Origin of the sequence: Rhizobium sp. Root1203 (genome assembly GCF_001424945.1) — a bacterium.
Lineage (GTDB): Bacteria > Pseudomonadota > Alphaproteobacteria > Rhizobiales > Rhizobiaceae > Rhizobium.
Window position 1 is genome coordinate 449062 of record NZ_LMCW01000012.1, and the last position, 54803, is coordinate 503864.

Genomic DNA, 54803 nt, shown 5'->3' on the forward strand with positions numbered 1-54803 from the left:
GGACGCTCTGCAGGTCACCATCACCGACATCGTCAATACAAGGATTTCATCGCATGGCTGAGCGCTCCGCGATCGAGTGGTGCGACGGCACCGTGAATTTCTGGTGGGGCTGCACGAAAGTCGGCCCCGGCTGCGACAACTGCTATGCCGAGGACTACAACAACTTCCGTGGCAACAAGCAATGGGGCCCTAATACCGAGCGCCGCGAGATTAAGGGTGCCCCGGCCCTGATCCAGAAGATGCAACGCTCGGCAGCGGCCTTCCAGGCTGAGAATGGCCGTCCGCTGCGCATCTTTATGCAGTCTATGTCAGATATCTTCGACAACGAGGCGAACGACGAACTGCGGGCGAAGCTCTTCGACCATGCGGCAGCGGCCGATGGTTTGCGGATCATCATGCTGACCAAGCGCATCAGCAACGTCGCGAAGATGGTCCCCGCCGCATGGCGCGAGAATTGGCCACGGCACATCGGCCTAATGGTAACCGTCGTCACCCAGCGTGAGGCCGAGCGCGACCTGCCTCGCCTCCTCGAGCTAAAGAGACTGTTCGGCATTCCGTGGGTCGGGGTCAGCATTGAGCCGATGCAGGAGCCGATGACGTTGCGCGACCTCCGCGTCGGCAAGTTCTTGCTGAACGCCATGACCGGCGAGTGGTCGTATATGCATCGAATGATGCTGGCGAATCTGCCCGAGCGTCTGCCCGGTCTCGATTGGGTAATCGTGGGCGGTGAGAGCGGCAAGAACGCTCGCCCGATCCATCCAGAGTGGGTGCGGAAGCTCAAGCGCGAGTGCGAGGGCCGTGCGGCGTTTCTCTTCAAGCAATGGGGCGAATGGGCTCCGGACAACGACCTGCACCCCGCGGTTAGGGCGAATTTCATCAAGCGTCGCGTCGAGAAGCGCGAGCTGAACCGCGATCCGAGCGCGTTCGCGTCGGTCCAACTTGAAATCATGACGATGTACCGCGTTGGCAAGCACGCTGCAGGCCGGACGCTCGACGGCAGGACCTACCTCAACTTTCCAATGGGGCTCCAATAATGGCTACTGTAGAACACGCGTACGTCGCTCTAGAGGCTGACGAAAACACTGGCGGCGTCGTATTCGCCAAGACGCTTCAGCAGGCGCGAAAGCGCGGCGCGCAGGAATATTCCGACGGCGTAGTAGCGCACATCGTTTGCTATCGCGCCAAGTGGGCCGACTGGTGCGCGCCTTCAAGCATAGTGCCCGCGAGCCTGCTGATTGAGTACGGATGGCGTTTGGAATGCCACGGCTGCGGCAACGACATTTCACAGGAATGGCTCGAAGAGAGCTGCCTCAGCACACAGGACGTTATCGGCGTCCAAGGGGGCCGCGTCTTCTGCTGCGCCCCCTGCAAGACGAGAGACGATGAGGTCGAATCCGAAAAGCGGCGCTTCGAGGGCGAGTTTATAGAGACGCTTCGCGCCGTGGTGCGGCAGCGTTTCGGCGACGTGAAGTTTCACGGCACTGGCGATGCCTTTCGTCCCGGCGCCTACATCCTTTCCCAGGATGGCGCCTATGGCGTCGGAGAGGCCATGCTGCATTTCGAATTTCCCGGAATGAGCATAGCTCCCGCCACCATCGAGTTCAGGTGGCCTTTCAGCTTCCGTTGGGACGGCATCGGCCCTGTCAATCTCGTCTACCGATGCTGTGCCGGCGATCGACTGGCTTTCGAAGAGTTCGCCGGAGAAGCGAAGAAGGTGGCAGCGTGACGCAGAAAGAGGAAATCCTGCAGCTCGTAGGTGACTATTGGGACTTGGCGTATGCAAAGGGCTCGGGCAGCCCCTTTTTTGACACTCCCGAAGGTTCGGCGCAGCAAAAACTGGCGGCGATCGCCGGCGCTCTGGATCAGGTGTTCACCGACGTCAGCAAGCTTCGCGCGATCTTGAGCGAAAGCGCGGCCGCCATCGGCAACGGCGCCTGGTGCTCGCCGCATGCCTCGATCGAGTTGATGTCCTCGGTACCGAAAGAAATTATGCTGAACCGGACACGCTTGGCGGAAGCGATTGAGCCTCTGAAGCTGATGCATGACTGCATCGTTCGAGAGCGGCAAGGTTGGACCAACGAGGCCTTCATTGTCTTCGAGAGCAGTATGGACAATCGGGTGCGGTTCACCTTTGGACAGCTCGACGAGATTGTTCGAGCGTTTTCCGAGCCGACGGCGCGGGTGGCAGTATGACGGGCCGTATCCGATGCCTCAACCCCAGGTGCGCCCGCACCGCCGCCCAAGACAAACACCCAGGGTGCGACACGATCATTTGCGCCAAATGCTGGCGAGCGATGCCCCTTGAGTTTCGCCGGCGCTGGAAAACGCTGAACGCTCGCGACCGCAAGCTCGGCCGTCTCCACAAGAAGACGTCCTTCAATCGGCCGGAGCGGCAGCCGCAATGGAACCGTCTCGCGGCGATCTATGACCGCGCCTGGGAGGCGCTGCACCTCTCTATCATTCACTATTTCACGGCCTCTGAACGCCCGATCGGCATCGAGGACTTTCTGAAGGAGAACGGACTTGTCTGAGGAAGAAGAAAACTACCGGCGTGCAGTCGAATTGGTACGCAAAGAGGAGTTCGCCATGACAAGCATGATCCAGCGGCGGCTCGGGATCGGTTACAATCAGGCGGCCCGCCATATCGAACGGATGGAACGAGAATTTATCGTTGGGCCGGCCGACCACCGCGGCCGTCGGATAGTGGGCAGGGATCCACTGGGCCACATGAAGCCGGAAACTGTCAGCATCACGAAGACATCGGCCGTTGGCCAGTCTGAGAGGATCGGCGGAAGCTTTTCGGTGCTTCCGGACATCGGCGGGACGCTCAACCTGATCATGCGGTTGTTGAACGACGGTACGCTGTCCGAGGGGCAGGTTGCGAAAGCGACCGGCCTGCACCGCCTCGCCATCCGTCGCATGGCCGACAATGTGCGCAACGGAGAGACTTATGACCGTTGAGACACAAGCCCTCATGGCGGCAGCAAAGAAGCTGGTCGAATCCGTCGAGTTCGACGTCAACGGCATCCACGGCAAGGGCGGCAACGGCGGCCTTACCTCCGACAGGACGCTGCGCGCCAGCGGCGAAGTCCGGATCATCCTCGATCGACTGAAAAAGTAGGATCCCGCGCGACCTCAGGTGACCAGCAGGAGCTCCCATTTTCAAAGGCCCCCTGCCACCGGGCTGTGAATACCGCCCCATCCTCAGCACCAAGGCACGCAAACTTCCACGTTGACCAAAGGGATGGTGGCTTTGGCAGGCGGCAATGGAGGATCAATTCGGGGAAGATCAACTTTAGGAAGGTCAATCTTCGGCAATGGGATGTTTGGAAGATCAATCTTCCATTGGCTCGGATCTAACGACTGCACTAGTTTGCCAAGATCCGAATTCGCTCCCAGGCCTAGGTTGTTGAACATTTTGCGAATTTCGCTATTTTCGCCTCCAAGCAGACCATGCTCTAGTATGTCGGTGATGCTAATGCCACTCATCAACCGGATGGCTGCCGCAACGTCTCCTTTTTCGTTCGCCGCGGCCTGCTCGTTGCCCTTGTAAATTAGCATCAAGTTACCGACCGTTGCTCGGAAGTATTGGTTGAAGACATCAGGGCTGCACGCCGCGTCGAGCTTCGCTTTTTGCCCATCGATTGTCTTCTCTAGCTCCCCTCTTTCCGCAATAAATTTCGGTCGTAGATTTGCCTGGTAGTCTGCTTTAAATAGCGTTCTAACCGCCTCAGCTTCCAACTCCTGGGTGTATACCTGTGGATATACGTTCACCACGAAATAGTTTTTTGGTTCGAAGGTCGGACTTGTCTGTGCCATCTGGGCCAGGAGCCCTTTGATCATAGGGTTCTGACTCCACTGTTGGTAAGCTCCTGCCCTAACAGCCTCGACGTAAATCGGTCGGAGTTCGCCAGGCGGCTCGCTTAAGCCATCCCATTGCGCGATGAGCGCGTCTGCATTTTGTCGGAGAGCGGTTGTAGTTGAATCAAACTTTCCTTCTTGTGCCTTGCACGGATCGGCAAAATCCAATGCGCCCTGAGCAAAGGCATTACCGGCCAAAACTGTGGTTGAAAAAAGAAGCAGAGCTAAAACACGTTTCATTGTTTCCCTCCTAGAATTTGATACCGATTGAACCCAATGCTTTAATTACGTCGTTGTTCTTTCCGGGGCCTTCAATTAGATCGTTCTTGATCGTTTGGAGGGCGCGCACAATGTCGTTGTTCTCACCGAGGCCGCCGCGTTTCAGGTCATTGAGAGCAGTGGTCACAGCATTCACAACTGCGCCATTCGGTCCGAACCCATTGCTTCCTTTATTAATTTCGTCCGTTAGTGCCTTAACTCCAACGATCGCAAGTGCCGTCAAAGGGTCAACGGGCGCACATACCCCAGCGGAGTTGCAGATCTGTGCTGCTGACTCTGTCTGAGCGAGCGCGTATTCCGATTGACACGCCAACAAAAGAAGCAACCCCCATCTAATATGTTTTCTCAACACAGCCCCCGAAAGTTCTCAATATTTAGATACTACTTTGCGGTGAATAAAATACATTTGCTGAGTTGCATTGCAAGGTGCGCAGTGGCGCACACACCTTGTCAAATTTGCTTAGGATTTCCGCTCTTATTGCACCTTTTTGGTGTGTAGTCATTCAGCGTTACAGAAATTTGGCAGGTATGTGCTTCGGTTCATCTTAGTGCCAACACACAAAGGCAACGGGTTGTGGCCCTTCCCCTGCGTTGCAGCGGAACGAGGAATAGGATCAAAAATCCTTCTGCAAAAAACGTACCTCTGGATAGCCCTTGATGGACAAGCCCAACTTGTTAGTAATGGTCTGGTCGAAACGGAGAGAATCATGGACCGCGCTGGCAAAATCCAACTGGCGAAGGAATACATCGCTGCTAAGATCGGCGACATTATTGAGAAGAACTATAACAATGGTGGAGCTGCGTTGGAAACGGCTGGCACATTTACAGCCTTGATCGAAGCCTATCGGGCCGTTGAAATTGCCGACGAAGGGGAAAAACTCGCCCTCTCCAAAAAATCTTCAGAAGATTATAAGCGCGGCCTGCAAACTCTTTAAGAGCCCCCAGAAATAAGTTCATAGCCAGGATGCACCAAATCCTAATCAATTTCGTTATCATGAAGCTATGGTAGTTTCAGAGAAGCGAGAGCGCCCAGCTTACAATCCCACCGTACTCCGGTGGGCGCGGGAACGGCGTGGGCTTGACCTCGAGCAGGTTGCGACCAAGCTTCACCAATCGATCGCGCGAATTCGGGCATGGGAAGATGCGTCAGAGGTGCCCACGGTTAATCAAGCCCGCGCGTTGGCAGACCTCTATGAGCGCTCGTTTGTTGAGTTCTTCCTAGACGAACCACCTCTCCTTCAGGAGCCTCAACTCGTACCGGATTTTCGATCACATCGTGGAATTGATGTACCGCGTGAAATTATTGCGCTGAAAGATATCCAGTATTGGGCCGAGGCGCAGCGCGTGAACGCTCTGGATCTCTTCGAAGAGGTTGGCGAAGACGTCCCTCAGTTCCCGGAAATTCTTGCATGCGGAATTGGGGCCAATCCCGAGGAAGTATCGCGCCTCGCGCGCGAGGCGATGGATTTTACGATTGCGACCCAGCTCGCTTTTAGATCTGCAGATCAACAGAGATTTCCCGTCACTCTGAGACGGCGGATTGAGGGACTGGGAGTACTCACACTGAAAAACACAGGTCTTCGGGACGTCGGTGCGCGTGGAATGTGTATCGCCGAGTTTCCACTCCCTGTTATCGTCTTCAGTAACGAAGCCCCGACGGCGCAAGCGTTTACCCTGGTCCATGAGCTAGCCCACCTTGCACTGCACCAGAGTGCCATAATTGCGCCTTTGAACGCGGCAGCAACGTCTGCAATCGAGGGCTGGTGTGACCGGTTTGCTGCGGCATTTCTGATGCCGCGTGATGCGCTTGTTGCGACGGCGGGCGCGATTCCAGCAACGCCAGCCTCCTCAATCTCTGACAATGCGCTCAATAATCTAGCAGCGACATTCCATGTCAGCGCGCACGCGATGCTTATCAGGCTGGTTCATCTTGGATACGTGGTAGCAGCTTATTACTGGGGTACGAAAAAGCAACAATTTGAGCAACAGGAAGCGAACCACAAGAGCTTTGGCCGCGCCGAGTACTACGGAACGCGCTACCGAAACAATCTCGGTGATCTCTACACGGGCTTGGTGCTGGAGGCCTGGACCAACGGTCGGATCAACAACCACAATGCGGCGCAGTATATGGGGATTAAGAACCTACGGCATCTAAATGATATTCGGGATCATTTCGGCTAATGACGAAGAAATATTGCTTCGACACGTCCGGCGTATCCAATCCTTTGGAGACAATGCCGGAGGATATTCATAAAACCCTTTGGGCTCATTTCGCAGCTTTCGTCCTTAGTGACTACATAGCGGTTACGCCCGAAATCTACGACGAGATGTGCCATTGCCAAGGAGGCATAGGCCAGCTTTTGATCAATTCGAAGTCGTCCGTGGTCCTGGAGGTTGGGAATGATTGGGATTGGCCAACCTATATCGGGCACATCAAGCGAATGCAGGTCGACCACCGACATTGTATCTCAGAATTCACCGGCGGCTCGGCAAAGACGATTTGTTTGAACGACATCACTATTATCGCCCTCGCGAAAACGATGAACGTACCTGTTGTCAGCATGGAACACATGGTCAAAGAGGACGGACAGACGCCTAAAAGAAAAATACCCAACATCTGCCGAGCGGAAGGTGTTGAGCATCTAACTTTCAGCGACTTCTTGAGACGAGAACGGCTAAGCTTTTAATACCATGCAACGTCATTTGGGTGCGATTGGCCCTTCGGACAGGTTCGGACAAATTCATAGCTACCAGCGGATATCCCGTTTCACATTCATAGCACGTGGTGGCTTGGATGCAGGAATAAACACGACAGCAACGCGCCGGCTTCCACAACATGGACACCTCAAACGTTCTGCCAGCCGAGCAATAGGAAAGTCCCGGCCACGCGTAGCAACCAGAGTTACGAGATCTAGGTCATGCTTCCACGAACAGGCCTTAACGGTCTTTAGCCCGTCACGCTTTCCCCACGCGCATCGAGCGGCGATATCCCACCCCGCGTCCATAGCCTCACCAATAGTTTCGACCACGCATCGCCCTCTTGTGCTTCGCGCTTGCCGCAATCTTACGGCCAATGTTCCTACTATGTTCTCAACAGGAAAGGTGTCAAGGCGACGCGGCTCAGGGCTGGATCTTAGGCCGCCCTCTTCCGATAGTTATCGGGGTTGAGGATTTTCCTCGGGCCACTGAGCAGCTCAGCAGCGGTCGGAGCACCCTCCATGAGGAGGTCTGCCCATTCTTGCGCGAGGACCTTGCGGCGTGCGAGATAGAGTGAGCGATTGTAGGCGGCTTCCACTTTGTCTTTAGGCACATGCGCGAGCATGAAATCAATCACAGCTCTATCGTCCGGAAAGCGCTCGTTCATGATCGTGCTGAACGTGGAGCGAAAACCGTGGGGCACATGTCGCTGAAAGTAGCCGGCTCGGTTTAGCAGATAACCCATGGCGTTCTCGGACATCGGGCGATGAGCATGCCGGCTGTTCGGAAAAACGTATGGTCCCCGTCCCGTCAACTCCCTCAAAACCTGAATCGTGTCCATTGCCTCCTTCGACAATGGGATCAGATGATCTCGGGTTTCGTCCTCTTTCTGTTGCCTCTTCAGTTTCATACGAGCGGCCGGGATCGTCCAAACTGGCTCTTCGGCGTCAAGCTCGTCGAACTCTGCCCACGGCGTCGTCGAAAGTGGACCAGGCCGCGCTACGGTCAGCGCGATAAGCCGTAGAGCCAGCTTCGTGACGGGATGTGCTGGCGTCTGCTCGGTCTTGCGCATCATCTCCCTGGCGGCGTCAAGTGTCGTAACGGCAGGTTGCCTACCCCGGCGGAACGGAGCGAGGGCACCCGTCACCACGGCGGCAGGATCGCCCTGCGCACGACCAGAGGAAATCGCGTAGACGAACACGGCCGAGATGCGTTGCCTTAGTCGGCGGGCAGTCTCGTTCGCCCCACGCTTCTCCACTAGGCGTAACGTCGCGAGCACGAGCTGCTCATTGATCTCGCGGATAGGCAGGTATCCGATCGTTGGGAACACGTCTTTGACGAGCGAATTGATCACGTCATCGCTGTGAATAGGTGTCCACTGAGATTTCTGCAGGCCGTGCCATTCGCGAGCGATCACCTCGAATGTCTCGCCCGTGCGCTGCTGCCCGATCAGCTTTTCAATCTTCTTTTGCTTGTTGGGGTCGCGTCCTTCTTTGAGGATCGCCTTTGCCGCGTCTCGAGCGGCCCGAGCGTCGCTAAGAGATATTTGGGGGTATTCGCCAATAATCAGCGTCTGCTCTTTGCCCTCGAAGCGATAGCGCATCCGCCATCCCTTCGACCCCGCTGTTGTCACGAAAAGAAAGAGGCCGCCAGTATCGGCGATTCTATAACTCTTCTCCGCCGGTTTGGCCTTGCGGAGTTGCACATCTGTCAGTCCAGCCATAGCGGCGTCTTGCCCCCAACCTGCTCATTGCGATGCCCACATTTTCGCTAGCCGATGCCCACAAAGATGCCCGCAAATGAGCGGGCACGGGTGCTAATCGATGCGAAAGCATGGGAACAGAGAGCACGGAAAAAGGCCTGAAATCAAGGGCCTGCGCGACAATATGCGAGGATATAGGTAGCTGTGATGGCGGAAGAGGTGGGATTCGAACCCACGGTACGGTTTCCCGCACGCCGGTTTTCAAGACCGGTTCCTTAAACCACTCGGACACTCTTCCATCACGTCGATCCGGCTCAACTGCATGCACAGCCCCACTTGAAGCAAGGCACGCCGATTGGGTCCAGATCGGGTTCGTGAGGCTTTATAGCCGCTACGGTCGCATCGTCAACCGGCGCGACGGTGTCTATTCACCATTCGCCTTCCTCGACGGCCGAAAATGCGACGTTCAGGCCTATGCGACCTGCCGTCGATCGGCGGCCATCTCAGTGCGACGTGGTCTTGCGGTTCGCCAGAAGTAGAATGTAGTCGTCGGCCGCATCGGCGATCGCCATCGCCACTTCAGCAGGCGCCCAGCCCTTTTTCTTCGCCTCATGGATGATTTGAAGAAGCGCAGGTTCCACATCCGCCCGGCAATCGAGCAGGCGTTGATCGTGGGAAACCTCACCCTGAGCCGACTGAAGATTAATCATCATTGATACCCCTCATTTTCAGGAGCCTAGAATGACATAGATTATAGGTTGAGCAAGCAATTGCTGAAAGAAAGATCGATTTTGGCGACCGCTGCGTTTTTCTGACGACACACTACCTGATCCAATCGAGAGTTTTCACTCGGTGCAGCCTCCTGGAAGAAACGAAGGCAGGGTTGCGCAATGGTCGTCCCGACCCAGCGCCGGAGGGGCGCTCGGGCGAAGCTATCATATGCGTTTCACAATGTTTCTAAAGCGTAATTCGGTCCGGGAGTGCATCCCGCCGCTAGGCATTCGCTGCGCGATTGCGGCCGCCGGAATCGGCGCCACCCCAGATGCGGCCGGGCGAACCGATCCATCCGCTCGACATGGCGTCGAGTCATTTAAGGCAAATCTTCCTGCGGTTGTGTTTTGTCTTGTTCCTGCAGCACTCATCGCGTCGCCTGCATGCGACGCTTTATCGCAGCGAACGCTTAACTTCCACTCGCACCGATATTCCTACCCGTCCCGCTTGCGGGATCGGCGGCGCGGCCTATGTATTTTTCGTGCGGGAATGATGGGCAACCTGCATCGGGTGTGAAGCGCCTCGGCCGGGCCTGCAGACGCGCTTGACCCTGATCGTATCGGACTACAGTCATTTTATCTTGGGTGTACGGTTCATTCTTTTCCTCGAAAGGAAATACAGACATGGAAAGCGCAGGCGTGGGTTGGATCGCGGCAATCGTCATCGGCGGCATCGCCGGTTGGCTGGCCGAAAAGTTCATGAACAGCAGCATGGGCCTGCTGATGAACATACTGCTCGGCATTGTCGGGGCTATCGTCGCCAATGCCATTCTGTCGGTCTTCGGCGTGGTGCTCGGCGGCTGGCTGGGCTATCTGATTGCGGGCTTCGTGGGAGCCTGCGTTCTCATTGCGGTGGGCCGAGTGATCCGCAGGTAAGCCTGCTATAGACAAAAGGGCCGGGCGCCGTAGCGCCCTGCCCTTTCGCGCGATGAGGCTGCAGTTTACCTGCGGCTCATCAATCCGAACAAATAGGCGACCCCGGCGGTCACGGCGAGCGCGAAGAGCGGCTCCTCCCGTACCTTGTCGCGCACGCGTTCCGTCACGACCGACGCTTCGTCGGCAACAGCACTCTTGGCACCCTGCCCCAGCGCAATCACGCTTTCGGACAAGCGGGCAAGGTCTTCGCGCAAGGCTGCGACCTGTGCGGAAAGATCGTCTGCTGCAACGTCCGCCTTCACGCGCGCGGCTGTGGACTGGGCGGAGGCGGTTTTCATGTCGGCCATAGTCTGCTCCTGTTTTTTCGGCATGCTGTTCAACGAAATGACCCTGCCAAAGGTTCCGAAGCGCGGCATCTTTTGTTGTGCGGGAAGGCTGCGAAACGCATGCCGCTATAGCGCAGATGTTTTCGCGCGATAACCCTTCATTTCCTGACAGGTTTGCTCTAAGGAACGTCGAATGCCTTAGCCCGAGAACGGGCGAATAGAATGCGAGGTTTGCGTTTCGATGTTCGATATTCTGCGACGAGCTGCCCAGACCTGGGTTGCCAAGCTCCTCATGCTGCTCCTGGTCGCCTCCTTCGGCATATGGGGTGTTTCTCATTCCCTGCTGACCGGCAGCAACAGCACGACGGTCGTGACCGTCGGCGATCAACATGTTGATGTGAACGAGTTCCGCCTCGCCTATCAGCGCCAGGTGGCCAATCTCAGCCAGCAGTTCGGCATGCGTCTGACGCCCGAACAGGCCCGCGCATTCGGCGTTGAACAGCAGGTTCTTGCACAGCTTGTTGCCGGCGCCTCGCTGGACCAGCTGGCAGACGAGATGAACCTCGGCCTGTCGCAGGATCGCCTGGCGCAGCTGATCGGCGAGGATCCGGCCTTCAAGGCCGTCAACGGCCAGTTCGACCGGTCGCTGTTCACATCGCGGCTGCGCAACGCCGGCATCCGCGAGGACGATTATATCAAGGAACGCAGCAAGGTCGCCGTCCGCAGCCAGATCGTCGATGCCGTTTCGAACGGCTTTACGGCGCCGAAGACGCTCGTGGATGCGCTGAAGCTCTACCGCCAGGAAAGCCGCGGCGTCGACTATCTGCTTCTGACCAATGCCAACATCGAACCGATCAAGGCACCGGCGGACGACGTGCTTGCCAAGTGGTTCGAGGGCGCAAAGCCGCGCTTCCGCGCCCCTGAATACCGTAAGGTCGCCTACCTCAAGCTTCAGCCGGACGATATCGCCGATGTTGCCTCCGTTACGGACGATCAGATCCGCGAAGATTTCGAGAAGCGCAAGGACAGCTACCGGACGCCGGAAACCCGCACGATCGAACAGCTGACCTTCCAGAACAAGGACCTGGCCAATGCGGCCGTGAACGCGCTGAAGACCGGCACCACGTTCGACCAGCTGGTGACCGACCAGGGCAAGACGGCGAGCGACGTCCTCCTCGGCGAATTCGCCAAGGACAAGGTACCCGATCAGGCCGTGGCCGATGCCGCCTTTGCGGTGTCGAAGAACGGCGGAACGACACCCGTCGTCGACGGCACGTTCGGTCCGGTGATCCTGCGCATCAGCAACATCAAGCCGGAGAGCATGAAAACCCTGGACGAGGTCAAGGAAGAGATCCGCAAGCAGCTGGCAGTCTCCAATGCCTCCCAGGAACTGATCAACGTGCATGACCAGATCGAGGACCTGCGCAGCTCCGGCTCGACGCTCGAGCAGATCGCGACGCAGCTGAAGCTGAAGGCCGTCGTCATCGACGCCGTCGATGCGACCGGTCTCGACAAGGGTGGCAACGAGGTCAAGGACATCCCGGCCAGGCAGCAGGTGCTCGCCGCCGCCTTCCGGACCGAAGCCGGTGCCGATGTGCCGTCGCTTTCCATCGGGACGGATGGCTACATGTGGTTCGATGTCCGCGACGTAACGCCGGAGCGCGACCGTCCGCTGAGTGAAGTTCACGACAAGGCGATTGCCGACTGGACCGCCGAACAGCAGAAGGCCGAACTCGCCAAGAAGGCCGAAGAGCTGAAGCAGCAGGCGCAGAAGGGCACGTCGCTTGCCGATATCGCTGCCCCGCTCGGCATCACCGTCGAAAACAAGAGCGGCATTACGCGCGGCATGGATGACGCGGTTCTCGGAAGCGCCGGCGTCAGTGCCGCCTTCTCCGGTCCTGTCGATACCGTCGCCAACGCCATTGGCAACGACCCGACGACGCAGATTCTGCTCAAGGTCACGGAAGTCAACACCGAGCCGACGGGCGACGTTCTGAACAACCAGGACCAGCAGATTACTGCGATGGCGAACGCTGCAGGCGATGATATCCTCGACCAGATGGTAAACCTGCTGCAGACTCAGTACGGCGCATCCATCAACCAGCCGCTCGCCGAACAGGCAGCCGTCCGCTAAGGGGAGCGAAACAGCATGACCGATCTGAAGCCGCTTCTGGCCAAGGCTGCAAGCCGCGAGCCTCTGACCCGTGAGGAGGCCCGCCAGGCCTTCGACATCCTGATGTCCGGCCAGGCAACGCCTTCGCAGATCGGCGGCTTCCTGATGGCGCTCCGCGTTCGCGGCGAGACCGTCGACGAGATCGTCGGGGCCGTGACGACGATGCGCTCCAAAATGCTGACCGTCGACGCACCCGCGGACGCCATCGACATCGTCGGCACGGGCGGCGACGCGAGCGGCACCTACAACATCTCGACGCTGGCGGCGCTCATCGTCGCCGGCGCCGGGGTTCCGGTCGCCAAGCATGGGAACCGGGCGCTCAGCTCGAAATCCGGCGCCGCCGATAGTCTTGCGGCGCTCGGCGTGAAGCTGGACGTTACCCCGGAGATCATCTCGCGCTGCATTCGCGAGGCCGGTGTCGGCTTCATGTTCGCCCAGCAGCACCACTCCGCAATGCGACACGTCGGTCCATCCCGCGTCGAGCTCGGCACGCGTACCATCTTCAATCTGCTTGGCCCCCTTTCCAATCCGGCGGGCGTTCGCCGTCAGTTGCTTGGTGTTTTCGCACCGCAGTGGGTGGTGCCTATCGCCGAAGTGATGCGCGATCTCGGTTCCGAAAGCGTTTGGGTCGTCCACGGCGACGGACTGGACGAGATCACCACAACGGGCAGCACCAGCGTTGCGGCGCTCGAAGGCGGCAAGATCAGAACGTTCGAGTTGTCGCCGGCCGATTTCGGTGTTGAACCCTGCCGGCTCGACGCCATCAAGGGCGGTGACGGCGTCGTCAACGCCGCTGCGCTGCGCGACGTGTTGAGCGGCGCAAAGAATGCCTATCGCGATATCGCTCTTGCCAATGCCGCGGCTTCGCTGGTGATTGCCGGCAAGGCCGAGACGCTCCGCGACGCCATGCGGCTTGCCACAGAATCACTCGACAGCGGTGCGACGGCCTCGGCTCTCGACAAACTCGTGGCCGTGTCGAACGATATCGACTAGAGCATTTCCGCTTTTCATTGAATCGCGAAAACGCTCTATTTTGCTTTCACGCAATTCAGGACGCAAAACCTCTACGCATTTTTGCTGGAATTGCTCTAGGATACAGCCATGACCGACATTTTGCAGAGGATCGAACTGTACAAGCGGGAAGAGATCGCCGCGGCGAAGGCAAAGGTCTCGCTTGCCGATCTCAAGTCCATGCAGGCCGATCAATCCCCGCCGCGCGGCTTCTACAAGTCGCTGGTCGCAAAGCGCGATGCCGGCCAGTACGGCCTGATCGCCGAGATCAAGAAGGCAAGCCCGTCGAAGGGGTTGATCCGTCCGGATTTCGATCCGCCGTCGCTGGCAAAGGCCTATGAGCTTGGTGGCGCAGCCTGTCTGTCCGTGCTCACGGATACGCCGAGCTTTCAGGGCGCGCCGGCGTATCTGACGGCAGCGCGCGCAGCCTGCACGTTGCCGGCGCTGCGCAAGGATTTCATGTTCGAGACCTATCAGGTGCAGGAAGCCCGCGCCTGGGGTGCCGATTGCATCCTGTTGATCATGGCGTCGCTGTCCGACAGCGATGCCGAGCGTCTGGAGGACGAGGCCTTCGGCCTGGGCATGGACGTGCTCGTCGAAGTGCACGACGCGGAGGAGATGGAGCGGGCATTGAAGCTGTCGTCGCCACTCGTCGGTATCAACAACCGCAATCTTCGGACCTTCGAGGTCAGCCTCACCGTCAGCGAAACGCTCTCCGCCATGGTCCCCGACAACCGGCTGCTGGTTGGCGAAAGCGGTGTCTTCACCCATGACGACTGCAAGCGCCTTAAAGCCTTCGGCATCAACACCTTCCTCGTCGGCGAGAGCCTGATGCGCAAGGACGACGTGACGGCGGCGACGCGCGCACTGCTCTTCGGGCAAGCCGCCCTGGCGGCCGAGTGACATGAGCGGCGGCAAGTCCGGGCTCACCCATATCGACCCGTCCGGAACGGCGCATATGGTCGATGTCGGCGACAAATCCGATACGGTCCGCGTCGCAACCGCCGAAGGCCACGTGAAGATGGCGCCCGAGACGCTTTCGCTGATCCGCGAAGGCAATGCGAAGAAGGGCGACGTCATCGGCACGGCCCGCCTTGCCGGCATCATGGCCGCAAAACAGACGAGCAATCTCATTCCGCTCTGCCATCCGCTGATGCTGACCAAGGTATCGGTCGACATCACAGAGGACCCCGCCCTGCCCGGCCTGCGCATCACGGCAACCGCGAAGCTGACCGGCAAGACCGGTGTCGAGATGGAGGCTTTGACCGCCGTTTCAGTCGCCTGCCTGACGGTCTACGACATGGCCAAGGCTGCCGACAAGGCGATGGAGATCGGCGGCATAAGACTGCTCGCGAAATCCGGCGGCAAGTCCGGCGACTTTCGCCATCCGGAGCATTCCAGATGAGCCTGTTACCCGTGGCCGACGCAAAGGAGCGCCTGCTCTCCAGGGCGAGACCGGTCGTTGCCGCCGAAACTGTTTCGCTTGCCGAGGCGGATGGCCGGGTTCTCGCCGCCGATCTTGTGGCGCGGCTGACGCAGCCTCCCTTCGACGCTTCTGCGATGGACGGGTATGCGCTTCGGCGGGAAGATGCTCCTGAGCCGGGGGCAGATCTGAAGCTCATCGGGACATCCGCTGCTGGCCATGCTTTCGATGGCGTGGTGGGCCGAGGCGAGACCGTTCGCATCTTTACGGGAGCCCCCATTCCATCAGGTGCCGACAGTGTACTGCTTCAGGAAGACGCGGAAAAAATCGAAGGCGGTATCCGCACGACGTTTCCGGTGCGCCAGGGCCAGCACATCCGTCCGCGCGGACAGGATTTCGTCGAGGGCGAAGCCGTGCTTTCGGCCGGCACGATCCTCGATTTTTCGCGGCTGACGGTTGCCGCCGGCATGAACCATGCGGCGATCGAGGTCCTGCGCAAACCGCTGGTGGCGCTGCTTGCCACAGGCGACGAGTTGCTGCCCCCCGGCAGCGTGCCGGCCCCGGCTCAGATCATCGCATCCAGCACCTTTGGCATTGCAGCGCTTGCGCGCAATGCCGGCGCCGAGGTGCTGGATCTCGGCATCGTCCCCGACGACACCGCAGCGATTGCCGCCGCTGTCCAGCGCGCCCGGGAGGCGAAGGCCGATGTCATCGTGACGCTCGGCGGGGCGTCCGTGGGCGACCACGACCTCGTGCAGGCAACGCTGCTTGGCGTCGGCATGCAGCTCGATTTCTGGCGCATCGCCATGCGGCCGGGAAAACCGCTGATGGTCGGCAGCCTCGGCGGCACACATGTGCTCGGGCTCCCCGGAAATCCGGTGTCCAGCCTGGTCTGCGGCGTGTTGTTCCTCGAGCCGCTGATCCGCAAACTCGCCTCGCTGCCGCCCGTCGGGCGCGACGCGACGGCGGAGACATCCGTCACCCTCAAAGCCAACGATCAACGCCAGGATTATGTGCGGGCGCGGCTGCTGACCTCCTCCACGGGCATGCTGATGGCCGAGCCGTTCGGCAAGCAGGATTCGTCGATGATGAAGATCTTCGCACAGGCCGACTGCCTGATCGTGCGGCCGCCGCATGCACCGGAACTGCCGGCCGGCGGCCCATGCCCTGTCCTGCTGCTTCGGGCCGGCCTGACCGGCTGAACGTCGACCGTTTCGCCTTGCATCTCCGCCCCACGGCCGCCCGGAGTTGGATCGGGCGTTGCACCGCACAGCCTGCCATAGACGCACCTCGACCTTCACGCGGCTGGCTTCCCCGTGGTTTGACCATGCCTGCCTACTCGGACGGGGCGCGGAAATTGCCGCGTTGGAGTAAAAATATATGGCGCTTCCCAGCGCCCCGTTCGGCGGTTTATGCCCGCAACTCCGGTCTCTCTGCATTCCCCTCCTAATTTTCGCGGGGGAGACGCTTGCGCTGGGGACCTTGTGTGCCGCACAAGCACGTCCGGAGCTCAGGCGCAGAGCGCCGCCGTCTCCGGAGGGGGACCATTTTCTGCAAAACCCGGTGCCTGAGGTTTTGCGTCCTCCCCCCACGCCCCGCGCAGATCCCGCCTCGCCGCAACGCCTTGCGGTGTATCCGACGACGGGACGCGGAGATTATGGATACGGGTGCGGGGAGCGGAGATGATCGGGCGCGATATTTCGGATAAATAATTGATTATGTTCACTCTTCCTTGCAGGACCATCCTCCTCATTCGGGTGCTCTTCACGTCGTCCCTACGCCCACACCAACCTCATTCCTGTGCTCGTCACAGGAATCCAGTGCGCCCAAGTCCTTGGGTGCGGAAAATGCTTTGTCCGACGACAAAAGGACGTGTCATTCGCGGCGGCGACGCGCCGTGGCTGGATTCCTGTGACGAGCACAGGAATGAGGTGGAGATGGTGGATGAGGCCCTGTCAGTCGAGGAAAAGGTGGCAGGGGCCTTGTCCAGGTTACTGAATCTGCTCAACGAACGTCAACATCCCTCCCTCATTCCCGTGCACGGCACAAAGCGAGAGTGGAGGTCGCGAACCGCGATCGGCGCCCGACCCGGCGGCATTCATGCTAGGATGCTGCATCAGAGTCATGGAGACGAGTGATGGAGACGCAGCGGACGGTTCGCGATACGCAGAGCATGCTTGCGGGCATGACACCGACCCTCGCGCCAGGGGAATTCGTGTTCTGCACCACCGTCGACGAGCCGCTGGCCGTGCGTGGGAGCGTGGTTGCCCTGGCATGGTTTCGCGAGGCCGAGGGCGTGTCGCTCATTCTTGGCCGTGACGATGCGGCCGCGTTCGGCTTCGACTGCGGCGTGCCGATGCGCCGCATCGTTCTCGAAGTCTTCTCGTCGCTGGAGGGCGTCGGCCTTACTGCCGCGGTGGCTTCGGCGCTAAGCCGGGCGGGTATTGCCTGCAACATGGTCGCGGCCTATCACCACGACCACGTCTTCGTTCCGTCGGACAAGGCCGGCCCGGCAATGGAGATCCTCAAGGCGTTGCAGGCGGCCGCGTCCGCGACCTGAGTGCGTTCTCAACCCGCAAAGTCGATGGTGAAGATGCCGCCGAGCGTTGCCCCGCCCCCGGAGCCATTGCCGAAATCCGGTACCGGATATTCGGCCACGAGGCGCAGTTTCTCCTGCGGCAACGGCGTCCTGCGGGGATCGCCGATCAGTACGTCGATGCCCGCTGCCCGGCAATTGCCGAGAAAGGCGAGCATCCTGGTCGCAAGGCCTTGCTCGTAAAAGACGTCGCCGGCGAGAACGAAATCCACGTCGGGGGGCGCAGCGGACAGAAGATCGGCATGCAGCACGTCAACGCGGACGTCATTTGCCGCGGCGTTGAGGCCGATTGCCGCGATCGCGTTGGGGTCGATATCGGCGGCAGAGACGCTCGCCGCGCCGCACTTCGCAGCCGCGATCGCAACGATACCCGAGCCCGCGCCGAGATCGAGGACGCGGCGGCCGCGTACGCATCCCGGTTCGCTGAACAGGTGATTGGCCAGCACCGTGCCGCCGGCCCAGCCGTAGGCCCAATAGGGTGGCGGATCGTCCGCGTTGCCGGCTCCGAGCCGGGACAGGCCGCTTGCCGGATGCGCGGTATAGAGGAGGATATCCGGCAGCGTCGGCGCGGGCCTGAGATGCAGATTGGCAGCGATGAAAGCTCTGATGTCCGCGATGGACGGCTGGAGGCTCTCGTCGCAGCGCCGACGTGGCATCCCCTCGTCCACGCCCGGCCCCCGGGTCAGTAGTTCTTCATTGCGAGATGCGGCATTCCGCCATCGAGAAACTCGTCGCCATAGGCGGTGAATCCGAAGCGTTCGTAGAGTGCCACCTTGTCGCTCTGGGCAGTCAGGTAGAAGCGGTTGTCGCAAGCCCCACGGTGCTCGTTCATCGCGTGGGCAATCATTGCGCTGGCAATGCCGTGGCCGCGCGCGGCCATGTCGACGGCAACACGGCCGATCTTGACGTGCTCGCCAGCGTGGACAACGCGCAGGGTGCCGCGAACCTCACCGTCCATCACCGCCACGACGTGGTGCGCGGTCAGGTCATCGCCGTCGAACTCCTCGTCGGGCGGCACCTTCTGCTCGACGACGAAGACGGCACGCCGGAGCCTGAAGGCTTCGTTGCAAAGGGTGCTGAAGACCGGAACCGTCAGAACCACTGCATCTGCCATCGCATCCTCCTTGCCGTCCTCGGCTGCTGGGCTCAGCCCTTCTTCTTGGCGAACTTGGGCTTCGGACCGTTGCCCGGCTTACCCTCGAACTTGGGCTTACCCTCGAACTTGGGTTTGCCTTCGAATTTCGGCTGGCCTTCGAACTTGCCCGGCTTCTTGGCCCAGGGCTTGCTGTCGCGCTCGCCGGCGGCGGGTGCCGCATCGCTGCGCGGACCCTTCTTGAAGCCGTCCTTCGGACGTTCGTCGCGGCGGTCGTCGTATGGCTTCTTGGCGGCGTAGGGCTTGGACGGCGCGGACTTGTTGAAGTCGGGCGTACCGTTCAGCTGAGTCACGCGGATGCCGCGTTCCAGCGCCTTGTTCGGGCCGATCGACTGCAGGAAGGCGTCGGCGCTGTCGGCCGCGATCTCCACAAAGGTCTCGTCCTGCTGCATCTTGATCGCGCCGATTTCACGCTTGGTGACGTTGCCGTTGCGGCAGAGCATCGGGATCAGCCAGCGCGGCTCGGCATTCTGCTTGCGCCCGACGGAGATGGAGAACCACACGCTCGAACCGAAATCGTCGCGCGGACCTTTCTGGCTGGGCTCACGCGGGCCATCGGCGTTGTCGCGACGCTTGCGAGGTCCATCCTGTACCGAAACCTCGATCAGGTCCTCGGGCGCAGATTGGTTGGACCGGTAGAGACTGACGAAGGCCGTCGCGAGCTTCTCGGCCCCGTGGGCGGCGAGAAGGCGCTTGACCAGATCCTGTTCTTCCTCGCGGGGTGCCTCCTCGAAAATCGGATCGGCCAGCAGACGTTCCTCGTCGCGCGCTGTAACCTCTTCGGCGGATGGCGGGCGGGCCCAGGCTGCCGAGATGCCGGCATTGTCGAGCAGACGCTCGGCCTTGCGGCGGGCGTTGAGCGGCACGATCAGTGCGCTGACGCCCTTGCGGCCGGCACGACCGGTACGACCGCTGCGATGAAGCAAGGTGTCGGAATTGGTCGGCAGGTCCGCATGGATGACGAGATCGAGGCCTGGCAGGTCGATGCCGCGGGCGGCGACGTCGGTTGCGATGCAGACGCGGGCGCGGCCGTCGCGCATCGCCTGCAGCGCGTGGGTACGCTCGCTCTGCGTCAGCTCTCCCGACAGGGCGACGACGTTGAAATTGCGATTGTGGAAGCGGGCAGTCAGGTGATTGACTGCGGCACGCGTCGAGCAGAAGACGATCGCGTTGGTCGCTTCGTAGTAGCGAAGGACGTTGATGATCGCATTCTCGCGGTCGCTCGGGGCGACGGCCAGTGCACGGTATTCGATATCGACGTGCTGCTTTTCTTCAGCCGTCGTCGCGACGCGCACGGCGTTCCTCTGGTAGCTCTTGGCAAGCTTGGCAATGGCGGCCGGGACCGTTGCGGAGAACATCAGCGTGCGGCGGTCATCGGGCGATGCTTCGAGAATGAACTCGAGGTCTTCGCGGAAGCCGAGGTCGAGCATTTCGTCGGCCTCGTCGAGCACGACCGCCTTCAGGCGCGACATGTTGAACGCCTTGCGGCGGATGTGGTCGCAGAGGCGGCCGGGCGTGCCGACGACGATATGAGCGCCGCGTTCGAGCGCACGGCGCTCGCTGCGGATATCCATGCCACCAACGCAGCTGACGATCACGGCGCCGGTCATCTCGTACAGCCATTCCAGCTCGCGCTTGACCTGCAGCGCCAGTTCGCGCGTCGGCGCAATCACCAGAGCGAGCGGCTCGGCGGCGGGCTCGAAGCGCTCCTCGCCTTCGAGCAGCGTCGGCGCCAGCGCCAGACCGAAGGCAACGGTCTTGCCGGAGCCGGTCTGGGCGGAAACGAGCGCATCCGAAGCGGCGAGAGCCGGGTCGAGCATGGATTTTTGAACCGGGGTCAGATCGGTGTAACCGCGCTTGACCAACGCCTTGGCGATCGCCGGAGCGACGCCGCTGAAATCTGTCATCTTGTCTGTCTTTCGGAATTTTCAGGCGTATCGCACGCCGTGGCCGGAGCTTGCCGGTTGAAAAGTTGCGCTGTTCCTACTTCGTCAGGCGGCAAATGTCAAAGCGGATGTCCTTGCCACAACCAGACATCGACACTTTCGGCTCTTCCGCGAATTGCTGCCGCCTCCGGACCGTCCAGCCGGCCGGAGTGCAGCGGTGCCGCGTCCGGACCAGCAGCCTGCATCAACGCCGTGCTCAAGGCCAGCTCGACGCGGTGCGCCGCGGCCACTTCCATCAGCCGGCTTGCGACGTTCACCGTATCGCCGGTCGCCGTAATCTGCTGGCGGGTGCCGGTGCCGAGACGCGAGGCGACGACCGGTCCGCAATGAGCCCCGACCTTGAAGCCGATCGTCCGGCCAGCGAGCACGGGATGGACGGAAAGCCAGCCGCGCATCCGGCGGCAGAGGGCGACCGCGCAGGCAGCCGCCCGCGCCGCGTCGTCACCGGCTGCGTGCGGCAAACCAAACAGAATCATGGCGCCATCCCCCATGAAGCTGGTGATCGCGCCGCCGTGGGCGCGTGCCTCGTCGTCCAACAGTTCGAAGAAGCCACTCAGCACTTCGCGGACGTTCGTCACGCCGATCGCCTCGCTCAGTCCGGTGAATCCCGACAGGTCGACGAAGACGACGGCTGCGTCCTGCCGGACGGGCTCCTGAAGAAAGTTCGGGTCGCGCGCCAGCCATTCGCCGAGCCCGGGCGCCTCGATACGCTGCAGCAGGTCGCTTTCCGCTGCGAAGCGCGTGGCCCGGATGCGGTCGAACCACAGCTCCATGGCACCGAAAAGAAGCACCGGAGGCAAGATCGCGGCCACAGGCAATGCCGCGCTGAACCAGTAGCCGTGGGCAAACGCCAGCAGGTTGAGCGCCGCCCAGGTCAGTGCAACGGCCGCAATGGTCGCGTATCCGAGCGCGCTGCGGCGCCATGCGAGAAGACCGATCAACAACACCGGCAGGGCAACGGAAGCGGTGGCATCGAGCAAGCGGACCGCGTGGTCTCTGACGAGAGCGTCGCCGGCGATCAGCTGCGTTATCGCGGTGGACATCACCTCCACCCCCGGCAAAACGGGATCGAACGGCGTCGGGAATACGTCGCCGCCGCCGGTAACGGTGGATCCGATGACGACAACCCGTCCTTCCACCGCCTTGGCCGGCAATTTGCCTTCAAGTGCGTCAGCGGCGCTGTAGGTCGGGATCGTGCCATGCGGGCCGTAGAAGGTCAGCGGCAGCCGCTGCCCGCCATCGGTCGGCAGGTGACGGTCGCCCAGCGACAGTCCAGCCGGCGAGAAAGCCGGATTGATCCCGAGCGCGATCGATGCTGTGCGCAGCGGAAAAGACTGGTCGACACGATCTGCGCCGCGCGAGATGAGGGGAATATAGCGCGGCGTTCCGGTCTGATCGGTGGAGACGTTGACGACACCGGTTGCAGCTGCGTCGGCGAAACGGTCAAGCGGCAGCAGCATCTGACTCGCGATGGGGATCGCCGCCAGCGGATCGTTGTCGTCGCGTATCACCGACTGGGTACTTTCGGGAAAGACGCCGGCCGCGGCGATGACGCAGGGAACCTGTCTGAGTGCAGCGGCAAGGGCGTCATCGCCCTCCTCAGGTCCCGGATCGACGAGAAGAAGGTCGAGCGCCACCACTTTCGGCTTCAACGAGGCGATGACATCGATCAGGCGGGCAAGCGTTGCACGGTTCAGTGGATAGCCATTGGTCGACGCGGTGCGGTTGTCGATGGCAACGATGCTGACGATCGGCGGCGGCGTCCTCGTCCCGAGAGCAAGGCTCCTGAGATCGGTCAGCGACGCCTCGATGCGATCGAGGAAACCGGCTTTGCCGCCGAGATGCATGTAGCCGAGCGTGCCGCCCCAGACGACGGCGACGACCAGCGCTGTGGCAATCAGAAGCCTCCTGGACTGCATGGGCGACTACTGGCCGAGCCGGGCAAGCAGGGCTGCCGCGCGCGCCGGCGGCCAGCGGCGAACCGTCAGCGGGCCAGTGCCTGCCGTAACGTCAACGCCCTCGCCTACCGACAGGACCACGGTCTGCCGCGATGCGAGCCGGCCAACGGCTACACGGCCGCGGACGACAAAGACGGCCGTCGTGCCATTCTTCACGTCGACAGCCCAGCGCGTCCCGCGAACGGCCGCGATCGCCTGCGGCGTCAGCACCTGGAAGCCCCGAGCGCGCCTCGCGCCATCGACATCGACGAGCACGGCCTTGTTGCGCAGCGATACTGCATCCGGACGGCCATCTCGATTGCGGTCGATGAGATTGAAACGCGCGCCACCCTCGGCCGTGATGGTAACACCATCGGCACAGCGCATGATCTGGCGGGAGGTACCCCCCACACGCTCCATCGTGCATCCGCTCGATTGCGCGGACGCGCGCCCTGGCGCCAGAAGCAGGGCCGCGGCGAACGCCGCCGAAAGAGCAATGGGAAACCACGTATCGATCCGCATGAACGCCCCCGTCATGACGCCGGTGCGAACCGGCGCGGCCATAATACGCCGATTGTTTCACAACGCATGCTAAAAACATGCCTCGCCGCAGGCTGGGATCACGGGGGGCCTACGTCTGGATCGGCACGCCCGTGTAGCGCGCCCTTGGGCGGATCAGATGGCCAGCCAAAACCTGCTCCATCGCATGCGCCAACCAGCCCGTGGACCTGGACAGCGCAAAGACGACCAATGGCGCATCGAGTGGCAGATCGAAGGCAGCGGCCATCGCCGCCAGCGCGAAATCGATATTGGCGGCCTCGCCCAGCAACTCCTCGCCGGTCTCGGCCAACGCGACATAAAGCGCCGGAACCTCGAACGCCGCCATGATCGCCCTGGCGCGCATGTCGCCCTGCGGATAAAGCTGGTGACCGAACGGCCTCACGACGCCTTCGGTCGCCAAGGTCGCTCGAATTGCCTCCCGCGCGCCGAGGGTTCCGGCCTGTTCGGCAAGGCGCACTGCGCTTTGCCACGCACCACCATGGCGCGGGCCCGACAACGTCGAGAGGCCTGAAAGCGTGGCTGCCGCAAGCGAAGCACCCGAAGACGCCGTCACCCGCGCAGCAAAGGCAGAGACATTCAACTCATGCTCGGCGGCCAGCACCAGGGCGCGGCGAATCGGATCTGCCGCCTCCGGCCGTTTCCAGCCGCGTGCCAGGCGCTCATGCATCGGCGCGTCGTCGTTTCGCCCAGGCGCCAGCGCCACGGCGACAGTAGACAGCACCTTGGCGGCCTCTGTTGCGAGAGCGGATCGCGAACGACCGAGAGCCGGCAGATCGACGGCCGCGCGCTGGGCAAGCCTTACGAAGGCCTCCGATATCCGGGGGGACGTTTCGTCACGAGCCTCTCCGGGATCCAATCCGATCGCACCCGCATCCCAGAGAAGCGCCGCCGTCTCCTCCAGCGTGGCATGCTCCGCCCAGGCGGCGGCATCGTGTCCGCGATAGTAGAGGCGCCCTTCCACGATCGTGGAGATCGCCGAGGGCAAAACCGGGTCGCCCCACTGGATCGTCTCCGCCGCGACTGTCTCGGCCTTTCGTCGCCCTGCATGCCGCTCCGCAAGGCGCGCGACGTCGGCGGCATTGTAGAGGCTGCGGCGCGGGTCGGCGGGATCGGCCTTGGCGCGAATGCGGCCCCGGCTGACATTGGCGTACAGCGTCTGCGGCTTGGTTCCGAGTTTCTCAAGCGCCATTTCCGTCGAAAGCCAGGACATCGCTCACACATTGATCTATTGCGTCAAGATTGACGTCAATTAATCTAGGTCCGATCCTTCATGCCGTAAAGGAGAAACACCATGAAGAACGGCTTGGAAGATGTCATCGCTGCGGAAACGCAGCTCTCTGATGTGGACGGGGAAGCGGGGCGACTGATCATCCGCGGGGTATCGCTCGACCATTTGGTCCTCACACAGACCTACGAGAGCGTTGCAGCACTTCTGCTCGACGGACTGACGGAGAAGCATTTCGACGGCAACCAGTTGAGACCAAAGCTCGGCCAAGCGCGGGAGAGCGTTTTCGCCCACGTCGCTGCCGCCGACGCGGCGTTGCTGGCGCTGCCGCCGGTCGATGCCGTGCGAGCGCTGATTGCCCGGTTGGCGGACGGCGAGGATTTCGACACGGCGCTGCAACTGATGGCTGCGCCAGCCGTGTTCCTGCCCGCCATCCTGCGGCTTCAGGCCGGCGGACAAGCCCTGGAGCCCGATCCGTCCCTGACCCATTCCGCCGATATCCTTCGCATGCTGACCGGAGTCCGCCCAAGCGCCGAGCAGGTGGCTGCGCTCGATGCGTATCTGGTGACGATTTCGGACCACGGCCTCAACGCCTCGACATTCGCCTCGCGGGTCATCGCCTCCACCCGGGCCGGCCTCACCTCTTCGGTTCTCGCCGCGATCAGCGCGCTCAAGGGGCCGCTGCACGGCGGCGCACCCGGGCCGGTGCTCGACATGTTCGACGAGATCGACTGTGAGGAGAATGCGCATGCGTGGCTTGGGAATGCGCTCGACCGCGGCGAGCGGCTGATGGGTTTCGGCCACCGCATCTACCGCGTTCGCGATCCGCGCGCCGACGCGCTGAAAGGCGCGCTAAAGCCGCTCATCGCCACGGGCCAGGTCGACAGCCGCCGCATCGCGCTTGCGGAGACCGTCGAGCAAGCCGCCATCGCCATCCTGCGGGAGCGCAAGCCGGACCGGCCCCTCGACGTCAACGTCGAGTTCTACACCGCGCTTTTGCTGGATGCGCTGGGCTTTCCGCGAGAGGCGTTCACCGGGGTCTTTGCGATCGGCCGGACCGTCGGCTGGATTGCTCATGCCCGCGAACAGGCGCTGAACGGCCGGCTGATCCGGCCGCGATCGGTCTATGTCGGGCCGCTGCCGCAGGCGGCATAGCTCCTCAATCCTGTGGCGATCGGACAGCTTTCGAGAGCCGGCAAGGCGATAAACGAAAACCCCGCAGCGTTGCTGCGGGGCGAACTCTTGCCAAACCGAAAACGATGTCTGCTCAGACCAACCGGCTCTGCTCGGTCGCCGCTTCGATGAAGCTCGCAAAGAGCGGATGCGGATCGAGTGGACGGCTCTTCAGTTCCGGGTGGTACTGGACGCCGATGAACCAGGGATGATCCGGATACTCGACGGTTTCAGGCAGCACGCCGTCCGGCGACATGCCGGAGAAGACGAGGCCGCAGTTTTCCAGCCGGTCCTTGTAGTCGACGTTGACTTCGTAGCGGTGACGGTGGCGCTCGGAGATATCGGTCGATCCGTAGATATCCGAAATCTTCGTGCCCTTCTTCAAGGCCGCCTTGTAGGCGCCAAGGCGCATCGTGCCGCCGAGGTCTCCAGCCGCGTTGCGCTTCTGCAGCTCGTTGCCCTTCACCCACTCCGTCATCAGGCCGACAACCGGTTCCTTGGTCGAACCGAATTCCGTCGACGAGGCATTCTCGACGCCGGCGAGGTTGCGGGCAGCCTCGATGACCGCCATCTGCATGCCGAAGCAGATGCCGAAATACGGCACCTTGCGTTCACGCGCAAAGCGGGCCGCATGGATCTTGCCTTCGGAGCCGCGCTCGCCAAAGCCGCCTGGAACCAGGATTCCGTGAACTTTCTCGAGGTACGGCGCCGGGTCTTCCTTTTCGAAGACTTCCGATTCGATCCACTCGAGGTTGACCTTGACGCGGTTGGCGATGCCGCCGTGGTGCAGCGCTTCGATCAGCGACTTGTAAGCATCCTTGAGGCCCGTGTACTTGCCGACGATTGCGATCGTGACCTCGCCTTCCGGCGTGCGGATGCGATTGCAGACCTCTTCCCACTGATCGAGGCGGGGCTTCGGCGCCGGTTCGATGCCGAAGGCGGCCAGAACCTCGTTGTCGAGGCCTTCCTTGTGGTAGGCGATCGGCACGTCGTAGATGTTGGCAACGTCGAGCGCCTGGATGACGGCCGACGGACGCACGTTGCAGAAGAGCGAGAGCTTGCGGCGCTCGGCTTCCGGAATTTCACGGTCGGCGCGAACGAGCAGGATGTCCGGGTGAATACCCAGCGCCTGCAACTCCTTGACCGAGTGCTGCGTCGGCTTCGTCTTCAGCTCGCCCGCTGCCGGAATATAGGGCATCAGCGTCAAGTGGACGTAGATCGCGGCGCCGCGCGGCAAATCGTTGCCGAGCTGGCGGATCGCCTCCATGAACGGCATCGCCTCGATGTCGCCGACCGTCCCCCCGATCTCGCAGATCACGAAATCATAATCGTCGTTGCCTTCGACCACGAAATCCTTGATCTCGTTGGTAACGTGCGGAATAACCTGGACGGTTGCGCCGAGGTAATCGCCGCGGCGTTCCTTGTCGATGATGTTCTTGTAGATTCGGCCGGTGGTGATGTTGTCGGTCTTGGTCGCCGAACGCCCTGTAAAGCGCTCGTAATGGCCAAGATCGAGATCGGTTTCCGCACCGTCGTCGGTGACGAAGACTTCGCCGTGCTGGGTCGGGCTCATAGTGCCCGGGTCCACGTTCAAATAGGGATCTAGCTTGCGAAGCCGCACCCGATAACCACGGGACTGCAGCAACGCTCCGAGAGCCGCGGCCGCAATTCCTTTACCGAGAGAGGAAACCACGCCGCCAGTGATGAATACGTATCGCGCCATGGGAGCCACCGGATACCTTTTCAAAAACGATTCCACCAGCCCTAAAATTCATTTCCTGAACTTTAGGGCTTTAATTTTCACAGCATTCTCGTTGCATCGTCGATGCATGTGCTGCGTGGCGAAATCTGAACAAAAGAAAACCGGCAGACCCGAGGGCCTGCCGGCGGTTTAAGTCTTCTGCCGCTTACTGCCCGCTGGGGACGGTCGCGGGAGCCTGCGCCGGAGCAGCCGGCGCGGTCGTCTGCGGTGCTGCCGGAGCAGTTTGAGTGGCGGGTGCCGCCGGAGCAGCTGGCGCTGCAGGAGCCGTTGCGGCGGGAGCGCTTGCTGCCGGTGCCGCAGGGGCGTCGCCGCCGGTCGGAACGCCGTTGCCCTGCTGGGCAGGCGCCGTTGCCGGAGCGGCAGCGCCATTCTGGCCGCCGAGCGAATCAAGAATGCCGTTGCCCTGCCCGCCCGTTGCCGGAATACGGTTCAGGATGTCCGTCGGGCGCGCTTCGTAGCGGTTCAGGATGCCGAGACCGAGGGACGTGATGAAGAACAGCGTCGCAAGGATCGCGGTCGTGCGGGTCAGCGCATTGGCCGTACCGCGGGCAGACATGAAGCCCGAACCGCCGCCGATACCGAGACCGCCGCCTTCCGAGCGCTGAATGAGCACGACGCCGACAAGCGCCAGCACGATCATGAGATGAATGACAATCAATACGGTCTGCATGGGTCCAGTCCTGCCCGCGCAAAGCAGGCATAAAGTAAAATTCTGGCGCTCTTTACATGAGGTAGTCGGCTATTCCAAGCCCTTGGGGCCGGAATATACACGGCCCTAAGCAAGTAGCGCTTCGTATGCGCCGTAGATGGCGAGGAAATCCGTCGCTTTCAAGCTCGCGCCACCGATCAATGCGCCGTCGACGTTCTCGACGCCCATAAGCTCCTTGGCATTGCTGGGCTTGACGGAGCCGCCGTAAAGGATGCGGATCTTCTTGCCGTTGGCGCCAAAACGGGCGACCAGTTCCGAACGCATGAAGGCATGCGCCTTCTCGACGTCCTGCACGGTCGGCGTGACACCGGTTCCGATCGCCCAGACGGGTTCGTAGGCGATCACGGTGTTTTCAGGCGTGGCGCTTTCCGGGACGGACGCGGACAGCTGGCGCTTGACGATATCGAGCGTCTGGCCCGCCTTGCGTTCGTCCGCCGTCTCGCCGATGCAGATGATGGCCGTCAACTCCGCTGCAAACGCGGCTTCCGCCTTGGCGCGGACGAGATGGTCGGTCTCGGCGTGGTCGGTGCGGCGCTCCGAATGGCCGACGATGACGTGGGTGCCGAAGCAATCTGCGATCATCTCGGCGGAAATATCGCCGGTATGAGCCCCCGAGGGGTTCTGGTGGCAATCCTGTGCACCGATGGCGAGCGGGCTATCCGTGCACAGTGCGGTGGCGACGTAAAGCAGCGTGGCCGGCGGGCAAATCAGCGCTTCAACCTTCGCGGAAATGGGGCCGTCTACGCCCGCGGCAATCGCTTTGATCTGGTCGAGTGAGGCACGCGTGCCGTTCATTTTCCAGTTTCCCGCCACAAGCGGGCGCACGTCAGGGGTCATGCCAGCCTTCCCAATTTTTCCGTATCCAGCGGCCTTAGCAAAAGCCTACGGCAATGAAAAGGTTTTGGACCCTTACCTAAGGGAAATAAGGGCGATTTGCAGCGCAAATGCTTAAAATTGGGGTGCGGCATTGCCTAAAGTCCGATCGCCCGATGGGACGGCACTCCCCCGCCCCCTTCGGTTCAGGAGGCCAGAAGCCAGTTCAGGGCGCGTCGCCAGTCGATCATGCGGATCGGCGTTCCGTGATTGCCGGTCTGGTAAAGGGTGAAATGCGCGGGATAGCCCGCCTTGTGGAGCTTCTCGTACAGCGCCTGCTGGTCGCCTGCCGGGTAGACCGGATCGCGGCTGCCATGGACGAACCAGAGCGGCAACCTTGCCCTGTAGAAGGCGCTCTTGATGAAATCGGGATCGGAAACGCCGCTCATGATTACCATGCCGTTCAGTCGCTTGACGCTGTCCGCATCACGGCTGACGCCCCAGCAGACCTGGCTGCCCATCGAGGCGCATGCCAGGAATACCGGCTTGCCGGGAGATTGCTGGCTCGCGTAGCGGATCAGGCCGGCGATTGCAGCGACGCCATCGCTGTCGAACGTCTTGACCGTCGGCGAGTAATAGACCCCGTCACTGCCGGCAACCAGGTTCTTCAGGCGATTGAAGTTGCCGCCGAACGTATAGTCGTTGGCTCCGAGCCGCCGGTCGCCGTTTCGCCCGTGGACGAAGATGACGGTGAAGGCCGCACCCGCAGCCTGTCCCACCCTGGTGACATCGAGCCTCTGCCCGTCGAGCGAGAGGGTCTCGTCGGCCTGGACCTTGCGGACGCCGAGCGATACGTACTTCTGCTGTGCGCGCTTTTCAGGGATCTGGTCGCGGCCGTTGATGTCACGCATTTCGTCGTATTCGATGACGTCGAAGGCACCGTCGTCGCCGGTCTGCAGGACTTTTTGTGTGGAAAACAGATCGTCCTTGTAGGGCGGCAGGCGGTCGGCTGACCTTGCTTCTCCGGTCGCCATCATGAAAAAGGCCGCAATTGCGGCGATAGTGGTGCAATGACTTGTGGACATTCGCATGCGCATGGTTCCCTGGGGCCTATGGCCGCTTGCCATTCCGCCACCTTCAACGCAAACCATTTCGTGAGAAAGTCCGCCGGATAAAGCGGCGTCGCGTATCGAGGTGCTTTCTGGCAAACTTTGCCTGATTCGCAAACGTGACATCAAATGCGGTGATTTTGGGTCAGGCCCAGGCGTAAGCAGCTTGCCCACGACAGGATAAAGATCTGAACGGCCCCATGGACGATAGCAACGACCTCTTTTCCGGATTGCCCCTGACAGCAAAGCAGGAGGATGCGCCCAAGGCGACCGAGCCGGCTGCAAAGCCTGCACCGGCTGCATCTGCGGCGCATTCCGCCTCCACTTCTGCCGCGATGTCGCGACCGGCACCGACGAGTTCGGCCTCCGAGGACTACGGAGCCGCCTCCATTCGCGTTCTGGAAGGCCTCGAGCCCGTCCGCATGCGTCCCGGCATGTATATCGGCGGCACCGATGAGAAGGCGCTGCACCACCTGTTTGCCGAAGTCATCGACAACTCGATGGACGAAGCGGTGGCCGGCCACGCCAATTTCATCGAAGTCTATCTCGATCTCGAAGGCTATCTGACGGTCAGCGACAACGGGCGCGGCATCCCGGTCGAGAACCATCCGCAGGTTCCGGGAAAGTCCACGCTCGAAGTGATCATGACCAAGCTGCATGCCGGCGGCAAGTTCGACGGCAAGGCCTACGAAACGTCCGGCGGCCTGCACGGCGTTGGCATCTCGGTCGTCAACGCGCTCTCCGACGTGCTCGAAGTGGAGGTGGCGCGCAACCGCAAGCTCTATCGTCAACGCTTCTCCCGCGGCCTGCCCCTGGGCGGACTGGAAGAGCTCGGCGACGTGCATAACCGGCGCGGCACGCGCACCCGGTTCCATCCCGATCCGCAGATCTTCGGCGAACACGCCAAATTCGATGCGGGGCGCGTGTTCCGCATGGCGCGCTCGAAAGCCTACCTCTTCGGCGGCGTCGAGATTCGCTGGAGCTGCGAGGAAGGCGTCCTCCCGCCGGGTTCCGACATCCCCGACAAGGCGGTCTTCCACTTCCCCGGCGGCCTGAAGGATTATCTCCAGGCGACGATGGGCAAGGAATTCACCGTCACCCGCGAAATCTTCGCAGGCAAGACCGAGAAGACCAGCGGCCACGGCTCGCTCGAATGGGCGATCACCTGGTATGGCGGCGACCCGCAGGTTCATTCGTATTGCAATACGATCCCGACGACCGAAGGCGGCACGCACGAGGCGGGCCTGCGCATTGCGCTGACCAAGGGCTTGAAGAACTATGCCGAACTGACGCAGAACAAGCGCGCTGCACAGATCAACACCGACGACGTGATGATCTCGGCTGTCGGCATGATCTCGGTGTTCATTCGCGAGCCCGAGTTCGTTGGCCAGACGAAGGACAAGCTGGCGACGGTGGAGGCCCAGCGCATTGTCGAAAACGCGTTGCGCGACCCGTTCGACCACTATCTTGCCGACAACCCCAACGAGGCGGCCAAGCTGCTCGACTGGGTCATCGAGCGCGCCGAGGAGCGCTTGCGCCGTCGCAAGGAAAAGGAAGTCAACCGCAAGACCGCCGTGCGCAAGCTGCGCCTGCCGGGCAAGCTTGCCGACTGCGCGCAGAACACCGCACAGGGCGCCGAACTCTTCATCGTCGAAGGTGACTCGGCAGGCGGATCCGCCAAGCAGGCGCGCAACCGCGCCAACCAGGCCATTCTTCCGCTGCGCGGCAAGATCCTGAACGTCGCCAGCGCCGGGCGCGAAAAGCTCGGCGCCAACCAGCAGCTTGCCGATCTCATCCAGGCACTCGGATGCGGCACACGCTCGAAATATCGTGAGGAAGACCTTCGCTACGAACGCATCATCGTCATGACCGATGCCGACGTCGACGGCGCCCACATCGCTTCGCTGCTGATCACGTTCTTCTACCAGGAGATTCCGGAGCTCGTGCGCGGCGGCCATCTGTTCCTCGCCGTGCCACCGCTCTACAAAATCACGCAGGGCGCCAAATCCGCCTACGCCCGCGACGACGCCCACCGGCAGGAGCTGATGGAGACGGAATTCAAGGGCAAGACGAAGGTCGAGATCAGCCGCTTCAAAGGCCTCGGCGAGATGCTCCCGGCGCAGCTCAAGGAAACCACCATGGATCCGCGCAAGCGAACGCTGCTGCGTGTGCTGATCGACGAGGTGGATTTCGAGGGAACCCGCACGGCAGTCGACGACCTCATGGGTACGAAGCCGGAAGCCCGCTTCCGGTTCATCCAGGATCGCGCCGCGTTTGCCGAGAATCTCGATATCTGACGATCAGTCGAGCCGGACTTCGATTACTGTTTTGACGGAATTGGCGAGGAAGCAGAGGTCGTGCGCCTGGTGGTGCATATCTTCCTCGGCTTCCCGCGTGGGCGCATCGCCTGAATAGACGACACGGGGTCTCAGGTCGACGCGGCTGACCAGGGTCTTGCCTTCGATCGTTTCCATAAGACCGATCGCGTCGTCCACGTAACTCTCGATCCCGATGCGCTTCTTCGATGCTATCCAGAGATAGAAGAGCATGTGGCAGCTGGACAGCGCCGCGACATAGGCCTCCTCCGGATCGACGTTCTCGGCAACCGCATAGGGCAGCGGGACGTTGTGCGGCGAGGCCGAGGCCGGAACGGTGAGGCCGCCGTCGAATGTCCAGCTATGGCCGCGGCTGTAGCGCCCGTCTGTAAAGCTGCCTTCGCCGCGCGCCCAGGCCACCCTTGCTGAAAACGTGGTCATTGTCATTCTCCCCGGTTCACGTCCTGGCGCGTCAGGCGCGCCGTGGTCAACTGAAGGTGGTGCGACAACTCGGTGAGGGCCGCGGAGATATCGCGACGCTCGCAGGCATCGACGATGGCACGGTGCTCGGCGTGCAGGATGAACCGCTCATCGGAGCCTTTCGGCTGGCGCGCATAGGCGCGGCGCGACTCGCGGCGCAGGTTGTCGATCATGGCGAGAAGGCGGGCATTGCCGCATCGTTTGTAAAGCGTGCAGTGAAACTCGATATCGAGCTCTTCCAGCGTCCGGGGATCCTCTTCCTCGACCAGATCCTCGTTCAGGCGGCGCGCCTTGCGCAGATCGCTATCGGTCAGTGCGGGCAGCGACGCGCGCAGCGCCGTCCGCTCGAGCGAGGCACGGATCTGCGCAAGTTCACGCGCCTGTTCCTCGCTCAGGCCCGCGACGGCAAGGCTTCTGTCCGGACGCCGATCGAGCAGCCCGGACGCCAACAACCTATCCAACGCGTGGCGCACGGGCTGGCGGCTGACGCCGAAACGTTCCGCCAGCAGTTCCTGCTTGAGGACGGCGCCCGGCGCCAGCATACCGCCTTCGATTTCACGTCGGAGCACGACAACGATTTCGTTTGTACCCATGGATCCAAAGTACATGCAAAAATCTGGTTCAGCAACGATGTCGAAGGATTTTTGTCATATTGATTGCGGAAAGCGCGGTTATTCAGCGTAGTGCCGATTGCCGGTGTCGCCGCCGGGCGGGCCGCGTATAAATCAGCGATGACGCTTGCGCCCGAGAGACGCATGGCCCATATCCTTAGCATAAAAATGGGGAAAAAGACGACGTGAGCCTTCCGAACAACAATGTCCAGAGAGAGTCGCGGTGGCTCGGTCCATCCACTCCCGCGCGCACACCGCTGATCCCCTCGATCTCGGCCGCACGCTGGCTCCTGATCCTTGTCGTCGCAGCCGGCGTCTATTTCTTCTACGGCTTTGCCGTGCCTGTCCTTGCCGCACTGGTGATCGGCTTCGCCAGTTGGCCGCTCTACCGGCGGCTACTCGTCCGGGTCGGCGGCAACACGACAATCGCTGCGACGATCGCGATCGTGCTGATCGTTACCTTCCTCGTGATTCCGATCGTGCTCGCGGTGACCTACACCACCGGCGAAGTGCGTGAGTGGGTCGCCTGGCTGGTCCACGCCAACCGGTTCGGCGCGCCGACGCCGCAGTGGATCCTCGCCCTGCCCTTTGCCGGACCCTATCTCGACGAACTCTGGAGCAAGTATATCGGCAGCCCGGGTACAATGGGCGAGCTCATTCAGGCAATCAGCGGCGCCAATATCGGCAGCATCTATCGTGCCCTTCTGGCGGCCGGCGGAGGTGCTTTCCATCTTCTCCTGACGCTGCTGTTCATGCTGATCGCGCTTTTCTTCGTCTATCGCGACGGTGCGTCCTTCTCCCGCCAGATCGACATGCTCGGCGAGCGAATTCTGCCCAATCGATGGGAGCGGATTTCCCGAGTCGTGCCGGCCACGATCAGTTCCACGGTGATGGGGATGACGCTGATTGCGATCGGCGAGGGTATCGTGCTGGGCGTCGCCTACTGGATCGCAGGCGTGCCCTCACCCGTCACGCTCGGCGTGCTCACGGGCATCATGGCGCTGATACCGGGCGGCGCGCCGCTATCCTTCACGCTCGTCTCCGTCTACCTGCTTGCCAGCGGCTCCCACGTGGCGGGCATCAGCCTGTTCGTATGGGGCACGGTCGAACTTTTCATCGTCGACAAGACGTTGCGTCCGAAGCTTGTCGGCGGTCCGATCAAGCTACCTTTCCTGCCTACCTTTTTCGGCCTGATCGGCGGCGTGAAAACCATGGGCTTTCTCGGACTTTTCATCGGCCCGGTGCTCATGGCCCTGCTCGTCGCCATCTGGCGCGAATGGATGCACGAGGTGCGCAACGCGGACCATGAAGGCGCCGTCGGCCCGCAGGTCATGATCGACGAGCAGGCTCCGCCAACCCAGCGGGCGGCCGAAGGCTGATCAGCGGAGCCGCTTTTCCATGAACAGGCTGAGCGGATCGGGCAGATAGCTTCCGAACGGCTCGATTTCCTCGTAACCATACTTGCGGTAGAGACCGATGGCCTCCGGCTGGTAGATACCGGTCTCGAGCTGGATGGCAACAAGCTTCCTGTCCACCGCGAGCGCTTCCAACGCGTGCATCAGCTTGCTGGCGACCTTTAGGCCCCGCGCCTCAGGATCGACGAACATCCGTTTGATCTCGGCTGTTCCGTCTCCAGCCTCGACCAGAGCGCAGCAACCGACGATCGCTTCGCCATTTCGCGCGACGAAAAAGCTGACGGACGGTTTCTCAAGCGTCGAAAGATCGACGAGGTGGTTGCTTTCCGGAGGATAGAGCGACTGCGCATAGGCGTCCGACAATTCGAGCAGGCGAATGACGCCGTGCTGGCGCGGCGATTCCAGTGCGACTGTAACTGACAAGGTATTTCCCTGCGGCATTTGAAAGATTGCATGTCGGCACGGCGCAAGTTCATGCCGCAGCCTTCTTTCGGTTGAAATTGAGTTCTCTAAGAGAGCAATAGTGTCAATATTGCAAAGGCATAAATATGCAAGCGGTCCTGATCGCCATGACCATTCTCGGATGCAACGACTCCGTCACGCAGTGCAATTATGTCGCCACCGTCGACAAGCACTGGGAAACGGTCGCGATGTGCGACGCCGAGTCCGAGAAGCAGCTGAGGCACTATACGAGCATCAGCTACCCCACCGTGATTGCCGTTTGCGAACCGCCGAAGCCCGCATCTGCGCCGGAGCTACCGAAGATCGTCGCATCCGCGCCGGCGCCTGTAGCGCAAGCGGAAACGGACGCACAAGGCGGGGTCTCGGGCTTTGCCGACCGGGTGGCAGCGCGGGTGCGCGAACATCTGCCCTCCGGCGATGCCATGAAATCGGCACTCGCAACGCCGGTCCATTTCGTATCGGGGAGCTATTCCTGGGTCGTCAAGCGTCTCGGCCACTAAGCCGCGGCGAGCGATGTCATCTGCGCATAGCCCCGCGCAGACTGGCGCTGCTCGGCGACATGCAGCTTCTCGACCATCTCGAGAAGCTCCTGAACCGCAGCATGCGCGCTGTCGCGGTGGCGGAAGCGGTCGAGAAGCCGGCCGCAGACATTCGCCAGCATGGTTCCGGATGTCTTTCTGGATGCATCGCGCCACAGGAGCGTAGCCTCGACGAAGACGACGCTGATCTCGCGGGCAAGGCCAGATGATTCGTAGAGCGCGCGGACGGCGTGCATGCGTCCCGTCGCCAATATCGAGCGCACACGCCGTTCGTCGCACCCGGTAAGATTGACGATAGCGGCAGCGAAGAACTCCACCTTGCCGGAGCAGAGCGTATGCATCAGGAATGACGGTGTCAGCCGGCCGCTGACGCGCAGATGCTCCACCAGATCGCAAATCTCCCCCGGCGCGATCTCACCCGCAATCGAGACGATGGCGGCTTCTGTCGCTTCCCGTGCGATGCGATGCAGGCGACTTGTGCCGATGGCCGCCTGTGCAAGCGGCAGATTGATCAGAGCGTTGCTGACGTGCTGGGTCAACAGATGGCGCGCGTCCGCGGGCAGATCATAACGGTCGAGGAGCAGGTTGCGGATATCGCAGCAGCAGCCAAGCCGTTCCGCGATGCGCTTGAGCGAGCACGGAGCGATGGCCGCCCCCTCGTTTTCCAGCAGGCAAAGAACTTCCTCCTCCCCGCCGATTTCCGCCAGCGCCGCCGAAACAGGGCGCGAGATCGAGACGCGTGCAGCGATCAGCATGCGCGTCAGCGAACTGCCGCGGGCGGCCAGGTCGACAAGATCGGTGTCGGACAGGAGCGGCGAACAGGTGACGGCGTGGCAGGCGATTTCAGGCTGGTCTGCAGCCAGCGAAAGCATGACGGCGCGCGGCGCTTCCGGCGACCAGGCAATTGCCTCGGCCAGAGCCAGGCGAACCTTCGGCGACGGATCGTCGAGCAGAAAAGTCATCGCCATCTCGGCGGCGTGGCGCTCATCGAGCGACATGTCGGACTGCAGATAGGCTCGGCCGAGGGCGTTTGCAGCCCGCGCCCTATCTCCGGTCTTGGCGGTCTCAACCCAACGAAGAAATGCCTCTACGATCACCGCCAACCCCAATACTCGAGCGCGATTCCTTCGCACTCCAATCGTTGAGGATGACGGTAGCGGCAAAAAGTTTATGATTGGTTCATCATGTTTATTAACTTCCGGGGCGCCGTCAGAGCTGCGGCCGGAACATTTCGAAGACTTCGCTGCTTTCGCTGTAATCCATGTAGCCCAGGCGAGCCACGGGTCTTGCAAGCGCCATGTCCAGCCGACCGTTCCGGACGATCGCCTCATCAATGTGAATGGCAACCACCTCGCCGAAAACCATGACATTCTCGGAGGGGTCCCCCGAGAGCGATTTCGGCTCCAGGATATCGGTTACCTTGCATTCCAGCACCGCGAAGGCTTCCGCCACATAAGGCGCTGCCACGAGTTCGCCACTCTTCGCCGTGAGGCCGGACAGCGCGAACTCGTCAACGCCGTAGGGCACTGCCGCCGACGAGATATTCATCTGCTCGACAATGTTCCGGCTGACGAAGTTGCAGGTGAATTCGCCGGTTTCGGCCGCGTTGCGCTGGCTGTGCTTGCGCCCGCTGGAGGAAAACATCACCAGCTTTGGCCGATCGGAGACGGCGTTGAAGAAGGAATACGGCGCGAGATTGAGCGAGCCATCGCTTCCCCGGCTGCCGATCCAGCCGATCGGACGTGGCGACACGATCGCCTTGAAGGGATCATGCGCCAGGCCGTGCCGGTTTGTGTCGGTGGTGTAGAACATCAGTCCTCCCCGCCGACCCAGGTCACCGTCTGCGTCAGCTCCGGGCGCGGGCGCTCGATGGCAGGGACAGCAGTCGAGCCGATATGAATGAAGCCGGCAATTTTCTCCCCAGGCTGGACGCCGAGAACCGGATAGGCGCGCTCATCGTAGGCGAACCATTCGGTGAGCCAGTTGGCGACCCAGCCATGGGCGTTGGCCGCGAAGATGATGTTCAGGCAGACAGCGCCGGCAGACATCAGTTGCTCCCATTCTGGGATCTTTGTGTGCGGTCCGGCCTTGCTGACGACGGCGACAACGACGGGCGCACGCGTGAGGCGGGTGCGCTCCACCTGGATCATCTCATCCGACAGATCCGGCTTTGCCGCGAGCGCGAGTTTCAACAGCTCCTCGCTGATACGGGCACGTTCTTCTCCGCGATAGACGACGAAGCGCCACGGCGCCAGTTTCCCGTGGTCGGGCACGCGCGATGCAAGCCGCAGAATTTCTTCAATTTCAACCTTTTCGGGACCGGGCTCGGACATCTGGAAGGCAGGGATGGAGCGGCGCACGCCGAGGTAGTCGATCAGCTTGATATCGGATCTCATAGGGAAGAAGCTTTCATTTTCGTCGCAGTGTGGGGGATGGGTCTTGAATTTGCCATCGCGTTGGTCTTGAAGTGGCCTCTGTGATTTCAGATGTCAATTGGTTCACAAAACACATGCTCGGCATTTTGCCTTTCGCGCGCTTGAGTCTTGCCGTGGTGTTGGTCGCCGTGATGCCCCTGGGCGCCGGAGCACAAGGCGCCTTTAATGATTTCAAGCAGCTCGACACCACGGCAAAGATGCCGAAACTCAACGCTTTCATCGCGCCGGGAACGACGCCGGAAGGCTCGAAGTTGCACGCGGTCGCGCTGGAGGCGAAGCTCACCGCAAACGGCGATCCCGTGCAGGACGGCCTGTCCTGGTACGTTTTCAGCCCGATTGCGGGAAATGACGGCAAGCTGCCGCTGATTGCCAGTTCGCAGGGCGGCTCCGCTGACTTCCAGCTCGCAGCCGGCGACTATTTCGTCAACGTCTCCTTTGGCCGTGCGGGCGTTACCCGAAAGCTGACGGTTCCCGAGAGCGGTTCGGTCGAGAAACAGACGATGGTTCTCGAGGCAGGGGGCCTGCTGCTGAACGCGGTGTCGGGCTCCGACATGCGCATTCGCCCCGATCAGCTCAGCTTCTCGATCTATTCAGCCGATGTGCGCGAGGACGGCGAGCGCGGACTGGTCATGGCAGATGTGCCACCGAATACGGTGGTTCGGCTGAACGCAGGCACCTACCACGTGGTGTCGGAGTATGGCGAAACCAACGCCTCCGTCCGGGCCGACATTCAGGTGGAAGCCGGCAAGCTGACGGAAGCGACGATCCAGCACAAGGCCGCGCAGATCACGTTCAAGCTCGTGTCCGAACAGGGAGGCGAAGCGATTGCCGATACGGCGTGGTCGATCCTGACGGCGGCGGGCGACAGCGTCGGCGAAAGCGTGAGCGCGTTTCCGACGATGGTGCTTGCGGAGGGCGAATACTCCGCGGTCGCCCGCAACAAGGACAAGATCTACCAGCGCGACTTCAAGGTCGAGGCCGGCAAGAATACCGATGTCGAAGTTCTGATGAAGGACGTGCAGCCGGAACAGCCGAGCGCCGCGGCAACGACGGTGCAGCAGATTCCGCCGGAACAGCAGGGGCAGGCTCAGGCCGACCAACCACAACAGCAGGCACCGCTTCCCTCCTACGATCAGTTGCAGGGCGGCGCACCGGGCGGCCAAGACTCCGACTGAACGAAGGGGCGCGGCCTAGCCGCTTTTGCCGTCACAGCCTGGTAAAATCATCTTTGCCGTCATGGTCTTCAATCGGAAACGCCCGGTCAGTTCATGACGGGGCGTTTCCATTTCAGACGCTGCCTCAGGCGGCCTTCGCCTTGCGTGCCTCAGCCTTGCGGCGGACATCCGGCGGGGTTGCTTCGAGCGACAGGCTCGCGATCGCCTCGTCGAGCGACATCGAGGTCTGTTCCTGGCTGCCGAGACGACGGATGTTGACCGTGCGCTCCTCAGCTTCCTTCCTGCCGCAGACGATGATCACCGGAACCTTCGTGACCGAATGTTCGCGGACCTTGTAGTTGATCTTCTCGTTGCGGAAGTCGGTCTCGACGTTCAGGCCGGCGTCGCGCAGCGCTTCGGCAACTTCGGCGCCGTAGCCGTCCGCTTCCGAGGTGATCGTTGCGACGACGATCTGCTGCGGGGAAACCCAAAGCGGCAGATGGCCGGCGAAGTTCTCGATCAGGATGCCGAGGAAGCGTTCCATCGACCCGCAAATGGCGCGATGGATCATGACGGGCTGCGTCTTTTCGGAGTTGCTGTCGATGTAGAAGGCACCGAAGCGTTCCGGCAGGTTGAAGTCGACCTGCGTCGTGCCGCACTGCCAATCGCGACCGATAGCGTCCTTCAGCGTATATTCGAACTTCGGCCCGTAGAACGCGCCCTCGCCCGGCAGTATCCCGGTCTTGATGCGCCCGCCGGACTGTTCCTCGATCTGCTTCAGGACGTCCATCATCACGCTTTCGGCGCGATCCCAAAGAGCATCGGAGCCGACGCGCTTGTCGGGACGGGTCGAAAGCTTGACGACGATCTCCTTGAAACCGAAGTCTTCGTAGACCGAAAGGATCAGGTCGTTGATCTTCAGGCATTCGGCCGCCATCTGCTCGTCGGTGCAGAAGATGTGCGCGTCGTCCTGGGTGAAGCCGCGCACGCGCATCAGGCCGTGCAGAGCGCCCGACGGCTCGTAGCGGTGGACCGTGCCGAATTCCGCCAATCGGATCGGCAGTTCGCGATAGGACTTCAGGCCGTGCTTGAAGATCTGCACGTGACCGGGGCAGTTCATTGGCTTCAGCGCGAAGACGCGGTCGTCATCGGTGTCGTCTCCGGCAACAGTGACCTTGAACATGTTGTCGCGGTACCAGCCCCAGTGGCCGGAGGTCTCCCAGAGCGATTTGTCCAGCACCTGCGGCGCGTTGACTTCCTGATAGTCGCCGGCGAGACGGCGACGCATGTACGATGTCAGCGTCTGGAACATGCGCCAGCCCTTGCCGTGCCAGAAGACGACGCCCGGTCCCTCCTCCTGGAAATGGAACAGGTCCATTTCGCGGCCGAGACGGCGGTGATCGCGCTTTTCGGCCTCGGCGAGAATGTGCAGGTAGTTGTCGAGGTCAGCCTGTTCGGCAAATGCCGTCCCGTAGATTCGGGTCAGCATCGGATTGTTGCTGTCGCCACGCCAGTAGGCACCGGCAACCTTCATCAGCTTGAAGGCCGTACCGATCTGGCCCGTCGAGGCCATGTGCGGACCGCGGCAAAGATCGAACCAGTCGCCCTGGTAGTAGATCTTCAGATCCTGGCCTTCCGGGATCGCATCGACGAGTTCGACCTTGTACTGCTCGCCCTTGGCGGCAAACACTTCCCTGGCCTTCTCGCGCGACCATACCTGCTTGGTGAATGGCGCGTTGCGGGCGATGATTTCCTTCATCTTCTTTTCGATCTTCGGCAGATCGTCGGGTGTGAAGGGCTCGTTCTTGGCGAAGTCGTAGTAAAAGCCGTTCTCGATCACCGGGCCGATCGTGACCTGCGTGCCGGGCCAAAGCTCCTGGACGGCTTCAGCCATGACGTGTGCCGCGTCATGCCGTATCAACTCCAGCGCGCGACCGTCAGCCCGGGTGATAATCTCGATCTTGCCGTCCGTCACGGGCTCGGACAGGTCGCGCACGGTGCCGTCGATCGCAATGGCGACGGCCTTCTTGGCAAGCGACTTGGAAATGGATTCTGCGACATCCCTGCCGGTTGCGCCGCCGTCGTAGCTGCGCACGGAACCATCGGGAAATGTCAGGGAAACGGATTGGGACATTTTAGAATTCTCCTTGTCCAGTCCCGCCAACGAATGCGGGTGGTTGCAATGAAGCGCTTCGTCCGCACGAATGCGCCGCCGCCTGATAGCCAGATTTGCTGCTCTAGTAAAGAAAAAGACGGCTCAGCGAAGCATTTCCGCGAGCCCGCGAACCGTATTCCAGTTGCGCAGCGTACCGACCCCCATGCGCTTCGTCGTCAGTGCGGACAGCAGCCTCCATTCGCTGGGCCTGCCGGCAAAGTCGATCCAGAGATCGCCGCTCGATATCGCCAGGCGTTGACTGGCATAGGCGTATTTCCGGAGCGCATCGAGAGCCGAGCGGTCGAGCGGATTGCGCATAACGCGCACGATGACCTGGCTGCCCTCGCCTTCCGGAAACGGATTGGCCTTGGCAAGATCCAGCCAGTCTGCGCCGCTGCGAACGACGATATCCACCGGCTTGCCGAATTTCTCCCTGAAGGCGGCTTCGAGTTTCGCCTCTATTTCGCCCGCCGGCGCGGCGGTCGCCTCGAAGATTATGTTGCCGGTCGAGACCAATGTGCGGGGATTGCTGTATCCGACCCCTTCCGCCATGTCGCGAAGGTCGGACATGACGACGCGCCGACCGGGCGCGAGGACGATGCTGTGCAGGAGCGCGACGTAGGATACCACGCCCTTAGCCCGCCTTGCGCCCAAGCGCCAGGTAACGCCATGGCGTCCACCAATGAAGGCGCTCGCCGAGGTGCTCGGGCACGGGATCGAGGCCGCTGGTGCCGCCCGGTCCGCAGCGCCCGACGCGGAACAGCGTCATCCATCCGCCGCTCCAGAGGCCGTAGCGCGCGATCGCCTCATAGCCGTATTCGGAGCAGGTGGGAATGTGCCGGCAGGAATTGCCGATGAAGCCTGACAACGTCAGCTGATAGGTCCTGATGATCCCCATGCCGAGCAGTCGATCGGGGGTCTTGCGGAATGGCCCGGAATAGTTGCGTGACCGCCGCAGGGGATTTTGCCGGGGCGACCCGGCCGCTCCTCCCTCATCCTCCGGATCGTCGTGGTGTATGGAACAGAATTCGCACATCGCTCGCGTCGCTCAAGCCCCGACGGTCTCGATACGCCTGGCTTCGATCTGGCCGATGGCGTCGACGACGGCGTCAAAGGTCAGCATGGTCGAGGCGTGGCGCGCCTTGTACTCCTTGACCGGGCGCAAATAGCGCATCTCCTCGAACCGGCCGTTCGGTCCCTCGCCGTCGGCCTTGAGCATCGCGAGCATATCCTCGCGGGCTTTGCGCAGTTCGTCCGAGGTGGCGCCGATGACGTGACGCGCCATGATCGAGGAGGACGCCTGCCCAAGCGCGCAGGCTTTCACGTCGTGGGCAAAGGCGCTGACCGTGTCGCCATCCATCTTGAGCCAGATCCTGACCTTGGACCCACAGAGCTTGGAGTGTGCCTGGGCACTGGCATCCGCATCCTCCAAACTGCCAATGAGCGGAATATTCCCGGCAAATTCGATGATTTTGCTGTTATAGATGTCGTCCATTGTGGATTCCGCTCCAGGATTCATGCGGATCGGCGTCTCGCTCGTCATTGTAGCACAAACAAAAACACAGCGTGTCGTGCTGGGAGACTTACATAGAGAGGCCGTTATCCTATATGTATGTCGTTCGAAGGCCATAAAAATGCAATGGCCTCGTGTAAGTTTGATTGGGAAACCGTGCCGGAAGGGCCGCAATTCAAGCCCTGAAAGCCCCGGAGCCTGCCAAAGGTGCACAATTCCCGTAAATGGGATTGCCAGTGGCTAGTCCGAGATTCGATCCGCGGTGCGGATCAGGAGACAGTTGCATATGGACGCCATCGTAAAGAATTTTCCGCAGACCGCGCTCGATTCCGGCCGCCCGAGCCAAAAGGAAGCCGAGGACGCCGTTCGGACCCTGCTTCGCTGGGCAGGCGACGATCCGTCGCGCGAAGGTCTGCTCGACACGCCTGCGCGCGTCGCCAAGTCGTATCGGGAACTCTTCGCCGGCTACGACATGGACGCCGAGGATGTGCTCGGCCGTACCTTCGAAGAAGTTGCCGGCTATGACGACATGGTCCTCGTCAGGGATATTCCATTCTTCTCGCATTGTGAGCACCACATGGTACCGATCATCGGCAAGGCGCATGTCGCCTATATGCCCGACGGCAAGGTGCTCGGGCTTTCCAAGATCGCCCGCGTTGTCGAAATCTACGGTCGTCGCCTGCAGACACAGGAAACCATGACCGCGCAGATCGCCAGGGCGATCGACGACACGCTGGCGCCGCGCGGCGTTGCGGTGCTGATCGAGGCCGAGCACATGTGCATGGCGATGCGCGGTGTGCAAAAGCAAGGTTCGACCACATTGACGACAACCTTTACTGGAATCTTTAAGACTGAGCCGGCTGACCAAGCCCGATTCATGACAATGGTGAGGAGCCGCTGATCCCGGCTTAGCTTAAGAAAGCCGCGATATGCCCTTTGCCTTCAATGCGCCCTCAGAAGACAAATCCGAACTCGAGGATGCAGGCGATTTCACGCCCCGCTTTGACGACCGCGGCCTCATCACCGCGATCGTGACCGATGCGCACGACGGCGAATTGCTGATGGTGGCGCATATGAACGCACAGGCGCTGGCGCTGACCATCCAGACCAAGAAGGCCCACTATTTCAGCCGCTCGCGTGGCAAGCTCTGGATAAAGGGCGAAACATCGGGAAACATTCAGACTGTCAAGGAAATCCGAACGGACTGCGACCAAGATGCGATATGGCTCAAGGTCGAGGTCGCCGGTCACGACGCCACCTGTCACACCGGCCGCCGCTCCTGCTTCTACCGGACCATCAATCTCGAGGATGGGAAGCCCATGCTTGAGATAGCGGATGACGAATTGCAGTTCGATCCGCACGAAATTTACGGAAAAGATCCTTAAATGCCGAAATCTGTCTCTTTTTGAACCGGAATCGGCGGCCATATACCAATTTGAAAGGGAAACGGGACACTAATCTAGGCACCTGAGTGTTCCGCCAGGGAGGGAGCGAGCCATGTTGACCTGGAGTTTGAACCGTCAAAGCTCCGAGACGGGCATTTCAGACTCCGGCACTCCTTCATCCCCCGATATGAAGCCGCTGCCTCCACCACCCGCTCCGAAATTTCCCAAGCTTGCCCTCGCCCTTGGCGGCGGCGCAGCGCGAGGCTGGGCACATATCGGTGTACTGCGCGCGCTCGACGAGGCGGGCATCGAGATTGGCATGGTGGCCGGCACGTCAATCGGTGCGCTGGTCGGCGGCTGCTATCTCGCCGGTAAACTTGACGAACTTGAGACCTTCGCCCGGTCGCTGACGATGCGCCGTATTGCAAGCCTGCTCGATCTGACGATCGGCGGCAGCGGCCTCTTCGGAGGCATGCGGCTGACGAAGCGCATGCAGGAGCATCTGGAAGGCTTGAACGTCGAGGATCTCGACCGCCCTTTCGTCGCCGTCGCGGCGGAGGTGAACACCGGGCACGAGGTGTGGATCGCAAACGGCTCCCTCATCACGGCGCTGCGCGCATCCTATGCGCTGCCGGGCATCTTCGAGCCGATCCGCAGCAATCACCGCACGCTGGTCGATGGGGCGCTCGTCAATCCAGTTCCAGTCTCGGTCTGCCGTGCGTACGAGCAGCCGCTCGTGGTCGCCGTCAATCTCAACTATGACATCTACGGGCGTTCCGCCGTCGTGCGACACAACGCCAGCCTGACGCCGTCGGAAGTCCAGAAGCAGGAACACGCGCCCTACGCCAAGCTCGGAATGACGGGTGTGATGGTGCAGGCGTTCAACATCATCCAGGACAGGATCGCGCGCGCGCGCCTTGCCGGCGATCCGCCGGATATTTCGCTTCAGCCACGCCTTGGCGATATCGGTCTCTCGGAATTTCACCGTGCCGGGGAAGCCATCGAGCGCGGCTACGAGGAAACGAAGGCGCGGCTCCCGGAACTGAAGCGGATGCAGGAATTGTTCGCCGGCTCCAGCTGACGAGCCGGCGGTTTCCTAGCCTGCGATGTACGCTTTGATTTCCTCTGCCTCGCGTTCGACCTCGGCGATGCGCGTCTTGACCACGTCACCGATCGAGATGATGCCGCCAAGTTTGCCGTTGGCTTCGACAGGCACATGGCGGAAGCGACGGCTGGTCATCAGCTCCATGAGTTCGTTGACCGTCGTCGCCTCGTTGCAGCGATAGACCTTCGAGGTCATGACCGAGGCAACCGATTGATCGAGGCATGCTGCGCCCGCCTTGGCGATGGCATGAACGACGTCGCGCTCCGTAAATATTCCCGAAATCTTGTTCTCCATCCCGACGATGACGATGGCGCCGATCTTCTTCTTGCTGAGAATCACGGCCGCTTCCGAAACGGTTGTGTTCGGGCCGGCAGTGACGACGTCCCTGCCCTTTCCATCGAGTATGGCTTTGACTGTGTTGGACATTTTAACCTCCTATGTCGAAAGCGAAATACTTCAGCTGATCACAGGCATCCGCGGCGGTCTCTCCTCCCAACGCGGATCAGGTCGAATGGTGCACTTCAATCATCCGGATTGCAACATATCCGATTCCTCGGGCAATCCCGGCATCTCCGGCGGGCGTTTGTCGAAAAGATCAAAGAGGAAGAAGCCGAAAACGAAGCCGCCTATGTGGGCATCCCAGGCGATCGGTTGGGAACTATCGCCCAGAAGCGGGACGCCAACTGCAATCAGGATATTGCCGACGAACCAGAACAGCATGAACATCACGACGGTCCGGCTGCGAAACGCCTGCGGAATCGAAAGCCGCGGATTGAGGTGGGCTGGTCTCTGCACGCGCCGTTCCGGCGGGAATGCAAAGCGGCATGCTGCCCCCATCAATCCGGAAATAACCCCCGAGGCTCCGATCAGGACGGTCGGGTCGCCCCAGTTCAATCCGGCATGAAGTGCCGCGGAGGCGATTGCCGACAACACCCAGAACAGAAGATAGCGGAAGGTACCGATCCTGCGGGCAACCGGTGTCCCGAAGGCCATCAGCCAGAGGCCGTTGAACAGGATATGTTCGATGCTGCCATGAAGCAGCGAATAGGTGATCGGCGTCCAGAACAGCTGCGGCCCCTGCTCGGAAAGCGACGTTGCATAGCGCAGCGGAATGAAGCCGAAATTGAAAAACAGCCAATCGACGAGGTTATCCGAAAGCACGAGGGCCTGCACCGCATAGACGACCGCCACCAACCCAAGCGATGCCAGCACGACGCCGGGAAGATTGAAAACGGGCGTTCTCGGAGGCTTCGCCTGTGGACCCATGGCCGTTTCCGGGGCGAGCGAATCGTCCATCTCAATCCTCATTTGACAAGGTGACAGGCTTACAGGACGAAGGATCAAAAAAAAAGCCGCTCGGCATAGAGCCGAACGGCGCGCCGAGCGCCCCCGAGAATGACCCCGTGCCCGAGCAATCTGTGCTGAACTTCCCGATCAGGAAGCGATGAGGAGATAGTCGCACGGTGGCCGCGCCCGCTCAACCGAAACCATTCTTTAACCTTAACGCCTCTCGTCTGGCACGAAATACGCATGGAGTACTCAAAGGCGACCGGGACGGGCGCAGCTTGAACCAGAATGAAACAGATCGGCATCACTATGCGCCTCGCGGCCACCATCGACATCTTCGGCTATTGGAACAGGATTCGCGGAGCTGAGATCGCGCCATTGCGAACTCAGATAGAGCCGAACGCGGTACGCCATATCCTGGCCAGTCTCTTCATGCTCGAGATCAACAAATCCGGCCGCGTCACGTTTCGCCTCGCGGGCACCCGCATCTGTGATCTCTTCGGCCGCGATCTTGGCGGCTCCAGCCTGTCGGAACTGTGGGCGCACGGCAACGAGGACATCGAGCGGACCGCCATGGGCGTCATGGAGCACGCGATCCCAACCCTGCTCAACGTGACCGGCTACAGCACCGCCGGTCATCGCACCGGCTTCGAGATCATTCTCCTGCCGCTGCGTTCCAACGAGGGACACTGTAACAAGGTACTCGGCTGCATTGCTCCGGAAACCGCCGCAAGCTGGCTTGAAGTGGTGCCGCTGCAATTCCTGGCGCTCGACCGCAGCCGTCTTGTCTATGAACAATTGGCAACGCCGCACGAGGGAACGCAGGATCCGAAGGCGGCGGACATTGCAGTGGCCGCACGGGCGCCGTCGATTACCGAAACCCTGTATCTGGCGATGTCCAACCAGCGCACCGAGCCGGCCAAGGCCGATGGACCGTTCCGGCACTCGTAGTAAGACGTAAAAACGTCATCGGTACAACCTTCTGTTAAGGGATTGCGGGTAAAGATCGACGGCAAGACATTTATAAAGAAGCCGTATAATGCACGCATTCCAGCAAGCTCAGACGCAACGGACTGCGCCTCGCCTTGAACAAGGTGCATTCCAGCGTGTGCCCATCAATATGCAGGGCAGGCTGATGCTGGCGAATTACGAGGAATACGAGTGCATCGTCATCGACATGTCGCCCGGCGACATGTACGTGACCTGCCAGGGCCGTCCTCGCGCCAACGAGCGTGTTGTCGCCTACATCGATCATCTCGGACGCGTCGAAGGCTATGTTCAGGCGGTCGACGGTCGCGGCTTCACGATGTCGATCCACGCCACAGAACGAAAGCGCGAAAAACTCGCTGCGCAGCTGACCTGGCTTGCAAACAAGCACGAACTTGGCCTTCCCGAAGATCGTCGCCACGACCGGCTGATGACGCGCGAATCGCAAACCCAGATCACGCTTGAGGACGGCACGCGCTACAACTGCCGCATCATGGACTTGTCGCTCTCCGGTGCCGCCGTCGATGTCGAGGTGCGTCCGCCGATCGGCACGGCACTGCGGCTTGGAAACATGCGCGGACGCGTCGTGCGTCATTTCTCGGAAGGCGTGGCGATCGAGTTCCTCTCCCTTCAATCCCGCGAGACACTGCGCGAATTTCTTTGATTGCCGTCATCCGGTTGTCACGCTGCTGATGCATGGGGGGCGCCGCAAAGAGGTGGCGCATGTCGGTTCTCTACCCGGAAATTGATCCCTACGCGTACGGCTTCCTCGATGTTGGCGGCGGGCAGCAACTCTACTGGGAAGCATACGGCAATCCAGGAGGACGCCCGGCGCTTTATCTTCACGGCGGGCCGGGATCAGGTTGCACGCCATCGGCAGCGCGCTACTTCGACCCCTCCGTCTATCGCATCATCCTCTTCGACCAACGCAACTGCGGCCGAAGCCTGCCCAATGCGGCAGACATGGACACCGACCTCGCCGAGAACACGACCTGGCATCTCGTCGACGATATCGAAAATCTCCGTCGTCACCTGCATGTGAAAGACTGGGTGCTGTTCGGAACTTCCTGGGGATCGACGCTCGCCCTCGCCTATGCGCAGACCCATCCTGCGCGTGCAGCGGCTATCGTGCTTGCCGGCGTCACCATGACCCGACGCTCCGAGATCGACTGGCTGACGCGCGGAATGGCGGCGCTATTTCCCGAGCAATGGAGCCGGCTGATTGCGGAGCTACCCGAGGATCTGCGGCAGATCGGCGTCGTCGAAGGCTACCGGCTACTGGTCAATGCGCCAGATATGGAGACCCGGGTGAAGGCGGCGCGGGACTGGCATGACTGGGAGGCGGCCTCCATTCTCCTTGCCAATCCCGCCGGGTTTCCTCGCCGCTGGCGGGACCCACGATACCTTCTCACCCGTACGCGGATCGTTACCCACTACTTCGCGCAGCACGGCTGGCTTGAAGAGGGCGTTCTGTTGCGCAACGCCGACAGGATGAAAGCGATCCCAGGAACGCTGGTGCAGGGGCGGCTCGACCTTGAGGCACCGCTGACGACTGCGTGGGAACTGTCGAAAGCCTGGCCAGGGAGCGAGCTGGTGATCGTCGAAAACGCCGCGCACTCGCCCGACACCGAGGGCATGGCGCGTGCGATCATCGACGCGACCGGCCATTTTTCCGAAATTTCTTCAAAATAATTTTCGACGCGGACGACCGAAATCGGGCGGATTTCGCCCTCTTTTCCAGCCGTCTGCACCGTTCCGGCGCGCGCCCAGCGCACAAATCTCCCAGACCCCATGGTGAAGGGAAGATTAACGGACAGCGCATTGGCCCCGGGGGCGTTAATCTTTTGCCCCGAAATGGATCGATTGGGGCACCGAATGGTGTTTGGAAACGCTAAAACTTGAATCAAATTTAGCGCGAATGCGTCTCGAATTTTAGGCGAATTCGACTTTGTTTTTAGTCGAATTCGGTGTGCTTTTGAATAAACTAAGCCCTTAATTTAACTACGCAATTTTGCGTCAGGTAAAAATCCCTGTGTCAAGGTCTCCTCACGAACGGGGAGACAACAAAATGACAATAGCGACATTCATCAAGGGCGGCTTCGCAGCCGGCGTGATGCTGATCGTGATGGCGGGCGCGGGACAGGCGACCTACCTGAACATGACCGTAGCTGGCAATTCGAGTTCGCCAATCGGCGCCTACCAATTCTGCAAGGAAAGTCCGGCCGATTGCAGCAACGCTGCCGGCGACCAGGGTGCCCTCCTCCTGACCGAGGAACGCTGGAAGACCATCCTCAAGATCAACTATCAGGTCAATTCATCCATCACGCCGATGACGGACAAGGAGATCTACGGCGTCGAAGAACGCTGGGCCTACCCGCGCACCGTCGGCGATTGCGAAGACTACGCATTGCTCAAGCGCAAGATGCTGATCGACGGCGGCTTCTCGCCTTCCGATCTGCTGATGACGGTCGTGCTGCAGCCGAACGGTGAAGGTCATGCCGTCTTGACCGTCCGTACGGACCGTGGCGACTTCATCCTCGACAACATGCGCAACAAGGTGATGCTCTGGGCCGATACCGAATACACCTTCCTCAAGCGTCAGTCGGCGGATGATCCGACGCGCTGGGTCAAGCTGCAGGATGGCCGCGCGGTTGCGGTCGGCAGCGTCAAGTAACGATAAGGCTGCCGGATAGAACCGGCAGCAACCAATGTTCCGGTCCGTCCCCCGCATATCGTCCCGACCGGCACAAGAGCCGCTCCTGCTGTCCCAGGAGCGGCTCATTGTTTATGTGTCCCGGCCTTATCTGCACTCTCGCGCTTCTTAACCGTTAATTAACTACGCCGGCCGGATCATGGCGCAACACTCATCGACACCGGCGGCTCTTGTTTCTTCCTGCGGCGGTCAGTTATCCGAGGGCCGCCATGGACCATCTTGCGCACGGTGCCGAGAGCATCGCGGAAACACCGCTTCTGTCGACGGGATTTCTTGTCCGAGCGATGGCGATTGTCGCCTTGCTCGCAGCGCTCACGGTCGGGATAAGCATCGGCGGTCGGTGGTTCGGGGCGAGTGTCTCCCTCGCCGGCAACACCGATAGTACGGCGTCTGTCGCGCTGACGATCGGTCGCGATACGCTGCAACTGCCGGAGAACACGCTGCGCTTTCCGAGCCAGAGGCATGGCGGAACCTCGGAGCGCGCCGATCTCTACCTCACATGGCCGCAGATGCAGGGTTACAGCAAGGACAGCCGGCAGCGTTTCGACGATGTTGCCCAGTCGTCCGATCTCATCTTTCTCCAAATCACCCAAAGCACGATGTCCCGCGACATGTCGGGCCGCATGGAACCGATCTATTCGCACCTCGTAGAGGGCGATCCGGTGCCGTTCGCGAACGGCATGACGTTGCATCGGCTTCGCCCCGATGCAGGCTACGCCGATGAGGTGCTGTTGACCGCGCAAAGATCGGGTGCACCGGACTACGTCGTTCGCTGTGTGCTCCCTTCCGCGCCCGAAATGGCGACCAGCGGCGATTGCCAACGCGATATCAAAGTGGGGCGCGATTTAAGTGTGCTTTACCGCTTCTCGAGTCGGCATTTGCCCGACTGGGACCATATTGATGCCGCTATTCGCCATTTTGTGGAAGCGCGCCTCATGACCCGTTCCGCGACAAGCCCGTAGATTGCTCCGGAATGACGAAAGAAACGATTAATCATAAACGGATTGGTAACCCCGGGGCGCTAATTTCAAAGGGTTCGGTCGTGCGGGAGGGCGCACGGTCCCGCGAATATGTGAACTGCAAGCGAAGAGTGAAATAGTGTCAAGGTCAGCCTCCCCCGCATCTCCATCCCGTTCCAGCAACTTCCTGATCAAAGCGATCGTGGCGCTGTCCATGGCAGTCGGAATCGTGGCGGTCGACTCGGCGAGCGCCGATGCCGAGGCCGCGAATTCAAAATATGCCGGAATCGTCGTTGACGCGAATACCGGCAACGTCCTCTACAGTGAAAACGCCGACCGCTTGCAGTATCCGGCGTCGCTGACCAAGATGATGACCTTGTATCTGACCTTCGAAGCGCTGGAGCAGCGCCGCATCCGGCTCGATACTGCCGTTCCCTTTTCTGCTCATGCGTCCGGCCAGGCTCCGACGAAGCTTGGTGTCCGCCCGGGCGGCACGATCTCCGTCGAGCAGGCCATTCTCGGCCTCGTGACACTGTCTGCCAACGATGCCTCGACGGCGCTCGGCGAATTGCTCGGCGGCAGCGAAGACCGCTTCGCGCAGATCATGACTGCCAAGGCGCATGCACTCGGCATGACGCGCACGACCTACCGTAACGCCAACGGTCTGCCGAACACGGCACAGATGACCACGGCGCGCGACCAGGCTCGCCTCGGAATCGCGCTGCGCCAGCATTTCCCGCAGTACTATGGCTACTTTTCCACGCAGAGCTTCAAGTTCGGCAATCGCATCATCCGCAGCCACAACCGCCTGGTCGGTTCCGTGCGTGGCGTCGATGGTATCAAGACCGGCTATACGCGCGCTGCAGGCTTCAACCTTGTCAGTTCTGTCCAGGTCGACGGCAAATCCATCGTTGGTGTCGTTCTCGGCGGTGCTTCCACCCCAGCGCGCGACAATCAGATGCGCAACCTGATTGCCTCCTATCTGCCGAAGGCGTCGAACCGTGGCGGTTCGTCCGACCTCATTGCACAGGCTCCGAAGATTTCGGCACAGCCGGTGGTTCCAGTCACGGCTGCCAAGAGCGAAGTGGCCTCGACAGCGGCGAACGTCGACCTGCCGCACGGCGGCCCGACACCTGATACACGGGCCGATCGCGCCTCCACGCAGGTCGCAGCCTACGCCGCAACATCCGCCTCGAAATCCGAAAATCCGCTTCTGCAGCAGGACATGCCCGCGCCGACCAAGGTCAGGACGCAGCCTGTCAAGCAGGCTTCCGTGACGGCCGCAACCCCTGCTCCCACCTACGTTCCGCCGGAACAGGGTGACACCTCGGTCGACACGCTGACGACGGCGTCAACGAAGTTGCCACAGCCGAGCGGCTGGGTCGTTCAGATCGGCGTTTCGTCAAGCAAGGAAGGCGCCATGGATCTGCTCGATGGCGCCAAGACGAAGGGCGGCAAGGCGCTGCGTTCGGCCAAGCCTTTCGCTGTCGCCTATGCCGGAAGCTACCGCGCCCGGTTTGGCGGCTTCGATGAGCAGCGCGACGCTGTGAACGCCTGCAACGCGCTGAAGCGCGCCGGCGTGAAGTGCTGGGCCTCGGCTCAGTGATGACAGGGACTGTCGCCTCCGCCTTCATGGCGACAGTCCGGAATACGGCCGTGATCGGTGTTCGCGATCCGGCCGGAGTTCTTAGACTCGGTTTGTTTTGCGTACGGGGATAACAATGGCGATCAACGAGAACGTTCCGCAATTTCCACCTCAAGGCCAGCAAACGGGGAAGAATCCCCGCTCGGTCCTGCATCCGCTTCACGAAGCGGCGCTCCGGCTTGCTGAAATCGGCCTCCAGCGGCAGAAGCCGAAGACGGCAAAGACCAAGGATCTGATCAATCTGCTGCTTTGCCACGGCGCGCGTGCATGGCGCTATTCGCAGCCCGAAGCGACCATCCACCTGCACGTCACCTGCCCCGGCGGCCGAGCGCCGGTGAGCCTTCGGCTTCGCTGATCCGGCGTCTAGAGAAGACCTAACTCCGAAAGCTCGCGGCGCAGATCCGCGGGCATTTCAGCAATACCCTCGCCGAGGGTATGCAGATCACGCGGCACATCTTCTTCGGGATAGTAGCGCCATCCCTGGAACGCGCGCTTCGGCTGCACCGAGGTTTCGATAACCTCCGGGCCGAGCACCAGGTTGCAGCGGCCGATCCCCTCACCGTCCGTGAACGTCTTGATATCGAGCAGTTTCTGGCGTGCCTGGACCTGTCCCTTGATGACCCAGTAAAGCGAGCCGCCGTTCAACAGGTCATCGACGCGTTTCGGTGCCATTCTCGTGGTGTGGACGGAATGCGGCTCCAGGCCGGCGGCGATGGCGCGCAGCGAGCGTTCCGCGACCCATTCACGCAGATCGTCGATCGAGTCGGCGCCCACGCACAATTTTATCAGATGCAATGCCATGCAGCCGTTGAAATCCTTTTGCCCGGCAGCGTCAAGCGGCTAGCGCATGGCAGGCGCAGATGTGCAGCGATTTTCGGAAGGCGCTGTGCACGCGCGCCCCAACGGCAGAGAGGACCGTCTGCCGTCGCGGTTCAACATTCGACCACATTGACGGCGAGACCGCCGGTCGAGGTTTCCTTGTACTTCTCACTCATATCGTGGCCGGTCTGGCGCATGGTCTCGATGCAGGCGTCGAGCGGGACGAAGTGCGTGCCGTCACCCTTGATCGCCAACGAGGCCGCCGTGACGGCCTTCACGGCACCGAGCGCGTTTCGCTCGATGCAGGGAACCTGCACGAGCCCCGCGACCGGATCGCAACTCATGCCGAGGTGATGTTCGAGCGCGATCTCCGCTGCGTTCTCGATCTGCTCGGGCGTGCCACCCATGACGGCGGCAAGTCCGGCAGCCGCCATCGCGGCAGCGGACCCTACCTCGCCCTGACAGCCGACCTCAGCGCCCGAGATGGAGGCATTGTGCTTGATGATGCCGCCGATGGCAGCCGCCGTCAGCAGGTAGTCGCGGATGCCGTTCTGATCCCAATCGTCATGGAAATGCTCGTAATAGCGGATGGTGGCGGGTATGACGCCGGCGGCACCGTTCGTCGGCGCGGTCACGACGCGTCCGCCGGCAGCATTCTCTTCGTTGACCGCCATGGCATAGACGCTCAGCCAGTCGTTGGCGAGCAGCGGATTGATGCGGTT

At 61.3% G+C, this 54803-nt stretch carries 62 protein-coding genes and 1 tRNA gene (2 of these 63 only partly in view); 33 read left to right on the forward strand and 30 right to left on the reverse strand.

Translation table 11 applies throughout. From position 1 onward, the window contains the following. The 7 genes from ASC97_RS12715 to ASC97_RS33960 all read left to right on the forward strand — a co-directional run. Positions 1-61, forward strand: the 3' end of a protein-coding gene (locus ASC97_RS12715) for a hypothetical protein (RefSeq protein WP_057468691.1). The gene continues 143 nt to the left of window position 1, outside the view; 61 of the gene's 204 nt are visible here — the last part of the coding sequence; its start codon lies beyond the left edge, outside the window; the stop codon is at positions 59-61. Further along, positions 54-1034 (forward strand): DUF5131 family protein, encoded by a 981-nt coding sequence (locus tag ASC97_RS12720; protein ID WP_057468692.1) that lies wholly within the window; start codon positions 54-56, stop codon positions 1032-1034. Before ASC97_RS12715 ends, ASC97_RS12720 begins: the two co-directional genes overlap by 8 nt. Beyond that, entirely contained in the window at positions 1034-1726 is a 693-nt protein-coding gene (locus ASC97_RS12725; protein ID WP_057468693.1) for a hypothetical protein, read from the forward strand. Before ASC97_RS12720 ends, ASC97_RS12725 begins: the two co-directional genes overlap by 1 nt. Continuing rightward, positions 1723-2193: a hypothetical protein gene (locus tag ASC97_RS12730; RefSeq protein ID WP_057468694.1), complete on the forward strand. Its 471-nt coding sequence runs from the start codon at positions 1723-1725 to the stop codon at positions 2191-2193. Before ASC97_RS12725 ends, ASC97_RS12730 begins: the two co-directional genes overlap by 4 nt. A 101-nt stretch (positions 2194-2294) precedes the next feature. Next, on the forward strand, positions 2295-2531 hold the full coding sequence (locus ASC97_RS12735; RefSeq protein ID WP_057468695.1) for a hypothetical protein: 237 nt from the start codon (positions 2295-2297) through the stop codon (positions 2529-2531). Beyond that, positions 2524-2961 carry a DNA translocase FtsK gene (locus ASC97_RS12740; RefSeq protein ID WP_057468696.1) on the forward strand — a complete coding sequence of 146 codons (438 nt, stop codon included), beginning with the start codon at positions 2524-2526 and terminating at the stop codon, positions 2959-2961. The genes ASC97_RS12735 and ASC97_RS12740 overlap by 8 nt, the downstream gene beginning before the upstream one ends. Beyond that, the gene (locus ASC97_RS33960) at positions 2951-3121 is read left to right on the forward strand and encodes a hypothetical protein (RefSeq protein WP_156390366.1); all 171 of its coding nucleotides are present in this window, start codon (positions 2951-2953) and stop codon (positions 3119-3121) included. Before ASC97_RS12740 ends, ASC97_RS33960 begins: the two co-directional genes overlap by 11 nt. 83 nt (positions 3122-3204) lie before the next feature. Here the strand turns inward: ASC97_RS33960 and ASC97_RS12745 are convergent, their stop codons facing one another. Continuing rightward, positions 3205-4101: a hypothetical protein gene (locus ASC97_RS12745; RefSeq protein WP_057468697.1), complete on the reverse strand. Its 897-nt coding sequence runs from the start codon at positions 4099-4101 to the stop codon at positions 3205-3207. A 10-nt stretch (positions 4102-4111) separates the two neighbouring features. Next, positions 4112-4363 carry a hypothetical protein gene (locus ASC97_RS12750; RefSeq protein ID WP_156390367.1) on the reverse strand — a complete coding sequence of 84 codons (252 nt, stop codon included), beginning with the start codon at positions 4361-4363 and terminating at the stop codon, positions 4112-4114. A 484-nt stretch (positions 4364-4847) separates the two neighbouring features. On the opposite strand from ASC97_RS12750, the gene ASC97_RS12755 reads away from it, so the two are divergent. The 3 genes from ASC97_RS12755 to ASC97_RS12765 all read left to right on the forward strand — a co-directional run bounded on the left by ASC97_RS12755 (position 4848) and on the right by ASC97_RS12765 (position 6827). Next, on the forward strand, positions 4848-5075 hold the full coding sequence (locus ASC97_RS12755; RefSeq protein WP_057468699.1) for a hypothetical protein: 228 nt from the start codon (positions 4848-4850) through the stop codon (positions 5073-5075). A gap of 67 nt (positions 5076-5142) precedes the next feature. Beyond that, positions 5143-6321 (forward strand): ImmA/IrrE family metallo-endopeptidase, encoded by a 1179-nt coding sequence (locus ASC97_RS12760; protein ID WP_057468700.1) that lies wholly within the window; start codon positions 5143-5145, stop codon positions 6319-6321. Further along, positions 6321-6827: a DUF4411 family protein gene (locus tag ASC97_RS12765; RefSeq protein ID WP_057468701.1), complete on the forward strand. Its 507-nt coding sequence runs from the start codon at positions 6321-6323 to the stop codon at positions 6825-6827. Before ASC97_RS12760 ends, ASC97_RS12765 begins: the two co-directional genes overlap by 1 nt. 446 nt (positions 6828-7273) lie before the next feature. Here ASC97_RS12765 and ASC97_RS12770 read toward each other — a convergent pair whose 3' ends face one another. The 3 genes from ASC97_RS12770 to ASC97_RS12780 form a co-directional block, all read right to left on the reverse strand. Next, positions 7274-8560, reverse strand: a complete 1287-nt coding sequence (locus ASC97_RS12770) for a tyrosine-type recombinase/integrase (RefSeq protein ID WP_057468702.1) — start codon at positions 8558-8560, stop codon at positions 7274-7276. A gap of 187 nt (positions 8561-8747) precedes the next feature. Continuing rightward, a tRNA-Ser gene (locus ASC97_RS12775) sits at positions 8748-8837 on the reverse strand. Positions 8838-9042: 205 nt separating this feature from the next. Then, the gene (locus ASC97_RS12780) at positions 9043-9252 is read right to left on the reverse strand and encodes a hypothetical protein (RefSeq protein WP_443216741.1); all 210 of its coding nucleotides are present in this window, start codon (positions 9250-9252) and stop codon (positions 9043-9045) included. A gap of 329 nt (positions 9253-9581) precedes the next feature. Here ASC97_RS12780 and ASC97_RS33965 point away from each other — a divergent pair, with 329 nt between their 5' ends. Together ASC97_RS33965 and ASC97_RS12785 are read left to right on the forward strand one after the other, a co-directional pair. Beyond that, entirely contained in the window at positions 9582-9803 is a 222-nt protein-coding gene (locus ASC97_RS33965; protein WP_156390368.1) for a hypothetical protein, read from the forward strand. Positions 9804-9933: 130 nt separating this feature from the next. Further along, positions 9934-10185 (forward strand): GlsB/YeaQ/YmgE family stress response membrane protein, encoded by a 252-nt coding sequence (locus ASC97_RS12785; protein WP_057468703.1) that lies wholly within the window; start codon positions 9934-9936, stop codon positions 10183-10185. Positions 10186-10250: 65 nt separating this feature from the next. On the opposite strand, the gene ASC97_RS12790 is transcribed toward ASC97_RS12785, so the two are convergent. Further along, a complete protein-coding gene (locus ASC97_RS12790) occupies positions 10251-10532 on the reverse strand; it encodes a hypothetical protein (RefSeq protein WP_057469344.1) in 282 nt (93 codons plus the stop codon). A 220-nt stretch (positions 10533-10752) separates the two neighbouring features. Between ASC97_RS12790 and ASC97_RS12795 the strand changes: the two genes are divergently transcribed. From ASC97_RS12795 to ASC97_RS12825, 6 genes are all read left to right on the forward strand, one after another. Then, positions 10753-12645 carry a peptidylprolyl isomerase gene (locus ASC97_RS12795; RefSeq protein ID WP_057468704.1) on the forward strand — a complete coding sequence of 631 codons (1893 nt, stop codon included), beginning with the start codon at positions 10753-10755 and terminating at the stop codon, positions 12643-12645. Positions 12646-12660: 15 nt separating this feature from the next. Beyond that, positions 12661-13677 carry an anthranilate phosphoribosyltransferase gene (gene trpD / locus ASC97_RS12800; protein WP_057468705.1) on the forward strand — a complete coding sequence of 339 codons (1017 nt, stop codon included), beginning with the start codon at positions 12661-12663 and terminating at the stop codon, positions 13675-13677. Between the two features lie 108 nt (positions 13678-13785). Then, positions 13786-14598 (forward strand): indole-3-glycerol phosphate synthase TrpC, encoded by an 813-nt coding sequence (gene trpC / locus ASC97_RS12805; protein WP_057468706.1) that lies wholly within the window; start codon positions 13786-13788, stop codon positions 14596-14598. A 1-nt stretch (position 14599) separates the two neighbouring features. Beyond that, positions 14600-15100: a cyclic pyranopterin monophosphate synthase MoaC gene (gene moaC, locus ASC97_RS12810; RefSeq protein ID WP_057468707.1), complete on the forward strand. Its 501-nt coding sequence runs from the start codon at positions 14600-14602 to the stop codon at positions 15098-15100. Continuing rightward, on the forward strand, positions 15097-16320 hold the full coding sequence (locus tag ASC97_RS12815; RefSeq protein WP_057468708.1) for a molybdopterin molybdotransferase MoeA: 1224 nt from the start codon (positions 15097-15099) through the stop codon (positions 16318-16320). Before moaC ends, ASC97_RS12815 begins: the two co-directional genes overlap by 4 nt. Positions 16321-17255: 935 nt before the next feature. Then, on the forward strand, positions 17256-17678 hold the full coding sequence (locus ASC97_RS12825; protein WP_244481455.1) for an ACT domain-containing protein: 423 nt from the start codon (positions 17256-17258) through the stop codon (positions 17676-17678). A gap of 8 nt (positions 17679-17686) precedes the next feature. Here ASC97_RS12825 and ASC97_RS12830 read toward each other — a convergent pair whose 3' ends face one another. The 6 genes from ASC97_RS12830 to ASC97_RS12855 form a co-directional block, all read right to left on the reverse strand. Further along, positions 17687-18370, reverse strand: a complete 684-nt coding sequence (locus ASC97_RS12830) for a class I SAM-dependent methyltransferase (RefSeq protein ID WP_057468710.1) — start codon at positions 18368-18370, stop codon at positions 17687-17689. Between the two features lie 26 nt (positions 18371-18396). Beyond that, on the reverse strand, positions 18397-18828 hold the full coding sequence (locus ASC97_RS12835) for a GNAT family N-acetyltransferase (RefSeq protein WP_057468711.1): 432 nt from the start codon (positions 18826-18828) through the stop codon (positions 18397-18399). A gap of 32 nt (positions 18829-18860) precedes the next feature. After that, positions 18861-20774: a DEAD/DEAH box helicase gene (locus ASC97_RS12840; protein ID WP_057468712.1), complete on the reverse strand. Its 1914-nt coding sequence runs from the start codon at positions 20772-20774 to the stop codon at positions 18861-18863. A gap of 98 nt (positions 20775-20872) precedes the next feature. Then, the gene (locus ASC97_RS12845) at positions 20873-22732 is read right to left on the reverse strand and encodes a CHASE2 domain-containing protein (protein WP_057468713.1); all 1860 of its coding nucleotides are present in this window, start codon (positions 22730-22732) and stop codon (positions 20873-20875) included. A 6-nt stretch (positions 22733-22738) separates the two neighbouring features. Continuing rightward, complete coding sequence (locus ASC97_RS12850) at positions 22739-23266, reverse strand: FecR domain-containing protein (RefSeq protein WP_443216746.1); 528 nt, start codon at positions 23264-23266, stop codon at positions 22739-22741. Positions 23267-23381: 115 nt separating this feature from the next. After that, on the reverse strand, positions 23382-24521 hold the full coding sequence (locus ASC97_RS12855) for a citrate synthase (RefSeq protein WP_057468714.1): 1140 nt from the start codon (positions 24519-24521) through the stop codon (positions 23382-23384). Between the two features lie 81 nt (positions 24522-24602). On the opposite strand from ASC97_RS12855, the gene ASC97_RS12860 reads away from it, so the two are divergent. After that, on the forward strand, positions 24603-25691 hold the full coding sequence (locus ASC97_RS12860) for a citrate synthase/methylcitrate synthase (protein WP_057468715.1): 1089 nt from the start codon (positions 24603-24605) through the stop codon (positions 25689-25691). Positions 25692-25803: 112 nt separating this feature from the next. Here ASC97_RS12860 and ASC97_RS12865 read toward each other — a convergent pair whose 3' ends face one another. From ASC97_RS12865 to ASC97_RS12880, 4 genes are all read right to left on the reverse strand, one after another. Next, positions 25804-27432, reverse strand: coding sequence for a CTP synthase (locus tag ASC97_RS12865; RefSeq protein WP_057468716.1), 1629 nt, complete (start codon positions 27430-27432; stop codon positions 25804-25806). 184 nt (positions 27433-27616) lie between these two features. Then, a complete protein-coding gene (secG, locus tag ASC97_RS12870; protein WP_057468717.1) occupies positions 27617-28141 on the reverse strand; it encodes a preprotein translocase subunit SecG in 525 nt (174 codons plus the stop codon). Positions 28142-28246: 105 nt separating this feature from the next. Beyond that, positions 28247-29017, reverse strand: a complete 771-nt coding sequence (gene tpiA / locus ASC97_RS12875; protein ID WP_057468718.1) for a triose-phosphate isomerase — start codon at positions 29015-29017, stop codon at positions 28247-28249. 182 nt (positions 29018-29199) lie between these two features. Beyond that, positions 29200-30084 (reverse strand): phospholipase, encoded by an 885-nt coding sequence (locus tag ASC97_RS12880; RefSeq protein ID WP_057469347.1) that lies wholly within the window; start codon positions 30082-30084, stop codon positions 29200-29202. 218 nt (positions 30085-30302) lie between these two features. On the opposite strand from ASC97_RS12880, the gene parE reads away from it, so the two are divergent. After that, the gene (parE, locus tag ASC97_RS12885) at positions 30303-32399 is read left to right on the forward strand and encodes a DNA topoisomerase IV subunit B (RefSeq protein WP_057468719.1); all 2097 of its coding nucleotides are present in this window, start codon (positions 30303-30305) and stop codon (positions 32397-32399) included. A gap of 3 nt (positions 32400-32402) precedes the next feature. On the opposite strand, the gene ASC97_RS12890 is transcribed toward parE, so the two are convergent. Together ASC97_RS12890 and ASC97_RS12895 are read right to left on the reverse strand one after the other, a co-directional pair. Further along, complete coding sequence (locus ASC97_RS12890; protein WP_057468720.1) at positions 32403-32858, reverse strand: OsmC family protein; 456 nt, start codon at positions 32856-32858, stop codon at positions 32403-32405. A gap of 2 nt (positions 32859-32860) precedes the next feature. Beyond that, a complete protein-coding gene (locus tag ASC97_RS12895) occupies positions 32861-33505 on the reverse strand; it encodes a GntR family transcriptional regulator (protein ID WP_338012526.1) in 645 nt (214 codons plus the stop codon). A 188-nt stretch (positions 33506-33693) separates the two neighbouring features. Here ASC97_RS12895 and ASC97_RS12900 point away from each other — a divergent pair, with 188 nt between their 5' ends. Beyond that, entirely contained in the window at positions 33694-34887 is a 1194-nt protein-coding gene (locus ASC97_RS12900) for an AI-2E family transporter (RefSeq protein ID WP_057468721.1), read from the forward strand. On the opposite strand, the gene ASC97_RS12905 is transcribed toward ASC97_RS12900, so the two are convergent. Further along, entirely contained in the window at positions 34888-35346 is a 459-nt protein-coding gene (locus tag ASC97_RS12905; RefSeq protein WP_057468722.1) for a GNAT family N-acetyltransferase, read from the reverse strand. 125 nt (positions 35347-35471) lie between these two features. Between ASC97_RS12905 and ASC97_RS12910 the strand changes: the two genes are divergently transcribed. Next, positions 35472-35885 carry a hypothetical protein gene (locus tag ASC97_RS12910; RefSeq protein ID WP_057468723.1) on the forward strand — a complete coding sequence of 138 codons (414 nt, stop codon included), beginning with the start codon at positions 35472-35474 and terminating at the stop codon, positions 35883-35885. Here ASC97_RS12910 and ASC97_RS12915 read toward each other — a convergent pair. The 3 genes from ASC97_RS12915 to ASC97_RS12925 all read right to left on the reverse strand — a co-directional run bounded on the left by ASC97_RS12915 (position 35882) and on the right by ASC97_RS12925 (position 38320). After that, a complete protein-coding gene (locus ASC97_RS12915; RefSeq protein WP_057469349.1) occupies positions 35882-37021 on the reverse strand; it encodes a DUF2336 domain-containing protein in 1140 nt (379 codons plus the stop codon). The genes ASC97_RS12910 and ASC97_RS12915 overlap by 4 nt on opposite strands. A gap of 112 nt (positions 37022-37133) precedes the next feature. Further along, a complete protein-coding gene (locus tag ASC97_RS12920) occupies positions 37134-37736 on the reverse strand; it encodes a flavin reductase family protein (RefSeq protein ID WP_057468724.1) in 603 nt (200 codons plus the stop codon). Next, the gene (locus tag ASC97_RS12925; RefSeq protein ID WP_057468725.1) at positions 37736-38320 is read right to left on the reverse strand and encodes a nitroreductase family protein; all 585 of its coding nucleotides are present in this window, start codon (positions 38318-38320) and stop codon (positions 37736-37738) included. Before ASC97_RS12925 ends, ASC97_RS12920 begins: the two co-directional genes overlap by 1 nt. A 113-nt stretch (positions 38321-38433) precedes the next feature. Here ASC97_RS12925 and ASC97_RS12930 point away from each other — a divergent pair, with 113 nt between their 5' ends. Continuing rightward, entirely contained in the window at positions 38434-39534 is a 1101-nt protein-coding gene (locus ASC97_RS12930) for a hypothetical protein (protein WP_057469350.1), read from the forward strand. Between the two features lie 124 nt (positions 39535-39658). On the opposite strand, the gene thrS is transcribed toward ASC97_RS12930, so the two are convergent. The 4 genes from thrS to ASC97_RS12950 all read right to left on the reverse strand — a co-directional run bounded on the left by thrS (position 39659) and on the right by ASC97_RS12950 (position 43163). Continuing rightward, on the reverse strand, positions 39659-41647 hold the full coding sequence (gene thrS / locus ASC97_RS12935; RefSeq protein WP_057468726.1) for a threonine--tRNA ligase: 1989 nt from the start codon (positions 41645-41647) through the stop codon (positions 39659-39661). Positions 41648-41770: 123 nt separating this feature from the next. Then, entirely contained in the window at positions 41771-42298 is a 528-nt protein-coding gene (locus ASC97_RS12940; protein WP_057468727.1) for a DUF1697 domain-containing protein, read from the reverse strand. Positions 42299-42302: 4 nt separating this feature from the next. After that, on the reverse strand, positions 42303-42704 hold the full coding sequence (yidD, locus tag ASC97_RS12945) for a membrane protein insertion efficiency factor YidD (RefSeq protein WP_057468728.1): 402 nt from the start codon (positions 42702-42704) through the stop codon (positions 42303-42305). A gap of 12 nt (positions 42705-42716) precedes the next feature. Next, the gene (locus tag ASC97_RS12950) at positions 42717-43163 is read right to left on the reverse strand and encodes an iron-sulfur cluster assembly scaffold protein (RefSeq protein ID WP_057468729.1); all 447 of its coding nucleotides are present in this window, start codon (positions 43161-43163) and stop codon (positions 42717-42719) included. 304 nt (positions 43164-43467) lie between these two features. Between ASC97_RS12950 and folE the strand changes: the two genes are divergently transcribed. From folE to ASC97_RS12965, 3 genes are all read left to right on the forward strand, one after another. Further along, the gene (gene folE, locus ASC97_RS12955) at positions 43468-44082 is read left to right on the forward strand and encodes a GTP cyclohydrolase I FolE (RefSeq protein ID WP_057468730.1); all 615 of its coding nucleotides are present in this window, start codon (positions 43468-43470) and stop codon (positions 44080-44082) included. 28 nt (positions 44083-44110) lie between these two features. Further along, positions 44111-44566 carry a phosphoribosyl-AMP cyclohydrolase gene (gene hisI, locus ASC97_RS12960; RefSeq protein ID WP_057468731.1) on the forward strand — a complete coding sequence of 152 codons (456 nt, stop codon included), beginning with the start codon at positions 44111-44113 and terminating at the stop codon, positions 44564-44566. Positions 44567-44678: 112 nt separating this feature from the next. Continuing rightward, entirely contained in the window at positions 44679-45647 is a 969-nt protein-coding gene (locus tag ASC97_RS12965; RefSeq protein WP_057468732.1) for a patatin-like phospholipase family protein, read from the forward strand. A 15-nt stretch (positions 45648-45662) separates the two neighbouring features. Here ASC97_RS12965 and ASC97_RS12970 read toward each other — a convergent pair whose 3' ends face one another. Together ASC97_RS12970 and ASC97_RS12975 are read right to left on the reverse strand one after the other, a co-directional pair. Continuing rightward, on the reverse strand, positions 45663-46097 hold the full coding sequence (locus ASC97_RS12970; RefSeq protein ID WP_057468733.1) for a CBS domain-containing protein: 435 nt from the start codon (positions 46095-46097) through the stop codon (positions 45663-45665). Positions 46098-46196: 99 nt separating this feature from the next. Beyond that, positions 46197-46967: a rhomboid family intramembrane serine protease gene (locus tag ASC97_RS12975; protein ID WP_057468734.1), complete on the reverse strand. Its 771-nt coding sequence runs from the start codon at positions 46965-46967 to the stop codon at positions 46197-46199. A 300-nt stretch (positions 46968-47267) separates the two neighbouring features. On the opposite strand from ASC97_RS12975, the gene ASC97_RS12980 reads away from it, so the two are divergent. From ASC97_RS12980 to ASC97_RS13010, 7 genes are all read left to right on the forward strand, one after another. Next, on the forward strand, positions 47268-47909 hold the full coding sequence (locus ASC97_RS12980; protein ID WP_057469351.1) for a PAS domain-containing protein: 642 nt from the start codon (positions 47268-47270) through the stop codon (positions 47907-47909). 88 nt (positions 47910-47997) lie between these two features. Continuing rightward, complete coding sequence (locus ASC97_RS12985; RefSeq protein WP_057468735.1) at positions 47998-48609, forward strand: PilZ domain-containing protein; 612 nt, start codon at positions 47998-48000, stop codon at positions 48607-48609. A gap of 59 nt (positions 48610-48668) precedes the next feature. Continuing rightward, positions 48669-49637, forward strand: a complete 969-nt coding sequence (pip, locus tag ASC97_RS12990) for a prolyl aminopeptidase (protein WP_057468736.1) — start codon at positions 48669-48671, stop codon at positions 49635-49637. A 376-nt stretch (positions 49638-50013) separates the two neighbouring features. Further along, positions 50014-50619 carry a transglutaminase-like cysteine peptidase gene (locus ASC97_RS12995; RefSeq protein ID WP_057468737.1) on the forward strand — a complete coding sequence of 202 codons (606 nt, stop codon included), beginning with the start codon at positions 50014-50016 and terminating at the stop codon, positions 50617-50619. 248 nt (positions 50620-50867) lie between these two features. Then, positions 50868-51620, forward strand: coding sequence for a hypothetical protein (locus ASC97_RS13000; RefSeq protein WP_057468738.1), 753 nt, complete (start codon positions 50868-50870; stop codon positions 51618-51620). Positions 51621-51735: 115 nt separating this feature from the next. Continuing rightward, positions 51736-53223: a serine hydrolase gene (locus tag ASC97_RS13005; protein WP_200959477.1), complete on the forward strand. Its 1488-nt coding sequence runs from the start codon at positions 51736-51738 to the stop codon at positions 53221-53223. A gap of 115 nt (positions 53224-53338) precedes the next feature. Continuing rightward, positions 53339-53617, forward strand: coding sequence for a hypothetical protein (locus ASC97_RS13010; RefSeq protein ID WP_057468739.1), 279 nt, complete (start codon positions 53339-53341; stop codon positions 53615-53617). Between the two features lie 8 nt (positions 53618-53625). Here the strand turns inward: ASC97_RS13010 and ASC97_RS13015 are convergent, their stop codons facing one another. Then, entirely contained in the window at positions 53626-54063 is a 438-nt protein-coding gene (locus ASC97_RS13015) for a DUF1489 family protein (protein WP_057468740.1), read from the reverse strand. 131 nt (positions 54064-54194) lie between these two features. Continuing rightward, positions 54195-54803, reverse strand: partial view of an L-serine ammonia-lyase gene (locus tag ASC97_RS13020; RefSeq protein WP_057468741.1) — the final stretch only. Its footprint extends 798 nt past the window's final position; only the last 609 of its 1407 coding nucleotides appear in the window; its start codon lies off the right edge, out of view; the stop codon is at positions 54195-54197.

Coding starts and splice junctions, on each gene's coding strand:
- ASC97_RS12925 (WP_057468725.1), bottom strand. CDS start 38,320: ATGAGATCCGATATCAAGCTGATCGACTACCTCGGCGTGCGCCGCTCC.
- ASC97_RS12770 (WP_057468702.1), bottom strand. CDS start 8,560: ATGGCTGGACTGACAGATGTGCAACTCCGCAAGGCCAAACCGGCGGAG.
- ASC97_RS12765 (WP_057468701.1), top strand. CDS start 6,321: ATGACGAAGAAATATTGCTTCGACACGTCCGGCGTATCCAATCCTTTG.
- secG (WP_057468717.1), bottom strand. CDS start 28,141: ATGCAGACCGTATTGATTGTCATTCATCTCATGATCGTGCTGGCGCTT.
- hisI (WP_057468731.1), top strand. CDS start 44,111: ATGCCCTTTGCCTTCAATGCGCCCTCAGAAGACAAATCCGAACTCGAG.
- ASC97_RS12735 (WP_057468695.1), top strand. CDS start 2,295: ATGCCCCTTGAGTTTCGCCGGCGCTGGAAAACGCTGAACGCTCGCGAC.
- trpD (WP_057468705.1), top strand. CDS start 12,661: ATGACCGATCTGAAGCCGCTTCTGGCCAAGGCTGCAAGCCGCGAGCCT.
- ASC97_RS12950 (WP_057468729.1), bottom strand. CDS start 43,163: ATGGACGACATCTATAACAGCAAAATCATCGAATTTGCCGGGAATATT.
- ASC97_RS12840 (WP_057468712.1), bottom strand. CDS start 20,774: ATGACAGATTTCAGCGGCGTCGCTCCGGCGATCGCCAAGGCGTTGGTC.
- pip (WP_057468736.1), top strand. CDS start 48,669: ATGTCGGTTCTCTACCCGGAAATTGATCCCTACGCGTACGGCTTCCTC.
- ASC97_RS12985 (WP_057468735.1), top strand. CDS start 47,998: ATGCACGCATTCCAGCAAGCTCAGACGCAACGGACTGCGCCTCGCCTT.
- ASC97_RS13010 (WP_057468739.1), top strand. CDS start 53,339: ATGGCGATCAACGAGAACGTTCCGCAATTTCCACCTCAAGGCCAGCAA.
- ASC97_RS12995 (WP_057468737.1), top strand. CDS start 50,014: ATGACAATAGCGACATTCATCAAGGGCGGCTTCGCAGCCGGCGTGATG.
- ASC97_RS33960 (WP_156390366.1), top strand. CDS start 2,951: ATGACCGTTGAGACACAAGCCCTCATGGCGGCAGCAAAGAAGCTGGTC.
- ASC97_RS12920 (WP_057468724.1), bottom strand. CDS start 37,736: ATGTTCTACACCACCGACACAAACCGGCACGGCCTGGCGCATGATCCC.
- ASC97_RS12815 (WP_057468708.1), top strand. CDS start 15,097: ATGAGCCTGTTACCCGTGGCCGACGCAAAGGAGCGCCTGCTCTCCAGG.
- ASC97_RS12880 (WP_057469347.1), bottom strand. CDS start 30,084: ATGCGAATGTCCACAAGTCATTGCACCACTATCGCCGCAATTGCGGCC.
- ASC97_RS12755 (WP_057468699.1), top strand. CDS start 4,848: ATGGACCGCGCTGGCAAAATCCAACTGGCGAAGGAATACATCGCTGCT.
- ASC97_RS12720 (WP_057468692.1), top strand. CDS start 54: ATGGCTGAGCGCTCCGCGATCGAGTGGTGCGACGGCACCGTGAATTTC.
- folE (WP_057468730.1), top strand. CDS start 43,468: ATGGACGCCATCGTAAAGAATTTTCCGCAGACCGCGCTCGATTCCGGC.
- ASC97_RS12830 (WP_057468710.1), bottom strand. CDS start 18,370: ATGCCACGTCGGCGCTGCGACGAGAGCCTCCAGCCGTCCATCGCGGAC.
- ASC97_RS12930 (WP_057469350.1), top strand. CDS start 38,434: ATGCTCGGCATTTTGCCTTTCGCGCGCTTGAGTCTTGCCGTGGTGTTG.
- ASC97_RS13000 (WP_057468738.1), top strand. CDS start 50,868: ATGGACCATCTTGCGCACGGTGCCGAGAGCATCGCGGAAACACCGCTT.
- ASC97_RS12860 (WP_057468715.1), top strand. CDS start 24,603: ATGAAGAACGGCTTGGAAGATGTCATCGCTGCGGAAACGCAGCTCTCT.
- yidD (WP_057468728.1), bottom strand. CDS start 42,704: ATGTGCGAATTCTGTTCCATACACCACGACGATCCGGAGGATGAGGGA.
- ASC97_RS12965 (WP_057468732.1), top strand. CDS start 44,679: ATGTTGACCTGGAGTTTGAACCGTCAAAGCTCCGAGACGGGCATTTCA.
- ASC97_RS13015 (WP_057468740.1), bottom strand. CDS start 54,063: ATGGCATTGCATCTGATAAAATTGTGCGTGGGCGCCGACTCGATCGAC.
- ASC97_RS12855 (WP_057468714.1), bottom strand. CDS start 24,521: ATGTCCTGGCTTTCGACGGAAATGGCGCTTGAGAAACTCGGAACCAAG.
- ASC97_RS12745 (WP_057468697.1), bottom strand. CDS start 4,101: ATGAAACGTGTTTTAGCTCTGCTTCTTTTTTCAACCACAGTTTTGGCC.
- ASC97_RS12725 (WP_057468693.1), top strand. CDS start 1,034: ATGGCTACTGTAGAACACGCGTACGTCGCTCTAGAGGCTGACGAAAAC.
- tpiA (WP_057468718.1), bottom strand. CDS start 29,017: ATGACCCCTGACGTGCGCCCGCTTGTGGCGGGAAACTGGAAAATGAAC.
- moaC (WP_057468707.1), top strand. CDS start 14,600: ATGAGCGGCGGCAAGTCCGGGCTCACCCATATCGACCCGTCCGGAACG.
- ASC97_RS12865 (WP_057468716.1), bottom strand. CDS start 27,432: ATGGCGCGATACGTATTCATCACTGGCGGCGTGGTTTCCTCTCTCGGT.
- ASC97_RS12890 (WP_057468720.1), bottom strand. CDS start 32,858: ATGACCACGTTTTCAGCAAGGGTGGCCTGGGCGCGCGGCGAAGGCAGC.
- thrS (WP_057468726.1), bottom strand. CDS start 41,647: ATGTCCCAATCCGTTTCCCTGACATTTCCCGATGGTTCCGTGCGCAGC.
- ASC97_RS12825 (WP_244481455.1), top strand. CDS start 17,256: ATGGAGACGCAGCGGACGGTTCGCGATACGCAGAGCATGCTTGCGGGC.
- ASC97_RS12895 (WP_338012526.1), bottom strand. CDS start 33,505: ATGTACTTTGGATCCATGGGTACAAACGAAATCGTTGTCGTGCTCCGA.
- ASC97_RS12790 (WP_057469344.1), bottom strand. CDS start 10,532: ATGGCCGACATGAAAACCGCCTCCGCCCAGTCCACAGCCGCGCGCGTG.
- ASC97_RS12845 (WP_057468713.1), bottom strand. CDS start 22,732: ATGCAGTCCAGGAGGCTTCTGATTGCCACAGCGCTGGTCGTCGCCGTC.
- parE (WP_057468719.1), top strand. CDS start 30,303: ATGGACGATAGCAACGACCTCTTTTCCGGATTGCCCCTGACAGCAAAG.
- ASC97_RS12795 (WP_057468704.1), top strand. CDS start 10,753: ATGTTCGATATTCTGCGACGAGCTGCCCAGACCTGGGTTGCCAAGCTC.
- ASC97_RS33965 (WP_156390368.1), top strand. CDS start 9,582: ATGCGGCCGGGCGAACCGATCCATCCGCTCGACATGGCGTCGAGTCAT.
- ASC97_RS12780 (WP_443216741.1), bottom strand. CDS start 9,252: ATGATGATTAATCTTCAGTCGGCTCAGGGTGAGGTTTCCCACGATCAA.
- ASC97_RS12980 (WP_057469351.1), top strand. CDS start 47,268: ATGCGCCTCGCGGCCACCATCGACATCTTCGGCTATTGGAACAGGATT.
- trpC (WP_057468706.1), top strand. CDS start 13,786: ATGACCGACATTTTGCAGAGGATCGAACTGTACAAGCGGGAAGAGATC.
- ASC97_RS12785 (WP_057468703.1), top strand. CDS start 9,934: ATGGAAAGCGCAGGCGTGGGTTGGATCGCGGCAATCGTCATCGGCGGC.
- ASC97_RS12760 (WP_057468700.1), top strand. CDS start 5,143: ATGGTAGTTTCAGAGAAGCGAGAGCGCCCAGCTTACAATCCCACCGTA.
- ASC97_RS12910 (WP_057468723.1), top strand. CDS start 35,472: ATGCAAGCGGTCCTGATCGCCATGACCATTCTCGGATGCAACGACTCC.
- ASC97_RS12975 (WP_057468734.1), bottom strand. CDS start 46,967: ATGGACGATTCGCTCGCCCCGGAAACGGCCATGGGTCCACAGGCGAAG.
- ASC97_RS12970 (WP_057468733.1), bottom strand. CDS start 46,097: ATGTCCAACACAGTCAAAGCCATACTCGATGGAAAGGGCAGGGACGTC.
- ASC97_RS12835 (WP_057468711.1), bottom strand. CDS start 18,828: ATGGCAGATGCAGTGGTTCTGACGGTTCCGGTCTTCAGCACCCTTTGC.